This window comes from Nitrosomonas marina, assembly GCF_900110145.1.
Lineage (GTDB): Bacteria > Pseudomonadota > Gammaproteobacteria > Burkholderiales > Nitrosomonadaceae > Nitrosomonas > Nitrosomonas marina.
Map to the genome: position 1 here is coordinate 230017 of NZ_FOCP01000001.1, position 57671 is coordinate 287687.

49 protein-coding genes (2 of these 49 only partly in view) are annotated in these 57671 nt (G+C 47.1%); 18 read left to right on the top strand and 31 right to left on the bottom strand.

The window, feature by feature from the left end; all coding sequences use genetic code 11:
- From BMX44_RS01035 to BMX44_RS01120, 18 genes are all read right to left on the bottom strand, one after another.
- Nucleotides 1-283, bottom strand: the start of a protein-coding gene (locus tag BMX44_RS01035) for a phage tail protein (protein ID WP_090627109.1). Its footprint begins 1289 nt before the window's first position; the window shows 283 of its 1572 coding nt (coding positions 1-283); its start codon is at nt 281-283; its stop codon lies beyond the left edge, outside the window.
- An 8-nt stretch (nt 284-291) separates the two neighbouring features.
- Nucleotides 292-3150 (bottom strand): baseplate J/gp47 family protein, encoded by a 2859-nt coding sequence (locus tag BMX44_RS01040; RefSeq protein WP_090627110.1) that lies wholly within the window; start codon nt 3148-3150, stop codon nt 292-294.
- Nucleotides 3147-4553 (bottom strand): baseplate J/gp47 family protein, encoded by a 1407-nt coding sequence (locus BMX44_RS17065; RefSeq protein WP_218143893.1) that lies wholly within the window; start codon nt 4551-4553, stop codon nt 3147-3149. The genes BMX44_RS01040 and BMX44_RS17065 overlap by 4 nt, the downstream gene beginning before the upstream one ends.
- Nucleotides 4554-4943: a GPW/gp25 family protein gene (locus BMX44_RS01050; RefSeq protein ID WP_090627112.1), complete on the bottom strand. Its 390-nt coding sequence runs from the start codon at nt 4941-4943 to the stop codon at nt 4554-4556.
- 48 nt (nt 4944-4991) lie between these two features.
- Nucleotides 4992-5810, bottom strand: a complete 819-nt coding sequence (locus BMX44_RS01055) for a phage baseplate assembly protein V (RefSeq protein ID WP_090627113.1) — start codon at nt 5808-5810, stop codon at nt 4992-4994.
- Nucleotides 5811-6944 carry a phage late control D family protein gene (locus BMX44_RS01060; protein ID WP_090627115.1) on the bottom strand — a complete coding sequence of 378 codons (1134 nt, stop codon included), beginning with the start codon at nt 6942-6944 and terminating at the stop codon, nt 5811-5813.
- Between the two features lie 30 nt (nt 6945-6974).
- Nucleotides 6975-7265: a hypothetical protein gene (locus tag BMX44_RS01065; RefSeq protein ID WP_090627116.1), complete on the bottom strand. Its 291-nt coding sequence runs from the start codon at nt 7263-7265 to the stop codon at nt 6975-6977.
- Nucleotides 7266-7294: 29 nt separating this feature from the next.
- Nucleotides 7295-7972: a CIS tube protein gene (locus BMX44_RS01070; RefSeq protein ID WP_218143894.1), complete on the bottom strand. Its 678-nt coding sequence runs from the start codon at nt 7970-7972 to the stop codon at nt 7295-7297.
- Nucleotides 7959-8297 (bottom strand): hypothetical protein, encoded by a 339-nt coding sequence (locus tag BMX44_RS01075; RefSeq protein ID WP_090627118.1) that lies wholly within the window; start codon nt 8295-8297, stop codon nt 7959-7961. The genes BMX44_RS01070 and BMX44_RS01075 overlap by 14 nt, the downstream gene beginning before the upstream one ends.
- 1 nt (nt 8298) lies before the next feature.
- Entirely contained in the window at nt 8299-9651 is a 1353-nt protein-coding gene (locus BMX44_RS01080; RefSeq protein ID WP_090627119.1) for an ATP-binding protein, read from the bottom strand.
- Nucleotides 9652-9653: 2 nt separating this feature from the next.
- Nucleotides 9654-10700 (bottom strand): Pvc16 family protein, encoded by a 1047-nt coding sequence (locus BMX44_RS01085; protein WP_090627121.1) that lies wholly within the window; start codon nt 10698-10700, stop codon nt 9654-9656.
- 3 nt (nt 10701-10703) lie between these two features.
- Nucleotides 10704-11732 (bottom strand): hypothetical protein, encoded by a 1029-nt coding sequence (locus BMX44_RS01090; RefSeq protein WP_090627122.1) that lies wholly within the window; start codon nt 11730-11732, stop codon nt 10704-10706.
- Entirely contained in the window at nt 11725-12582 is an 858-nt protein-coding gene (locus tag BMX44_RS01095; protein WP_090627124.1) for a hypothetical protein, read from the bottom strand. Before BMX44_RS01095 ends, BMX44_RS01090 begins: the two co-directional genes overlap by 8 nt.
- A 20-nt stretch (nt 12583-12602) precedes the next feature.
- Nucleotides 12603-13112 carry a phage tail protein gene (locus tag BMX44_RS01100; RefSeq protein ID WP_090627125.1) on the bottom strand — a complete coding sequence of 170 codons (510 nt, stop codon included), beginning with the start codon at nt 13110-13112 and terminating at the stop codon, nt 12603-12605.
- A 107-nt stretch (nt 13113-13219) separates the two neighbouring features.
- A complete protein-coding gene (locus BMX44_RS01105; protein WP_090627127.1) occupies nt 13220-14773 on the bottom strand; it encodes a phage tail sheath C-terminal domain-containing protein in 1554 nt (517 codons plus the stop codon).
- A 439-nt stretch (nt 14774-15212) separates the two neighbouring features.
- Nucleotides 15213-16034 (bottom strand): sulfite exporter TauE/SafE family protein, encoded by an 822-nt coding sequence (locus BMX44_RS01110; protein ID WP_090627128.1) that lies wholly within the window; start codon nt 16032-16034, stop codon nt 15213-15215.
- 6 nt (nt 16035-16040) lie between these two features.
- Nucleotides 16041-17648 carry a bifunctional protein tyrosine phosphatase family protein/NAD(P)/FAD-dependent oxidoreductase gene (locus BMX44_RS01115; RefSeq protein WP_090627130.1) on the bottom strand — a complete coding sequence of 536 codons (1608 nt, stop codon included), beginning with the start codon at nt 17646-17648 and terminating at the stop codon, nt 16041-16043.
- Between the two features lie 92 nt (nt 17649-17740).
- On the bottom strand, nt 17741-18058 hold the full coding sequence (locus BMX44_RS01120) for an ArsR/SmtB family transcription factor (protein ID WP_245738784.1): 318 nt from the start codon (nt 18056-18058) through the stop codon (nt 17741-17743).
- Between the two features lie 262 nt (nt 18059-18320).
- On the opposite strand from BMX44_RS01120, the gene BMX44_RS01125 reads away from it, so the two are divergent.
- Genes BMX44_RS01125 through BMX44_RS01135 form a run of 3 tightly spaced genes read left to right on the top strand, consistent with a single transcriptional unit; the run spans nt 18321 to nt 22173 of the window.
- A complete protein-coding gene (locus tag BMX44_RS01125; protein WP_090627133.1) occupies nt 18321-19181 on the top strand; it encodes an MBL fold metallo-hydrolase in 861 nt (286 codons plus the stop codon).
- Nucleotides 19182-19222: 41 nt separating this feature from the next.
- Nucleotides 19223-20818, top strand: coding sequence for a multicopper oxidase family protein (locus BMX44_RS01130; protein WP_090627135.1), 1596 nt, complete (start codon nt 19223-19225; stop codon nt 20816-20818).
- Nucleotides 20819-20868: 50 nt separating this feature from the next.
- Nucleotides 20869-22173 (top strand): pyridoxal-dependent decarboxylase, encoded by a 1305-nt coding sequence (locus BMX44_RS01135; protein ID WP_090627136.1) that lies wholly within the window; start codon nt 20869-20871, stop codon nt 22171-22173.
- Between the two features lie 57 nt (nt 22174-22230).
- On the opposite strand, the gene BMX44_RS01140 is transcribed toward BMX44_RS01135, so the two are convergent.
- The 4 genes from BMX44_RS01140 to BMX44_RS01155 all read right to left on the bottom strand — a co-directional run bounded on the left by BMX44_RS01140 (nt 22231) and on the right by BMX44_RS01155 (nt 28369).
- The gene (locus tag BMX44_RS01140; protein ID WP_245738776.1) at nt 22231-22872 is read right to left on the bottom strand and encodes a hypothetical protein; all 642 of its coding nucleotides are present in this window, start codon (nt 22870-22872) and stop codon (nt 22231-22233) included.
- A gap of 273 nt (nt 22873-23145) precedes the next feature.
- A complete protein-coding gene (locus tag BMX44_RS01145) occupies nt 23146-25005 on the bottom strand; it encodes a GMC family oxidoreductase (RefSeq protein WP_090627138.1) in 1860 nt (619 codons plus the stop codon).
- Nucleotides 25006-25018: 13 nt separating this feature from the next.
- Nucleotides 25019-27850, bottom strand: coding sequence for a hypothetical protein (locus BMX44_RS01150; RefSeq protein WP_090627140.1), 2832 nt, complete (start codon nt 27848-27850; stop codon nt 25019-25021).
- Nucleotides 27851-28096: 246 nt separating this feature from the next.
- Nucleotides 28097-28369, bottom strand: a complete 273-nt coding sequence (locus BMX44_RS01155) for a hypothetical protein (protein ID WP_090627142.1) — start codon at nt 28367-28369, stop codon at nt 28097-28099.
- Nucleotides 28370-29046: 677 nt separating this feature from the next.
- On the opposite strand from BMX44_RS01155, the gene BMX44_RS01160 reads away from it, so the two are divergent.
- From BMX44_RS01160 to BMX44_RS01195, 8 genes are all read left to right on the top strand, one after another.
- The gene (locus BMX44_RS01160; RefSeq protein WP_090627144.1) at nt 29047-29610 is read left to right on the top strand and encodes a hypothetical protein; all 564 of its coding nucleotides are present in this window, start codon (nt 29047-29049) and stop codon (nt 29608-29610) included.
- Nucleotides 29611-30018: 408 nt separating this feature from the next.
- Nucleotides 30019-30186 carry a hypothetical protein gene (locus BMX44_RS16695; protein ID WP_177167629.1) on the top strand — a complete coding sequence of 56 codons (168 nt, stop codon included), beginning with the start codon at nt 30019-30021 and terminating at the stop codon, nt 30184-30186.
- Between the two features lie 375 nt (nt 30187-30561).
- Nucleotides 30562-32091, top strand: a complete 1530-nt coding sequence (locus tag BMX44_RS01170; protein ID WP_245738777.1) for a peroxidase family protein — start codon at nt 30562-30564, stop codon at nt 32089-32091.
- 100 nt (nt 32092-32191) lie between these two features.
- Nucleotides 32192-33859 carry a lipoxygenase family protein gene (locus tag BMX44_RS01175; RefSeq protein ID WP_245738778.1) on the top strand — a complete coding sequence of 556 codons (1668 nt, stop codon included), beginning with the start codon at nt 32192-32194 and terminating at the stop codon, nt 33857-33859.
- Nucleotides 33860-34160: 301 nt separating this feature from the next.
- Nucleotides 34161-34367, top strand: a complete 207-nt coding sequence (locus tag BMX44_RS01180; RefSeq protein WP_090627150.1) for a hypothetical protein — start codon at nt 34161-34163, stop codon at nt 34365-34367.
- Between the two features lie 67 nt (nt 34368-34434).
- Nucleotides 34435-35802 carry a patatin-like phospholipase family protein gene (locus BMX44_RS01185; protein ID WP_218143895.1) on the top strand — a complete coding sequence of 456 codons (1368 nt, stop codon included), beginning with the start codon at nt 34435-34437 and terminating at the stop codon, nt 35800-35802.
- 39 nt (nt 35803-35841) lie between these two features.
- Nucleotides 35842-37296, top strand: coding sequence for an aldehyde dehydrogenase family protein (locus BMX44_RS01190; protein ID WP_090627154.1), 1455 nt, complete (start codon nt 35842-35844; stop codon nt 37294-37296).
- Nucleotides 37297-37393: 97 nt separating this feature from the next.
- A complete protein-coding gene (locus BMX44_RS01195; RefSeq protein ID WP_218143896.1) occupies nt 37394-39733 on the top strand; it encodes a peroxidase family protein in 2340 nt (779 codons plus the stop codon).
- A 259-nt stretch (nt 39734-39992) separates the two neighbouring features.
- On the opposite strand, the gene BMX44_RS01200 is transcribed toward BMX44_RS01195, so the two are convergent.
- Nucleotides 39993-40772: a DUF5995 family protein gene (locus tag BMX44_RS01200; protein ID WP_245738779.1), complete on the bottom strand. Its 780-nt coding sequence runs from the start codon at nt 40770-40772 to the stop codon at nt 39993-39995.
- Between the two features lie 843 nt (nt 40773-41615).
- Here BMX44_RS01200 and BMX44_RS01205 point away from each other — a divergent pair.
- The 7 genes from BMX44_RS01205 to BMX44_RS01235 all read left to right on the top strand — a co-directional run bounded on the left by BMX44_RS01205 (nt 41616) and on the right by BMX44_RS01235 (nt 50442).
- Nucleotides 41616-42071: a hypothetical protein gene (locus BMX44_RS01205; RefSeq protein ID WP_090627156.1), complete on the top strand. Its 456-nt coding sequence runs from the start codon at nt 41616-41618 to the stop codon at nt 42069-42071.
- A 38-nt stretch (nt 42072-42109) separates the two neighbouring features.
- Nucleotides 42110-43420 (top strand): hypothetical protein, encoded by a 1311-nt coding sequence (locus BMX44_RS01210; protein WP_090627157.1) that lies wholly within the window; start codon nt 42110-42112, stop codon nt 43418-43420.
- A gap of 13 nt (nt 43421-43433) precedes the next feature.
- Entirely contained in the window at nt 43434-44948 is a 1515-nt protein-coding gene (locus BMX44_RS01215) for a Dyp-type peroxidase (RefSeq protein ID WP_090627159.1), read from the top strand.
- The gene (locus tag BMX44_RS01220; protein WP_245738780.1) at nt 44945-46159 is read left to right on the top strand and encodes a catalase family protein; all 1215 of its coding nucleotides are present in this window, start codon (nt 44945-44947) and stop codon (nt 46157-46159) included. The genes BMX44_RS01215 and BMX44_RS01220 overlap by 4 nt, the downstream gene beginning before the upstream one ends.
- A 285-nt stretch (nt 46160-46444) precedes the next feature.
- Nucleotides 46445-48202, top strand: a complete 1758-nt coding sequence (locus BMX44_RS01225) for a patatin-like phospholipase family protein (protein WP_090627160.1) — start codon at nt 46445-46447, stop codon at nt 48200-48202.
- Nucleotides 48203-48533: 331 nt separating this feature from the next.
- A complete protein-coding gene (locus BMX44_RS01230; protein WP_090627162.1) occupies nt 48534-48791 on the top strand; it encodes a hypothetical protein in 258 nt (85 codons plus the stop codon).
- Nucleotides 48792-49602: 811 nt separating this feature from the next.
- Nucleotides 49603-50442: a YiiX/YebB-like N1pC/P60 family cysteine hydrolase gene (locus BMX44_RS01235; protein WP_090627163.1), complete on the top strand. Its 840-nt coding sequence runs from the start codon at nt 49603-49605 to the stop codon at nt 50440-50442.
- Between the two features lie 239 nt (nt 50443-50681).
- Here the strand turns inward: BMX44_RS01235 and BMX44_RS01240 are convergent, their stop codons facing one another.
- The 8 genes from BMX44_RS01240 to hypB form a co-directional block, all read right to left on the bottom strand.
- On the bottom strand, nt 50682-52298 hold the full coding sequence (locus tag BMX44_RS01240; protein ID WP_090627165.1) for an NAD+ synthase: 1617 nt from the start codon (nt 52296-52298) through the stop codon (nt 50682-50684).
- Nucleotides 52299-52323: 25 nt separating this feature from the next.
- Nucleotides 52324-53712, bottom strand: a complete 1389-nt coding sequence (locus BMX44_RS01245) for a phosphomannomutase/phosphoglucomutase (RefSeq protein WP_090627167.1) — start codon at nt 53710-53712, stop codon at nt 52324-52326.
- Nucleotides 53713-53753: 41 nt separating this feature from the next.
- Nucleotides 53754-53957, bottom strand: a complete 204-nt coding sequence (locus tag BMX44_RS01250; RefSeq protein ID WP_090627168.1) for a zinc-finger domain-containing protein — start codon at nt 53955-53957, stop codon at nt 53754-53756.
- A gap of 22 nt (nt 53958-53979) precedes the next feature.
- Nucleotides 53980-54903, bottom strand: a complete 924-nt coding sequence (locus BMX44_RS01255; RefSeq protein WP_090627170.1) for a branched-chain amino acid transaminase — start codon at nt 54901-54903, stop codon at nt 53980-53982.
- A gap of 139 nt (nt 54904-55042) precedes the next feature.
- Nucleotides 55043-55549, bottom strand: a complete 507-nt coding sequence (locus tag BMX44_RS01260; RefSeq protein ID WP_090627172.1) for a hypothetical protein — start codon at nt 55547-55549, stop codon at nt 55043-55045.
- A gap of 63 nt (nt 55550-55612) precedes the next feature.
- Nucleotides 55613-56467 (bottom strand): Hsp33 family molecular chaperone HslO, encoded by an 855-nt coding sequence (gene hslO, locus BMX44_RS01265; RefSeq protein WP_090627174.1) that lies wholly within the window; start codon nt 56465-56467, stop codon nt 55613-55615.
- 7 nt (nt 56468-56474) lie between these two features.
- Nucleotides 56475-57617 carry a Kae1-like domain-containing protein gene (locus tag BMX44_RS01270; protein ID WP_090627176.1) on the bottom strand — a complete coding sequence of 381 codons (1143 nt, stop codon included), beginning with the start codon at nt 57615-57617 and terminating at the stop codon, nt 56475-56477.
- Nucleotides 57610-57671, bottom strand: partial view of a hydrogenase nickel incorporation protein HypB gene (hypB, locus tag BMX44_RS01275; protein ID WP_090627178.1) — the final stretch only. 769 nt of this gene lie beyond the right edge of the window; the window shows 62 of its 831 coding nt (coding positions 770-831); its start codon lies off the right edge, out of view — the gene reads right to left on this strand; the stop codon is at nt 57610-57612. Before hypB ends, BMX44_RS01270 begins: the two co-directional genes overlap by 8 nt.

A 57671-nucleotide genomic window follows, 5' to 3' on the forward strand; every position in this document is an offset into this window, starting at 1 on the left:
CGCGCCGTCCTTTTGTAAGCGGTGAAACCAGGCGCACATCAAACAAATCAGCAAAATACGGCAACAGCCAGTCCTGGCAAGCCGGCGCGCCAGCATTCGGATTATCCGGAAAATGATCGGCCAGAAACTGTTCCAGCGTCGCATGCAGTTGATTCAGCAAAACTGCATTACCGGAAAAATATTTCTTCAGATCACCACTGCCTCCGTATTGCCTGCTGTCACGATTACGGTAAACAGCCGGTATTATCCGGAAAAGCGTTTCTGCATGATTTTTGTCAGCCATAGTTAGTCCTATAAATCGAAGGCCTGCACCGTGATATCGATTACCGATAATGCTCTGTCGATGTATACCGCCTGATAGTCAAATACCGATACGCGTTTAATGGCGCCGTCAATACCCCGGGTGATCAATCGGGTTGTAACCGGATTACCGTCAGCACCGAAAAACCCGTCAGGATTCATCGCACATTGGCTGTTTGCAACACCCGTAACACCTTCCACGACTTTGAACACGGCACTGAGGTAGAACGGTTGTCCCAGTTTTGAGTTTTTCAGAGAAAACGCAGATGCCAGTGCCTGCAGTACATTTTCGTTTACCAGATCCGGATCAAACTCATCGGCTTTGACACGAATGACAACTTTGATGTCGAGAATGACCGACTCAAATGGCTTCACTTGAATAGTAATACCCGGCAGGGCATGGTTCCGCAGATACGCACTCACTGCATCCACAAGGCCACCCGGCTTGCCACCACCAGCCGGAACAATCGCAACTTCAACCTGTTTTTTGCGTACTGATGATTTTTGGAAAGCCCGTGCCTGCCACACGCCGCTATAACGTGCTGCAAGATGTGAAAAATCAGCAAGCGACACTGCGCGATCAAGCGCCAGAATACTACCGGGCGCATTGTCACGCATCGATTCAACGGCTTCCATATCATTTCCACCGCTCGACGTTATCGGCTGGTATATTGCTTCAACGAGTGGATCGGGTTTGACTGTTTTCTTCAAACTGTTTGCAGCCAGATTTCCGGACAGGCCGCCGCCAACGCGATGTACGATACGAACATTATTACTGCCGGTGGGCAAACGACGGCCATGCACCCCGTCACCGAATTCGACCTGCAACGTGCCATCCTCCTTCATCCGCACGGCGTAGTGCGGATCTTCCGGGCCGGAATCGTTCAGCGTGGCCACCTGCTGCCAGGTCCGGTTTTCAACCTGAATGGTGATTGCTGAACGCACGCCGTTGGGGAATTTCGGATCTGCAACGAAACTAATCTGTTCAACATCAAAATCGAATTGCTGATTCAGTCGCGTAGCGTCTCCCGAGCCCAGGATTTTTTCCTTTCGCGTTTCCCCATGTCCGGATTGCACTACATTGCCGTAAATTTTGGTGTAATAGCGGGTATAGTCATTTGTGGTACCACTGCCGGTCAATTCGCTGCCGGGAATGGCCGGTTCAATCTTGATCCGTTTGTTTAATATGTCAATATCCTTGACCATTACCGCCATTGCGCTGCTTTTGCCCTCGACAATCAACCTCCTGCCGACAGACAGTAACTGCGGAAATTGTGCCAGCGCCAAAGGCAAAAAACTGTGATTGTCAGAGCGGTACTGCGGCTCGATCAAAAAACCGGGAGTTTCGTTGATATCATAATTTGACGGTCGCAATTCCATTTCAAACCGGGCGAACAACGTTATCCCATCCGCGAAAAAAACACCCGAAAGCTCCAGCTGATATTCATGTTCATATTCAACGAGGGTGGTCACAACCGCCGCACGTCCACCGGTGCTTGTCTGCACAATCACCCAGTCGCCAGTCGAAAGCATTCCCGGGTCGCCATCGAATGACATATACAGAGGTTTGCTCTCGAGCACTGTCGCAACAGCTACCGCAGTTACTGAGGCACTGTCTTTCGGGATGAAATACACCCGATCATAATAATCGCCATTTTGGTAGGTATATACAGGCTGTCCGTCCTGGTTATACGTTGCATAACTGTTAATCTTTTGCAAATTTTCATCGAACAGGCCCCATTGCTCCCGATGATCAACCAGCGGCAGAATCACGCGGCGCACGCTACTGCCACTCACATTCATATCGCGCGCATCAGAAAAAGAAGTCAAATAAAGCGCCGTGCCCGGAACGGGGGCCGAACGCGACAACCGTACACGATCATTCTGAACTTCCTGGACGATCGCTGCTATCCAGGTTGCTCCCGATTTCCAGGCTATCACCGCATTCTCGCTCAGACCGTGATCGGATTTTAATATCGCCACATTATCTCCGCTGATTCTGGGCATCTGCTTGAAATCGGGCTTGAGCAAAAGCCGAACCTGGTGTCTTTTGCTAATCTGCGGGAAACCGGCCGGTCTGCTTTCTCCCTGCAATATGACCTGCTGATCGGAAACACTGGCGACTTTAACCGCCAGCCCTTTGGTCTGTGTGCCGACATCAACCAGCAACATGCCAAGAGTACCGGTTGATATGTCCTCAACCGGCGCACTCAAGGGAAAAACAGCAGAACGGGTACTATCGTTGTACACAAAATCAATTTGTGATTTATTCCAGTTAAGGATCCGAATCTCATTCATCCTGCTGTCGACATCCAGATCGTTCAGCGTTTCAAAAACGGAAGGCTTGCTGCCGTCTTCGGGCGCATTCTTGAAGGCCAAACCGGCTGTAAGCACCCCTGATTTGCCATCCTTGGCAATAATTACGATCGGTGTCTGGGCAGAAGCTGGTGGCGCCGGATGGTAATCGAGCATATTCACGAGCCGCCGCACATGTCGCCACTGCGTCGCGGTTCGAATAAACGTCTCGTTGGCGTAAACATCGAGATACTCACCAAGTACATGAACTGCCCTGGCATAGCTGCGCAAAATCTCCCAGGCGTAATCACGACGCTCAGCGCGATATTGCTGCAACCAGCGTGCCTGGCGCTGCTCAGCCGATTCACTTAATGGCTGCACTATGGCCGTTTCCAGCGACTGCCACTGTAATTGGCCACTCTCGGTGAACGCATCACGCTGAGCCTGCCGCAATGTTTCCAGGAATGTAATGGCGTTACCATCCACATAACGGAACCGTCGCAAACCGGAACGGTTCCAGCGCGTCAAATCTTTTTTATCGGGCAGCCCATTCATCCGCGTTGACCTCCGTGCAGTATAACGCGCAGAATCCCCAGCGCCGGCTGCTGCGCATCGTTATTGCATGTAGCGATTTCCAACCCTTCCAGACGAATGCGTCCTGAATCGGCCTGATTCGGATAACGCCGGCCGACACGTTTAAACCGGTTCAGGCAGACCGCATCCACTCCGTCCAGACTCATAATCGCTTCGATAATATCACCCGCATGTACATCCTCGCCGAAAGCCAGCCGCCCCGGTGCAAAAAAGCCGCCAAGCTCCGTGCCCAGCGAGAAGTTAATATCGCGACGGATTTCAGATTGAAAATAATTTCCGGCCACACGCACAGAAAGCGCAATATTGATACCGACAAACCGCGCATCCTGTAAAAAAACTTCCTGAGCAGCCATTCTGTATGCATCCAGGTATGGACGCAGAATGATCCGTGGGGTGGGTTCTGCCATCCAGTCAACATCATCGAGTTCATAACGGCGGTTGAACTGATCGACTGACGCCTGCAGCAATTGAAATGAATCAACACCGCCAACCGCAGCCACCGTCAATGGACTGTCGAGCATCAAGTTCTCCGATATCACCACAGCGGTATACACAGTATTCCATGATCCTGTCCAGCAATTGTATGCATGCGCACGTAACACCAGCGGATGGTCTTCCAGCCTTTCGGCGTAGTCATCTTCGGTCACCATCCGTTTTTGCATATGAATAGAGCGCGGACCAAGCGTACGGGCTTTTTCCATTTCATGCGGATATAGCGTCCAAAAACTGTGCAGTGTTTCATTGCGTGCGCGCAGGACAAAATCCGGCGCGTTATCAAGAAACTGCTGTACCGCATCAAGCGCTGCGACTGTGGCGCTTAAAGGATTGTCAATAAATGCCTGTAGACCGGACTGTTGTGCCGGCGTCAATTCGTCCACAACATCCTGATAGTCGGAGAGATATCGTTGTAATGGCAAATGAAATGCCCGTAACCGTATTCTTCTGGCCGCATCACTTTCACCAGCAGCGCCATCAGCGTCAGGAATCTTTGCCTCTGCTGCAGCCTGACTGACTGCATCGTAACCGATCATTGCCAGTAACCGCCGTACTGACTCCGGCCGCCGCGCTGTCTCGAGAAACGCCTCAGCCTGTACACGATCAAGCATATCAGACAATTGATCCAACACTACCGACAGCGTTTCTACAATCACCACTTCCATGTCAGCCGGCGTCCAGCGTCGCCGTTGTGGAAAACGCGCTGCCAGTTCCTCGAGCATAAACAGGCGGAAGCCGTCATAATCGCGTACCAGCCAGTCGAAGTCATCACCAACAACCGGCAATGGCTCGGGCAACTTTACCTGCCGATATCCGCAGTCGCTGCAGGCATCATTAAAAAATAACTCGGATGACGGTTGTTCTGCCATTTATTTGCTCCCTCCCACAACAAACTCGAGCTGCTCGCCTTGATTCAGGGTCGCCAGCGTATAGGCAATCGTGATATAGAGTTTTTCTCCATCTCCCGTCACACTCACTTCAAGACTTGCCGGCGCGACCTCTCCTGCCAGTGTTTCATTAAGCGATGCGGACAGGCGTTTTTTGGTCACTTCCCACAACGCCTGGCTGTTTGGCTCAAATACCAGCGCCCGAACACCGATACCGAATTCCGGCCGATACCATCGTTCCCCCGTATCTGTATACAGCACCTGTTCGATCTGTTCACGCACATGACGCTGACGAGTGCTTACTGCAGCACCGTTTTCTCCGATCTGCAGCGGAAACTTCATGTAATCGGGATTATTCAACCGGGTCGCCATCACCTGCCCCTCCTGTAATTTTCTCCATTGTGTTCATCCGTCATCCGCTCACTGCGCCTTGGTTTTAGTGGTTAGTACAACCGGTGTCAGCGGTGGCACTGGCGGCCCAGATGGCGCCCCCGGTGCTGTACAAACATGCGTATGTGCGTTGAACAAAGACAGAAATGTCTGTGCCTTAATCAACGGTTCACCTCCCTGACCCGCCACATCGACTGTTGTGCCTTTGATAACGATCTGAACACCCTCGACCGTAATGCCGCTGGCGGCCATCTGTATGGTATTACCGTTACTGTCTTTAATTTCTGTACCGCTGCTATCCATCGTCAGGCGGTTGCCGTTGGCATCTTCCAGCGTAACAGTATTGCTCTGTGCGTCGAGCGTCATGGAATTGCCCGCGGCATCCGTGGTGTTGACAGTTCCTTGCGGATCAATGGTCATTTCGGTACCGGATGGGTGCGCCAGACGGAATTGCTCTTCTCCACTGGCATCATCAAACTGAAGCACATGCCCGGACGGAGTGCGAATAATCCGCGTCGTCGGTTCATCCAGCGCAGCTTCCTCCGGCGTGTCGCTCTCCTGCTGCCAGAAAACGCCAACCCAGATTGGATGGTCCAGATTGCCTTCTTCGAACTCCACCCATACCTGAGCATCCACTTCCGGAATCATAAATACTCCCTGATTGGTCAGGCCGCCAAACGGCAGACAAGGCAGCGCCCAGCCAGTATCCTGGTCACCCAGTACCGAAGGCACACTCACCTTCAGCCGGCCACGTTTCTCGGGATCCTGGTTATCAGTCACAAAACCGCGATATTTTCCATAGTAACGTTGCTGTGACTGCTGTGCGATTTGATGAATCAGTTGTTCCATTTACACCACTCCCGCTAGCGGATTATCAGACTCGCCCAGATCATCGCCGTAGGCATTTCGCAGCAGACGGAAAGATACTTTATATCCGTTGATGTCAAAACGGTGCGTCGCCGAATCGACATAATATGTACCGCTGTAACGTTCCCCGACACCATCTACGCCGACGGGTTCGCCAATACGCAATACATGACCGTACAAACTGCCGTCGAGCTCGCCATCCACATTGATTTTCATCGATTGTTCATTGGCCATGCGCTGGGCGATGGCTTCCATTTGCGTCGCATCACTGACACCCTGACGCTGCGGTCGCCAGATAAAATCATTTAATCCCGCACCGGTACTGTCAGCCCATTCGTTGCCAAGTCTGCGCAGATTCGGCGTTACTTCGGTTGCCGGTTCTTCGGCACCGACTTCTGCCGCTACCTGATACGCTACACTGTCCGGTTTATGACCGTCGTCCTGAATATTAAAGCTGATGCAGTTGGTGTCCGGGCCTGCGTATACCATAATTGTCGGCTGCGTCTCGGCATCAAGGCGCATTTCGCCGAAATGCAGCATGCCTTCCTGAAAAATGATTTCGTACCCATTAGCCTGAGCTCGGCGCTGCAAAAATTTAATGTCGGTCGTATTCTGCAGTACATCCTGTACTGTCTGACCTTCACCAATCTCCCCAAGTATGCCGAGATCGTTTCGGATCGCTATTTCGGTTGCAATCGCACCGTCCGTTGTCGGCGCATCCTGTCCCCAGCGCTGCTCGACGTGTTCACGATCCAGTTGCAGCGAGTGATCCTGACACGATACCGTCACCTTTGCGCCACCACGCTCCGGCGGATATTCAGCGCGCACTTCTTTGATGTAGCCACGCATCACTTCTTCCGCTTCATCACCGAATACAGCCTCGATTCTGACGGGCACCCACGGTTTGAAGCGATCGTCATCCTGCACAGTCCAAAGTCCGTCCTCCAGTCGACGTGCCTCAAACACCAGTGTTGCTGTTGTGGCACGACTGCGGTCGGCTTCCACAGTCACTTCAACCAGTGCCGGATACATATCATCGATTTCCTCGTTATCGAGTTTGACGACGCACTCGGCCGGTTGCAGTTTCTTTTTACTGAGCAGATCCAGAAGTCCCATTTCCGTTTCCGTTATTCGTTAAACTTCAACTCATTCCTTTAATCTTGGAATCAGCAATACCGATCCCTGCATGGTCTCATCGAGCATATCGCCGGCAAACAGAAAAGCCGGGTTGGCATCGACGATGCGCCACCATAGCCGATCATCGTTATAATAGTGGCGCGCCAGTTGATCGAGCCGGTTACCGGTCTGGATTTCATGCTCGATCATGCCGGCCGCCGGACCGATTTCGCGTGCTCGTACCCCCGGGAACACATCATCGCCGTCATTCTCAGGTTGAAAAAAACCGGCATTTTTGTACCGTGATTTTTTTAATAACATCGCACCTGTCCTTTTTTAAAAATTCATCTCTAAAATGACGCACCGAAAGACGCCGAGAACGACACCGACACGCCACTGGCCAGATTGATCGCCGCACCGGCCGTCTGGCGTATTTTTTCCACCTGATAAAACGGATTGTTGCTTTCAATCACCTGAAAACTGAGTGTCACATTCGCACGGTAGGGCATGAGCGTCGGCAAATGCGCCACTTCCTCTACTTGTACGCTGGTCAAAAACACCGGCAGTACATGCGTACCCCAGATTAGCAACAATACCGAAGGATGTTCATCACGCTGAAATGCCTTGTTGCCCCCAAGGCCGAGGCTGGACAGCATTTGCACGCCCCCGGGTCCCTGCGTCTTGGGTTCGACCATACTGCGCAGCGTATCCAGTTCAGGCTCTATACCAAAAGCAACCGCTGGGCCATGACCTGGAGAGGACGGGTCGCTCATGCGGTCGGTGGCATCTATCAGGATTTGCATACTGAATTGCTCAGGTTCTATTGTGACACCTTGCGCTACGCGCGGCGTTTCAGTGGGCAGGGCGAAGTCGTAACCGCCGCGTGTTCCCGGTGCGTTTCCAGTCACAATATTGATTGAGCGCGTGCGCGAGAGAGTCTGGGGATTAAATTCAAATTGCAACACCAGCGGTGGTATCGACAATCCGTACTCAATCAGAATGCCTCGGGTTAAATTAATCAATGCCACGTTTTTTCTCCATCGATGGGTTGTCAGCGTTTTGAGCGGAAAATCTTTCAGTATCCTGGCTGTATAGACCGGACTGTTTCGATTGAACGGGGGTGTGCAGTTGCCGGTGAATTGACTGGGCAATCCGTCCGGCAATCACCTGATCGGTTTCGCCATTGAAAACAACCACACCGGGAATCATGAGTGTTTTGTATTCATACGATTGTGTCAGCGGCATGCGTGCAAGCTGTCGCGCCACTTCGCGCGCGATCGCATCGGCCCGCTTTTCAAAACCTCGCGGCAGCTTCAGGTTCATTTTTTCGATCGTTAACATGCGCTCGTTCATATCAGGTGTTCTCCATTCCGCATACAAACTGCGGCAGATAATTTGCCAAAGGACCAAGGTCATTTTTATTCAGTTGTTGCCGGTCTTTGGCCAGTTCACGGTAAACGGCAATGGCGATATGCTCCAGCGAAATCGGTTGTCTCTCTTCAGCCGCAAGATACGCTGCGTGCAGCCCGGCATTACGAATATTGCCGCCGGTCAGATTGACTGCCTGCGACAAAAAACTGATATCCAGGTCGTCAGCACGCGGCGCGCGCGGAGGCAGCATCCGCTGCCATAGCTGCGCACGTGCCTTGTGATCAGGCCTTGGGAATTCGACAACGACCTGAAACCGGCGCGAAAAAGCCTTGTCAATCTGGCTGCGCAAATTGGTTGTCAAAATGCACGGACCGTGATGATCCTCAATGCGTGCCAGCAGATAGCTTACTTCCATGTTCGCGTACCGGTCTCGCGCCTCCTTGATTTCACCACGCTTACTCATCAGCGCATCGACCTCATCGAATTGCAGTACCATTTCCCTGCCGTGCGCCGCGTCGAACAGCTTGCCGATGTTTTTTTCGGTCTCGCCGATATACTTACTGACCAGGCGCGCCAGATCGACGCGATACAGCGGCCAGTCCATTTCATTGGCAATCACGGTTGCCGCAAACGTCTTGCCGGTACCCGATGAACCACTGAACAGCGCCACCGGGCCACCCAGCTCATAGCCACCCCACCGGTCGACCACAGTCTCACGGTGACGCAGCCACATCAGATATTCACGCAGAATACGTTCGCGATCAGGTGGTAAAACCAGATCGTCCCACACTGCGCGCTGCCTAACCGGATAGGCGCCGGGCGGCGTTTCCTCGGATTCCGGCAAATCCATCAGGCATGCCAGCGCCTTTTTCCCAGGACGTAACAACGCAAACGCACTGTCCTGATCCGATTCGATCAGATTGAGCCGCCGTAATTCTCCACCAGCCGCGGTCAGTTGCCGAACATGATGAAATTCGTTGTAATCCAGCGCCAGTATCTGCTGTAGCAACGCGGCAGTTACAAACGGTTGCGGGTTTGCCGGCTGCAGTTCCTGATACAGCCAGCCGGTTTTCGGTAGCGCTTCGCTAGCCAGCACACAGGCCAGTACGTCAATACCAAGCGGCGTCAACTGCCGGACAGGCAGTTTGGCCCATGGAGTGTTGGCTGATTGACGCAACCGGTCAACCTGGGACTGAAGCTGTTCAAGCCGTTTCAGCACATCTTCCTGCGGCTGTCGTCCGGTACGCGATAATAACAGGCAGTGCGCAAGCATTTCGACGCGTTCCCATTCGGCCTGCAAATTTACGGGTGAGATGGCTTCAACGGCGGCGTTCATCTCTAGGTTGTCCTGTACAGACTGATCAGTAGTGGGTTACTGCGAATCTCGACAGTCGGTTGTCCTTCGATCACGACTATACTGCGGGTTGCATACAGCAAACCCTGAGCGGCATTCTCATCGACAGGAATACTCACAGGCAACGGAAGCGGCAGCGTTTCCGGAAAGAGACCCGGAACCGGTGCCGGAATCTGCACGGGATCGATAGTATCGTTAAACGGGGTAACCACATGCGGCGCGCCTACCTGGCGCCAACCACTGGAATCCCATACTTCCCAGACCAAACTGACATTCTCGCCGCTATCGCCGGCTATCCATAAGTCCGGCGAGAAGCCGGCAAACTCTGGGCTGTCTATTTCAAAACTGAGCGTCTGCACACACGTATTCTGGTAAATCCAGCAAATTTGTGGCACCCATTGCGGATTGGCTATATCAACACGCCGTAACGGCACTCGCGGCCCGGATACATTGCCGGAAAATCCGATGTAGCGCTGCGCCCGGTCACCAAACACCTGGTGTCCCAAGCTACCCACCAGCGGCGGCTCGGTTCTGAGCTGCGATGGTATAACCGGCGCGAGCGCCAGTTCATAAAGCACCGACGGCCTGTACACTGTATCGCTTTGCGTTGACCAGATCTGATTGATTTGCTCATCCGTTACCGGGGTAAAAACCACCTGTAATCGTACGCTAACCGTGCCGATGTTGACTGCGGCCAATACGGGGCGCTCATGAAAAATACGCATGACCTCTCCAAGCATGCGCAAATCATTTTCACCTGCAGGAATATCGTCCTCGTCAATGCCGAATGTCGTAATCAGGCAATACATGCGCATACGCCAGAATTCATCAGGTCGAACCGACGATTGAATTCCCGCGGGCTCAAAGCGGTAAAAAAATAGATTGATACGGTGCTGATCATCGTCCTCCGCGACTTCTGCAGGCGCCGCGATACTGACAGTAATATTGTTGGTCGCCGCATTGACGCCATTGCGAACAAAATCGCCAATCGAGGCACAGATAATGGACAATGACGATTCCGGCAGCGGCATAATTCACAGGCTCCGTAAAAAACGACGGCTGGTCTGGTCGTCATGCCGTACAACACTTGAAGTATCGCGTGATTGTTTTGGTCCTTCTACAATGACATTGACCACACCGATATTTACTTGTGGGTTTTGCGCAGTGCGATTTTCCCTGGCCAGCCTGAGATCATTTGTTTCGGCACGCGTTTTTTGCCTGGCGGCAGACAGTTTAGTCACCTCACCATTCTGCTGCAACTCGGACACACCCAAGTCTTTTTTCACATGAACAGGCCGGGGCCGTTGTGCCTCGTTACCGTTGCGCTGCGCAGCGCGCGATTTCACGCCAGAGAAATTGTCACTGCTATATGCAGCCGTAACCATTTCATCTGACTTAACTTCATTTAATGAGGCCGACCGGTTTGTATTAGTTTTATCATTTGTTACATGCTGGGTCGTTCGCTGTCCAGTGTATTCAAAATCGACCGGAACATTCATTCGGGTTTTCAACAAATACGGCGAGGTGTTTTTTTCCGCACCGTTTCCCTGCTTGTTCACACCGCTTTCTTCTGCACGATCCAGTCGTGATATCTCAGTATGCAGCTGCTCGAATTCTCCGTTTGCTTTCTGCTGGTTGGTCTGCTGTCGCGACTCTTTCGGGCCGTGAAACTGACACTCGCTATCATCTGGTGTACCGATATTAGTCAGCGATTCCGCTGTTGAATCAACCCGGTCCCGGTACACAACTACAGGCTGCTTATCAGACAAGTCATGCAACCCTGCCGCATCAGCGAATGACTGTGCTTCGTGATATTCATCTGGAAAATGACCGATGTAATTATCACCCGTAATACCCGTATTTTCTGTCATACCGGCGCTGATATTTTGGCTATCGATCTTCGTTGCAGTAGCAATATCGGTCGTAAAGGGCGCTGCCTTGGTCTCATGAACCATTGCCAATTCGACATTTTGCATTGGCTGCGTATTGCGCTCCGGGATTTGCGCAATTGAAGACATGCCATGGCGACCGTCGTGAATAATACTTCTGAAAAAATTACCCATGCAGTCCTCCATGAACCAGCTTCTGACGGTCGATCATGCCGCGGCTGCAGTCGATTAATTGTAAATAATGCTGGCGTCTTGTACTTGGCAGAGCCAGAATATCCTGTTCGCTCCAGTGATAATACAGTGCGATGGTATGGACCTCGTTGAGCAGGTCATCGGCAGAGCGATCGAAACAACTATAGGGAGTAACCGGCAGTCGGTTCTCAGCCTGGCAATTCGGACAGTTGGCTGACAGTTCTGTTGCAATTTCAGGTGACATGGATTCAGCTGCGATTTCAATTTGCTCGATATCTTCCGTTGTCAACTGTTCAGGCTGCAATTGCTGCCGGCGGCCCTTCCTCCTGACCAAACGTGTAATCAATCGCCACATGGCCTGTTGCTGATTCGCGATATTAACGACTGCCAGCTGGTCGTTCCCCGTCGGTACGGAAACTGTCACCTTGCCCAGACTGATTTCGATAACTTTGTTCGGATAGTGTTCTCCCGCCGGTTTTACCGGCAACTCGGAATGTCTGAAGGATACATCGAATTTTTCTGCGCATTGACCACAAACCGCAGTCAACCAGACAACACCATCGTCAATGTATACAGCCAGTTGACGCATCAGAAACTGACGATCACCAACGCTCAGCGCATTCACCGTCTCCCTGTTCACTGACTGACCTCCGATACTCGCAAGATTTTGACATAACACATGCGTTACCCGTTGCGCATGACAAAACACATCATCCTGAGCCGGAATCGACTGCTCGCACAGCATGAGTTCGCATTCACCCGTCAATTCACGGAATTTAAAATCTCGTCTGCGCTCGCCGTTTACTATCAACCCGCCCGGTAGCTCAATCATGTTCTATCCTGAAATCGAAACTAGGTTTCAGTTGGTTCTGTCACACTGGTATCACGCTCCCAGCCGTTATGCTGAAGCGTCAGCATCTGGATACCCACCGAATTCATCGTACCCGCATCGAATTCAGGCAGTGCCTGAAACTCCGACACCCAGGCACCGTAAACCCGGTACGACATTGCCAGCGCGCCTTGAAGATTCAGAACATTTAATACAATGTCCTTACGATAATTCACCAGGGACATTGCCGCGTTACCCTGAATATTGTTCACCAGATTCGCCCAGTTTTCGAAAACCGGATCGTGTGTCAATCCCTGTTCAAGAGTAATCGGCTCATAACTGGTACCGCCCGGCATCACGCGCTCGTGAGCCGAATCACCGGCAGAACGCCACTTTACCGCTTCAGTCGACTTCTTCAACACACTCATTTTTCTAAGACCGGCAACTGGCGCACCGTCTATAATCACCTGAAACATAAATGTACGATAGGGATCGTAGCGATGCGCGTTAGCCGGGAACATTGGTGCAGCCATAAAAACCTCCTTTTAACAATATCCGGTTCTCGATATCCTGCTGATAGAACTGCGGCCTTATTAATAAGAAAAGACGCAAATCGATAATATTCAACAATTAGCATTCATTACTGTTCGCCAACCTTCTGCTGAATTCGAACAATCACAAACTCCGCAGGCTTTAGCGGCGCAAAACCAACGATCACTATCACCTGACCCCGATCGATATCACCTTGTGTCATGGTGTCGCCCAATCCGCAACGGACAAAATAGGCATCCTTGGCTGTAGCGCCTTGAAATGCACCGGCACGGAACAATCCATCCATAAAAGAACCGATATTTGCGCGCAACGCTCCCCACAGCGGATGATCATTCGGTTCGAACACCGCCCATTGGATGCCGTTGTAAATGCTTTGTTCGATATAAATAGCCGTCCGCCTGACGGGGACATAACGCCACTCCGGATCAGCCCGCGTAGCCAGCGTTCTTGCGCCCCAGAACACCGGACCGAAACCCGGACGGTTACGGATACAGTTCACACCCGCAGGATTCAGACCATCCTGCTCCAGATCTTCTACATTAAACTGCAATCCGCTGACATTGATTCGTGTCTCGACGCCTGCCGGTGCTTTCCAAACACCGCGTTTACCGTCGATTTTTGCCCACATTGCAGCGGCAATAGCCGAAGGTGGAATATTCAATGTCTTGCTGGCGGTCGGATTGGAATCCACGTGATACAGTGGATTGCTCACTGCCACCCAGGGATAGTACAGCACCGAGTAAGTCGATGTCGGCAGGCTCAACGACGATACATCATTGCCTGTTTCAAGCTCCGTATCGACCGGGGGATCGACAATCACTACACGACTCATGGTCGCTTCACAATGTGTAATCGTATTGGTAATAAAATCGTTAGTACTGCCATCGTCGGGCCACTGTTGGCCTGGCAGCACCATGATCGACACATCACGAAATTTGCGCAGTACGTCGTTATAAAAATTTAAATAATCATCGGCAGTCGGTCCGGTCTCGGAACCACCGGCCAACGTACTGAAACTGGTAAAATTCCCATCTGCATCCTGCGTATTTGCATCTGGCAGCGCAGTCACGCCATCCTCGACTGTTATCCGAATCAGGTTGGAACTTGCATTAATGACTTTCTCGACAAAATTATCATCAGTTGGGTTCATACTCATTCCGAGAAAAACCTCAGACGGAACAGGCACAAAATCACCGGCGACCTCGGTTCCGACATGAAGATCAAAACTGGCACCATCAACGGCGATGGCAACACGCAGCGCATCTCCCCAGTCACCTTCGCTGGAGGCTGTAACTGTCATGACATCCACGGGCGTAGTATCCTGCAAGACTACCGAGGCAACCACAGGCGCGGGATTACTGTCAAGAACACGGCAAATATATGCCGCTTTGCCACCATTCTGATAAAACGCACGAACAGCCAGCGCCATATGGTCATTTTCATTCTCCACGCCGGAAGACTGAGCATAATCACCAAACTGGGAAATATACGCTTCCCATGTACCAATCAGTGTAGGTGTATTCGCCGGGCCTCTGAAAGGCGAACCGACAAATGCCGCAGTTGACGTAGATACACCCTCTATCGCTCTGGAACCACTGGGTATTTCTTCAATGTAAACACCCGGATGTAAATAACTAGGCATTAGCTTCTCCCAAAGAAAATGAAATGATTGTGCTTTTAACATCGGAAGCGTATCGGTTCACGGTCAAAGGCAATGCCATGCGTACACCCAATAAAAACCAATACTGCTTATTGAACACATGCAAAAAACATGCCGGAATTACCCCATATTAAGTCACTGTTTTATATGTACAAGAAAAATACAATCCGCAACAATACGGGGCGTTTCTTACCCGGTTGTTGCTCAAGAGCAAACTGGTAATCAGGAAATTTCTATTTTGATAGACGTTTTATAATCAATATCAACCGGGTAATAATTGACCCGGCAATGATCTTGATGTGTCTGGACACATGACACGGTAACGTTGTGTTACCGTGTCACTTGTATTTGGAATATTTTCAGGAAAGAAATGTGTGAAAGAAAAAACAACGCAAAAATATACGATTACACGCAGCTTCTGCTAAATAAATAATTGAAACACCATTCCCATTGCAATGATGATCGCCATCCAGGCAAACCCCTGTTGCAACCTTGATGCAGAAAAAAATGTCGAGAGCTTAAAACCCAGCATCATGCCGGCCAGTGCACCAACGCCAAACGGGATTCCCACAGACCAGTTCATCGAACCCAGCATGACTGCAGACCCGGCGCCGACCACTGAAACCAGCGCAATAACCGCAAGCGACGTAGCCAGAATTGATTGCATATGGAGATAGGTCGCCTTTTTGAGCGCCGGCACAATGACAAAGCCGCCACCTACTCCAAGCAGACCGGACAGAAAGCCAGCCAGCGTGCCTGAATAACACAGCACGCGAGCGCAAGGCCAGGTCCATATCAAACGGCCATCCCTGTTTTCAGACTGACAGGGGATATCCGGTGATGGATGATACGCCGCTCCGGCTTGAACTTCAGGATCAAGCTGCCGATTAAGTCGCAGCATTTTGATCGCCACATAGAAGAGCATCAAGGCAAACAATAAAACCAAAGGCTCATGCGGCAATTGTTGTGAGAACCAGAGCCCTGCCGGCGCCGCCAGCGCGCCTGTCAGAGCGATTAACCCGGCGGCACGGTAGCGCAGCTTTTTCTGTTTCAGCCCAATCAATGCGCCCACAGTTGCCGATATACAGACAGCCAGCAACGCAACGGGAACAGCTTCGGACATGTCCATGTGTAGCCCGAAAACCAGAAGCGGCACCGCCAGAATCGCTCCACCTGCACCTGTCAGCCCAAGCACGATGCCGGTAAATGCTCCCAGCAGACAACTGACCAAAAATGTTTCCATGCCTGCTTAGTGCTTTTTACGTGGACTTGCAAGCCACTCGTGACCCTTCAACATACCATGCCAGTAAAGCCATGGAAACACGGTAGTTTTAAAAAACCAATACAGTTTTCTTGGCACTGCCGGCTTTAAAGGAAAGGTAGGCATCAATTTACCGCCAAATCCGAATTCTGCCAGCACAACTTTGCCTTTTTCAACAGTCAGTGGACACGCGCCATATCCATCGTAAACCATTGGCAATTCCTCGTCTTCCTTGCTTGCCAGCAGATTCTCAGCGACCACAACAATCTGCTTTCTGATTGCTGCGACAGTTTTCGCATTCGGTGATGCACAGGCATCACCCAGCGCAAAGACATTGTCATAGTCAGGATGCTGTAACGTTTTTTCATTCACTTTACAAAACCCTGAAGCATCCGCCAAAGGACTGTCTCGCAAAAAATCCGGAGCCACTTGCGGTGGTGTTACATGCAGCATGTCAAACTGCTTTTCTACAGTATGTACATTGCCATCCGCGTCTTTACTCTCGAAACAGGCTATTCTATTGCGTCCGTCCACACTGATCAGATTCGAATTAAAGCTAAGCTGTGCATGGTATCGTTCGACATATTCCATGAGTGACGGCACAAAATCCGCCACACCAAACAGCACTGCGCCAGCAGTATGAAACTCTACCTCAATATCACCCAGACATCCGTTAGTTAACCAGTGGTCACAAGATAAATACATTGCTTTCTGAGGTGCGCCAGCACATTTGATCGGCATCGGCGGTTGTGTAAACAGTGCTTTTCCCTGCTTTAATTGTTGTACCAGCGACCAGGTATAAGGTGCCAGATCATATCGGTAATTAGAAGTCACGCCATTTTCTCCCAGCGTCTCCTCGACACCCGCAATTTTTTCCCATGCCAGACGGATTCCGGGACAGACTACTAGCTGGCGATAACCGATCTTGCGCCCATCTACAAGCTTTACCAGATTACTCGCCGGATCGAAACCCGATGCTTCAGCATGTATCCACTCCGCATGCTCAGGAATTACATCTGCCATTCTGCGCCTCGTCTGATTAACATCATATGCACCGCCACCCACCAGCGTCCACGCTGGCTGATAATAATGCTTATCATTTGGTTCGATAATTGCAATTCGCAAAGCTGGCCGCCGTCTCAGCAAGCTGGCTGTAACCCCGATACCAGCAGACCCACCGCCGACAACCACCACATCGAAGACATTTCCCCAGTTACAGGCATCGACAGTGGATTGATGTATTCTGGACGCCTCATCATCGGATTTGGACATGGCGTGCAGTGCTGTCGCTCGTTTGCCTGAGCCACAAAACGCTAATACAGGTCCGGGCAACTCAGTCAGCAGTCTATGAAATGCTTCACTTCGCTCTGCTGGTATGTTTCCTAATCGAACCGGCAAGTATGCAAACTCCATTCCAAGCACTCTGGCCTGTTGTTCCAGCTGCTCGCTGGTTGGCTGGTTCTCCCCGCCCTCGAAATCGGGCCGGTTGCAGATTATCGAATTAAATCCGGATTCAGCGATGATAGTCAAATCATCCACGCTGATTTGACCGGTGACCGACAATTTTTCGTCCAGTCGTTTAATTTCCAAACCCATAGCCTTTCTCCTGTAGAAAAGTCATTGCCACACACAAACTGATATCAAAGACTCGAACCCGGATGCGAATTACAGTTTTAGCGCAGACGAGGTTAGCTGGCAGACTGATTGCTGTTTGCATGGTGACCACAATATAGATCGAACAGCGTCTGCATGATACGTATTGCTTCCTTGCTGGCCAGACTATAATAAATATATTTTCCTTGACGCTGCGTCGTTACCAGCCCTTCTTCGCGCAATACTGAAAGCTGCTGGGAAAGCGTTGGTTGACGAATGTCCAGCATACCCTCCAGCTCTCCCACATTTCTTGCGCCCTGACTAAGCTGGCAGAGGATCAGCAAACGGTCTTCATTTGCCAGCACCTTCAGAATCGCGCATGCCTGTGATGCTGATTCGCGCACTTCATCCATCTCGGGAAGCGCCAATTCTTTTTTTGCTTTAAATGATTCATTATTCATTGATTATCCGCAGTATCGCTTTGTTTTGTTTTCACACCCATCAGGCATTTAATGCATGTTACTGCAAATACCCGACTTAAACTCACTATCGTGATAACAATAAAGTAGCCTAATAAATATGTTTAAATAAAATGTTGATAGATGATATATATACTGATATATTATTGTCAAGTATATTATTAACATATCAACTCTGCTCAAAAAGGAGAACACAATGCCACCTAATATTACTCCGTTTTTTGATACGACAACCTGCACGATCAGCTATGTCGTATATGACGAGAGCACCGGGGGTTGCGCCATTATTGATCCAGTTCTCGACTATGAACCCAGGTCAGGCCGTATTCACACAGATTTTTCCGACAAACTGATTGATTTCATTCAACGCCAGCATCTGAGTGTTGAGTGGATTCTTGAAACACATGCACATGCTGATCATTTATCCTCCGCGTATTACCTAAAAAAGAAGCTGGGTGGCAGAATCGCCATAGGTGACCGGATCCCTGCAGTGCAAACAACCTTTAAAAAAATTTTCAATTTGGGAGATGAATTCATACCGGATGGCCATCACTTCAATCACTTGCTGGCAGACGAGGAAACATTCCATATTGGAAAATTATCTGCCAGGGCGCTATTTGTTCCCGGGCATACCCCGGCTGACATGGCTTATCAAATTGATGACGCAATTTTTGTAGGCGATACGCTTTTTATGCCGGATGTTGGTACCGCGCGCGCCGATTTTCCAGGCGGCAATGCACAAACGCTTTATCGTTCCATTCAAAAAATACTGGCTTTTCCTTCACAAACACGGTTGTTCATGTGCCACGACTACCCGCCTGACGGACGTGACCCTGCGTGGGAAACAACCGTTTCCCAGCAGCGCAAGGAGAATATCCATGTGCATGACGGTATTGATGAACAGACGTTTATTGAAATGCGCAACAAAAGAGACGCGACACTTGAAGCGCCTGTATTGTTATTGCCATCAATCCAAACCAATATCCGGGCAGGAGATTTACCACCACCCGAAAATAATGGAGTATCCTATTTTAAGATACCGATAAAGACATCCTGATTATCGGAATACGTATCCTGTTAGTTTTCGAGGAGAACACCATGACTCATCCCGAAATAACCCGCCGAAAATTTCTGCAATACACCATCCTGGGCACGCTGGCATCGGCTATTCCCGGTTTAAACAGGGCTGAAAACCGATTGATTAATAAAGAACCTGATAAAAACTTCAGGCCGGATGTCGAACTGGAGCTGTATGCGCAAAATGCGGAAGTGCCAATTCTGCCCGGCGCCCACACGCACGTATACCAATATACCTGCAAATTGCTCAAGGGTCCGGCCCATACGGTCAAAACATTACCAGGCTACCTGGGGCCGATTCTCAACTTTGAGCGCGGTCAGAAAGTACGAATCTTCTTTTACAACAGAATTGCCGAACCGGTCATCACGCACTGGCATGGGCTGCATGTGCCACAAAAAATGGACGGCCACCCTATGTATGAAATTTACAATGGAGAGCGATACGTATACGAATTCGAGATCGACAACCCGGCCGCGACTTACTGGTACCACTCCCATACCCACGAGATGACGGCAACACAGGTTTATCAGGGACTTGCTGGCCTGATTACCGTTCGCGATGCGGCCGAGCAGAAACTTGAACTGCCAGCCGATGAATATGAAATACCCCTGATCATCCAAGACAGGACTTTTACAAGGGGCAATCAACTGCAATATCTACACGGCAGGCATCGACGCATGATGGGATTTCTGGGCGACACCATTTTGATCAATGGGCAGGCAAACGCGACCTTTCCCGTTAAATCGAGAGCTTATCGCTTGCGTCTGCTGAATGGATCCAATTCCCGGATTTACAAGTTAGGATGGGATGACGGAACGCCGCTGACTGTGATAGGAACCGATGGCGGTCTGCTGGAAACACCTGAAACATTTCCATACGTCATGCTGGCACCTGCCGAACGCGTTGAGTTATGGGTGGATTTTTCCGGTCGAAAAACGGGTTCGGAGCTGACATTGCAGAGCCTGAGATACAAAGATGGCGGCACACGGATGGGCAGAATGGGAGGAATGGGTGGCGGAATGTCACAGGGAAAATCTTTTCCCATTGCAAAATTCAGTATTAAAGAGCGGGTCGGCGAATCGCATCAACTACCTAAAAAACTGGTGCCGATACGGCAATTAAGCGCAAAGGATCTGACCAGCCCCGCCAGAACGGTACCAATTGAAATCGGCATGCGCCATATGCTGTTTCAGCTCAACGATCAGACTTTCAGAATGCACGATCATCAGAACATTGAAAGAATCCCGGTCAATACGATACAGAAAATTCGAATTTTTCACGAAGGACGTATGAGCGGTAGCGGACGCGGCGGCGGAATGGGTGGAGCTCGCGGCATGGGCATGATGGGTATGATGTTGTCTCTGCCGCACCCCATTCATCTGCATGGCCAGCAATTCCAGATTCTGTCACGCAAGCAAAATGAATCAAACAGTGCCTACGAAACCGTAAAGGACGGCTTTATTCATAACGGCTGGAAAGATACCGTACTGGTAATGCCCGGCGAAGACATCGAAATCATTAAACCCTTTGAGGATTATACTGGTCTATACCTTTATCATTGTCATAATCTGGAGCATGAAGATTTAGGCATGATGCGCAACTTCGACGTCTATTAACGTTTATTTTCTCGGCATCAATGAACCTGCAATTTTGAACACGACATATTATGCGCCTATCTCGACGAAAATTTCTTGGATTAACAGGAGCCGCCACATTGGTTGCCACCTGTTCGCCCATTGCGCTTGCTGGCCAGACACCCCGAAATGCCTTATACGAACAAACATCTCCCGGCCTGAAAGATTTGTCGGCATTGGCCCGGCAGAGGTCAACCATGCTGGGTTATCCGATCAATCTGAATTTCCCTCCCGCTGCATTTTTCAAATGGCGGGAAAAATTGAATACAGCCGGATTGGATCAATTTAACTTTAATAACGTTGGCGACCCTTTCAAAAAGGGCCATTTCTCGTATAACACGCATGATTTTGAGAAAGAGCTGATCGAGCGGTTTGGCACAATTTATGGCTTTGCACAAAAAAAGGTGTGGGGATTTTTGTCCAACAGCGGCACTGACAGTAATATGCACGGCATTTACATCGGCCGTACGCTGTTGCACTATCGAACCGGCACCCTGCCCAAAATCTATTTCACCCGTGAAGCGCACTACTCGATTCAGATCCTCAGCAATGTGATGAACCTGGACCGGGTTGTAGTTGATACCGAAGCGGACGGCAGTATGGATATCAGCGATCTCGAACAAAAGTTGAGCGCCAATACTGATTATCCAGCGCTGGTAGTCGCAACGGTCGGCACGACATTCAAGGGCGCCATCGACTCAATCGACGGCATCCAAAGTAAACTGAAAGGACGTGACTATTATTTGCATCTTGATGCTGCATTGTTTGGCGGTTATCTTCCACACACCCCTTTTGCAGATGAGCTTTTGCAGATTCGCCGCACCGATCAGTCACCGCGTTATCATTCCATAGCTGTTTCCTGCCACAAATTTTTCGGTTACCCGTCACCTGCCGGTTTATTTATGACATCACAAGAAATTTTTGAAGAGTTTGAGGCGCAGTTTGCCAAGATTCACGATCCCCAGTATATTCTGCAGGTACCGGGCACCATCACCTGCTCACGAGATTCAGTGAAACCCGCCGAATTTTATTTTTTCAGTTCGGATTCGGAATTATCACGCCAAAAATCAGACGCCCGGCTGATGCTTGATAATGCTGGATACCTGCATAAAGAGATGCTGACACACCTGAAGCATCTCGAACCGGAACGTACCGGACAACGTTCGCCTATCGTTTATTTCAGAAAACCGTCTGAAGAAATCGTTGACCGCTATACACTGGCAGTCATGCAGTCTGATCGCAAACACAAAACGACAGCATATGCGCACGTAGTTGTCATGCCACACGTGAGCAAGAAGACACTGGATCGTTTTCTGGAAGATCTCTCAAGGCAGTAAACTCTATCATAGTGGCAGGGTGAGATATGAAGTAACAGTTAGCAGAAAACGCAACAACTATTTAATAATTCTTTTGAGCGACCTCAGGTTGGGCACTCTGATTAGGTCCGTTTTATTGAATGTAAATAAAAACAAAAGAGTATAGTCATTATAAAATGTCTCTGTCCAATAGGGCGGTGTTGAGTGAACAAATCGGCCGGACGGCAATTCGAAAATGTTCAAATAGAAGTTTGCATACCCTATCTGGTTCTGTGATTTATAGACGGACAATTCAGGCACTGAAATCGGCAGTAACGTTCCACTGATCGGTGGAATACCAAAAAATGTCTCACCATACTCGGTACCTAACGAATTAACAACAACATTTACACGATACTGTGCATTCTTTGGATTTGCCAGCACATAACCCTGTTTTCCCAGCCAGCCCCCAACAATCTCTCCAATAAACGCGCTGTCTTTACTCAACCCGGTTGTCGTCATTGTGACTTTCGAACCTTTCGGAATCGATACGAAATCGTATGCCTGCCGGTCCAGACTTCTTGAAACAGCCTCGCTCTGAAGTAATTGCTCGATAGCAGTTTTGGGAGATTGCGTCGTCTTTTGTGTTGTAGAGCAGGCGGACATCATCAATACAGAAACTATGCCTGATACGGACAATCCTATTTTTTTATTTATACGCACTTTCGATATGTGCCCCATATATTCAATTAATTATTGGCTATATTCCTGCTGGACCAGATTTCAGGCGAGGTTCGATACCGCTTCTCCAGCGGTTATTCCTCAACCCGGTCATAACAGTCAGAGAGCCTGTGAAATCAGGTTTTTAAAGTAATGGCCAGAAGTTGCATGACCAGAAATCGAAAGGTATTGCGGACAAGAAAAAATGTAGCTAAAACATCCGGTAGTTTTCAGCCGTCTTGCGCTCAAGCATTGCCTGCTAAAACATGACCGATAACAATTGCTGCTAAATTTTCATGACTTGGTAGCAGCAACAATATCATCCGCTGCCTTTTCTGCCGCCATATAAATTGAAGTCAAAATAAAAAAACCCGGAATCTTTGGAAAAATAGAAGCATCCACTATTCTCAGATTCTTTGTGCCATATACACGAAACTTACTGTCGACTACACCATTCTGGTCGCGCGGTTTCATTGCACAGCTTCCGCAGGCATGGTGCCCCCAGGCTTCGTTCTTTACAAAATCCTTAACCACTTCATCTTTATCTTTATTCCGACCACCTGGCAGGATTTCTTTATCAACAAGGTCTGCTATCGATTTAGACAGTTTTTCACGGCAAAATTTTACGATCTCAACAACACCATCCAAATCCTCGTTATTGACATCAGTCCCTTCATTAAAATAATGAAAATTGATGTAAGGGCGTTTCCTTGGGTCTGTCCCAGCCAGTTTCACACGTCCGCCTGTATTGCACGTATGTGCTTTTAAAATTGTCCATGATAAAAAGTCAGGCTTTCTTAATTCAGCAGAATAATTTTTATAATATCCATGAAAATCTCCCAGAAATCCCATAAGAAAAATGTCCGGAACAGATTTATCGGGAGATGAGCGCATAATTGAGGAGACCATTACACCATTGGTAGCATATAACCCTTTCCGGTATTTTTCCCATTTTTTAAAGTGCGCGTCGTTAATATCGAATTCTGCTCCTTGCAGGAAATTCCAGGGATGCTTCATTTTGTTGACCACACTGATTTCATAGCGATCCTGAAGATTTCTGCCAACGCCTTCAAGATTCAGCTTCTGCCGAATACCCATATCGCTGAGATGATCTTTGGGCCCTATGCCGGACAGCATCAGCAGTTGGGGTGTATTAAACGCACCTCCGGCAATAATAATCTCTTTATTGACTTTCACTTGTTTGATCAGCCCTTTTTCACCACTGCAATTTTGATGCGCTTCATAAATCCGCTCACCTTGCAGATATTCAATGCCGGTCGCGCGCTCAGGATCTGCCTCGTCAAACAGAATCCTTGATGCCAAACAGTGTAAACGTATATGCAGATTTCTCGAATACTTCGATTGCGCATCGAGAAGCAGCTCACGGGTGCCATGTCGTGTAAATCTGGCGGTTGTCAAAGGCGTGTAATATATGCCGTTCTCTCGAATATCATTCAACCGCGCATCATTGGGATCGAAGCGTCCGCGCAACAATCGCTTGATTTTCAGCCATAAACTCCCACCTCTTGAAATGATAGCGATTCTCGTTTTTATAAACAGTTTTAAAATGCGGTACTCTAACAACGCCCTGAAGAGAATTTTTTTTTCAGTACGTAACCAGCCTTGCCAACCATGGCCGCTGATATCCAGCCCCAAGAAACTGAACAGTCTGCTTAGTGGCCGATAATGACAATCTTCCATACGCCTGAAATAATGCCGCATTTTAGCTGCGCTCCAGGAATCGTCCTTCATTGTTTCAGCGATATAATCCCAGTCGGCATTATCCGGATACACAGCAATCATTGCGTTATGACTGGTACAGCCACCGAGTGTGCCCGCCCGAGGATACAGAACGCCGTCATGCTCCGCACTGTATTTAGAGTCACGCTGTTGCTGTGCATTATCCTGATAGTGCCTTACCCAGAAATCCCAGGAGAGATCCGGATGTTCCGCTGCAAATGGATGAAAAACCGGCACGCTGTAATCAGCCACCACATTACGGTGATGATTACTGCGATCACTTTCATTACTTACCGGATCTCCGCCAGCTTCAAGTACTAAAACACGAAATCCCGCCTGCGCCAGACGGGCAGCGACCACGCCGCCGCCCGCACCGGAACCTACAACGATATAATCAAACACCTCTTCAGACATAACCACCTACGGCCTAGAAGGTTTTGAGATAAGCGATCAAGGCCTGCTTATCATCATCAGATAGCTCAACGCCAAAGTAATGCCCGCGGTTAACAACATAATCGGGACATTTACTCAAATCGAGCAGAGAGTTGACAAGATTACTGTTGTAAAAAACTGACTTGGCGTGTGCTTTCACTGCGGGCGTCACTAATTCCTCTGGTGTGCAGGTTCCTCCCAACTCCTTGGCAACACTCAGAAAATCCAGACCGATCCGGGCAAGTTTCATTAAGTGGTCGAATCCCATTTCTTCATCATGATCAGGGATAACTTTTGTATTTACCAATAGATTGACAGGCATACCCTCAGGAAACGGACCGGCTTTAAAATCGCCATTTTTCTCAAATGCCCACGGGGCGATCCAGTTTAACAACCCGCCAAAAGTCTTGGCACCCGGTATATAACCAGCCGGTATCTTTACGCAACTTGCCGCTGTTGTGCGATAAATATATCCTGGTACAGGCGTAGCAGTTTCGCCATCCATTCTCCGCTGGTCAGGATTCAACATTTTATTGATTGAATCATAAAATACCGCCATCCTGCTCGACACACCAGGGTTATAGGGATCAGCACCGCCATATGCTTTCTGATAGGTATCAGGATACATATGTTGATAGCCCTTGCTTTCATGTGAATAATCGCTTTTCTCATAAGCATATTCACCGGCAGCACCCGAATAATTACCATAAGCTTCTTCGGCAGCTTCATAATACTCAATATGCCCTACTGAGTTATTGAGTAAAAACGGGGCCGTAGACCAAAGACTGATCAGAGAGGCAGGACGGGTGTAACCCCGGCCATTACCCAATGGCTGGAATGTACTGGCTTCGCCGGAGACAGGATGATGTACAACCAGTTCGCCTGCCGCAGGCAGTTGCTTGTAGGAAGTGGAAGTAAAATTGTCCCAGATGTCTCCTTTTAGGCCATTCGTCGCGAGCGGGCTGCAAGCATTGGTTTGCAGCAAATCAACAGGAATGCGTCTCTCGGTCGACAGAAAATTGTCACATAAAAACGGGTCCTTACCTTCGGGACAAGTTTCATCACGTTCTTCAGAAAAAACCAATTCTTTCATTTTTTCCTTGAATTCATCGGTCTGAGTCCATTCCCAGTACTTGTCCCAGCATTTACGGTAATTTGCCCCATTGCCCCCCCCGACACATTCACCCGTATCGATACCGGATTCCGGTGGTGATTCAGGAATTTTACTGGAATGACAAGCAGCGCAATTTTCAGCAAAAACTATTCTACCGCGATCAAGAACATCGTTATCCGCTGAGAGATAGTTTTCTCCATCAGGCGCATCTTTTAGGTCATCAGGCGACGCACTTACTAGAAAAAAGATAGCCATATCGGCCGTTTGGTCTTCAGTAGCATTCCAATAACTGGAATTTTTCTGAGCATCGGCAATTCTAATAGGGGTAATCTTTTGAGTACCAATAACGGGATAAAAGTGTGTTAACCACTCTTCACTAAACAAACCGATATTTAAATAAACACGGTTTAACGCACCGAGAACCCCAACAGAATCAGCTCCATCCTTCAGCACTCGCGCGGTTTTTATCTGTCCTGTAGATTTATCCCAAAATGCGCCTAATTCGTTTGTTTGCGGATAATCATTAAACTGTTTGTTATCCAGCTCATCTCCCGTCAACTGTTCTCCACCCCATCTTAGTGTTGGCAGCAAACGCGAACCGAGACTGTAAACCGCGTTCATGGTGCGCGGATTGTTTATATAATCAGTCGAGATTAACGATGTATCCAGCGCGCCAGGAGGATTGGTATGAAACAGTTGATAAATGAAGTTGTGCTCTTGTTTCGCCGGCATATGCGGATTGCCAGGATCCCTGGGTTCATTGTCCCAGAAGAAAATGCGGTTTACCCAGAAGTATTGGGCACCCGGGTTTGAATTCAGCTCAGACCACTTGGGATTCTCCGGATCAGCCGGAGGATTGACCGGACTGGGACCAACGTGGCAAAAAGCGCATGACATACCAACGCGGTACGGTCTGACTAATTCCTTGTCATAGAAAAAATCCGGATTTGTATAATATCCGTCATTATTCTTCCCGGATGCCTGGCCTTCCTTCCATTTCTTAGCGGCCGCTTCGTCAAAGTTTGGATTGGGAAACAAGCGCAAACCCACTATCCCCGATGGTTCGCCATAAAATGAACCCACGGGAATGTTCTTGCCCCGAGCGCCTATGGCTACACCTGGATATTTTTCTGCATCAGCAAACGGATCTTCAGGGCAGCCATTAGCAGGATCGACAATTCGCTTATCCAGCCATAACCCATATTCATCGGGCTCAGTTGCTTTTTCAAAGCAGGGTTCATTGACAAGACCCAGATAAGCCCATCGTGTATCCCGGCCATATCCCTGACTGGGATGAGAAGACAGTATTTTTAGTAAGTCATAGGTTCCGAACGTATATTTATTGGCCATTTCATCCCAGAAACGATCATTACCTCCGGTCCAGACAATCCAGCTGTTCTGTCCTTTTATAGCAGCCTCTCGTACTTCCTCAGGCGCTATCTTCAATACTTCCGCCCACTGTTTGAAAACACCGATATCCGCGTTTTCTTGTTTTAGAACGCCCTTATCCATTTCAACAAAATAAGGTTCTGCCGCTGCCGGGAAACTGTCAGCCATTCTACCGGCAAGAATGGCTTCATCTTTCATCTCGCCAATCTTGGAATAATCAGGCAATACCCATGCCCTCACAGCCAATATAATCGCGGTTACAATGATTAAGGCCAGTATGAACAACGTCACAAACGTTCTTTTAAGTACTTTAGCAATACTCATCGCCAGTCCCCCCTGTAATATTAAATAATCTATCTAAATCACTTATTACATACAATTTATATTGCGCTGTCTGTATAACCGGGCACTTTCTAAACAACTATAACATTAGCCATTCTACGTCAAACATATAACTGTTACTATTTCTAATTTACATCAAGTTTGCTCGAGTTAAAAGCTACTGCTAAAGCGGCGTCGCTCCATATGTACAAAAATATATGACAAGGCAGTGCTACCAACACGGTCAAGTCATGCTCGCACACATACAGTCATGCGACTGTTAACAGTTTCATGATTAGAGAATATTGATAGCTGCAGCCCAGAACAAGAACGAACAGAACCCATTGCAATCAACATAAACATGGAACCAGTATCTATATCCTGATTAGCAGCGGATTTCCCATTTATTCCACAAATTTCATCGCCTCCTTCAATCAGCGTTATTGATGGAACTGATTGCAAAAAAGAATTTTCTTTGCTAATGCGCACAAACGCTTTGTTGTTAGCATTTTGCTGCTGCACTCGTTCCTCCTTTCAAAGAAATTAAGCTGTAAGCTGAAATTTCTTTGCAGACTAGCTTGCGAAGTAAACTGCTTTATGTGGTATGGAAAGATAGCGATATTCAGTCAGAATCTCTGTGAGAAAACTCACAATTCACACATGCATAAGTATCAATTTTTATATTGTAAATACTTGTTTGAAATTAACATATCAAAAAATTTTCTGGTTCCATGTAATCCTAAGTGGTTGTCCTCCAAATGATACGCATAGTACTGATATGAAATGTCGCTTTCCCATTGTACAAAGTAATGCGTGAAACATATGCAAGGCATTGGCACCGAATTCTGCATGCATCACAGAATAAGCCAGGATGAATATCGTCTGAATTCACTTTATAGACATACCAATTTTTTTCTGCTATCTTGCTTTCACAAAACCATAGCATAAAAATGGTTTTAAGATGGACAAATTGAACCAGCTCTAACTGCGAACGAAATGTAAAAAAAACAATTCTGCTATTAAGCAGTTTGTGCGGCCCACATTGTGTTCGTTTAAATTTAATCGAGACATTAATAACACAATACAACTGACAAATAACCGATCGCTGTAAAAAATTCGTTACATAATTGTCCCTCATCAACTGACAGACGGCCAGCGATGAGTGAATACAACGTCATACATTCAGGAATGTGAGGATTATGAAACAATTAATGATGGTCCGAAAATTGACTTTACTGCCGGTCCAATATTACAGCTCCAGTCCTAGTACGGTTATTATGATTTATCTAACGAAATCAACAAAATTCTACACATTGATTTCGATACTATCCGACAAGTCATGGCTCATTACAGAAGTTAGCTCACGACTGTTTGTCATTAAAGATTGCGTATTAGAGAACGATGTCCGAAAAACATCCGTCAACACGGACTTTGCCTTCAGTAAAACAGACAATACAGCTACGCAATCAGCACAATCTCATTCAATCCCGGGCTTTTTCCCTTGTTATGGCATACCGTTAGATAAGTTTTCTCTCCGATCATACAAGATTAACGCCAATAGTTATATCATCGCAATTATCTTCCATTCCAGTGATAAAACGCATGTCGATAGCGACTTAATTGCTGAGGGTTTTATTGAGCAAAAATCAACTGACCTTCTGCGGACAATCAGATTGTATGCTCCGTTACATTGTCATGCGAAGGAAAATGATGTTCAAAGCAGCAACGCCCTCAGAACATGGAATACAACCGGTTTTTCATGACAACCCGCCGATAGAAACACATGATTACTTTATTTTGCACTATTTTTTCCAGGAGGAACGGAATCCTACAAAGACAGCACAACAGTTGAAATGATTCGCTCGGCGATGTGATTTTTCTCATAGCTTTCATTGATGACTTTATGTTTTGCTTGAGTCTCTGGTGTTTTAGGCAGAATATTAGTTTAACTAAGGAAGAATTATGGCAAACAATGACTTTTCTTCGATACCGGCTACTGCAGCCATGCACCGAATCAGCCTAATCAGACTTGCATTGGCAACAGGCAACACGGATTCCATCAAAATCGATGAGGCAACTGTCGATCACATAACTGTTAAAGGTCTAAAATTTGAAATGGACGCTGGTACAACAGCACTGGTGAACTGTCGTGACAGAAGTACAAAATTCCAATGGCCGATTCAATGCACTGTAGGAAGAAACCTAGGCCAGGCGAATCACGATTGGGCGATGAAGACAAAGACATGGAAATCGCTGTGGAAGCTAATTTATCGATCTTCACTATTCTGGACAAACTGGTTGATCACTTCAAACGGCTCGTTCATAAGAACAAGAATTGATAAGGAACCTGCCAAACCAGTCAGTCGACAAACGTGCGTCTTCTTAACTGACGAACCCGGGTATATTGACGCATGCCTACGCTGTTGTTCATGTTTCAGCTTCGATGGGTGCCTTATACGGCACAAATGAATCTTTTCCCAGCAATATAATTGTTATGTATATGTCTGCCTGGTACATCGTATTACCGCTACGACATTCTACAATTGAAATTTTTCTTATAAATTACATTCACAACAAAATATTAATCTAATATCAGAACTGTTCTTTAGATGCGAAAAAAGCGTGCAGCATAACAACTAATTAATACAATAAGGAGCGCAGCAATGAGAGAATTATTGTTCAGGTTTGCGAATAGGTTTCCATGGATTGTTAGGTTGGCAACGCGAATAACCTGGTTAAGGCGCTTCATCAGCGATATTTATATCAATTACCAGTCTTACGCCACAAACCCTCGGCCCAGGCCTTTTTCCATGGCTGCGCCGTACACGACCTGGCGATCCTTAACTGACAGGTCTTTCACCGGACGCCATTTACCTGAAGAGCAGGGTAAACAAAACCTGCCCGACATCGAAAAAGTCGTTACTCTCTGGCACAGACGTAACAAACAGGAAATCCCGTCGCTTCACTCAAGCCTGTTGTTTTCTTTTTTTGCGCAATGGTTTACCGACAGCTTTCTCAGGACAGATCTGCTGGACCGGCGTAAAAACACGTCAAACCATGAAATCGATTTGTGCCAGATTTATGGTCTGAACGAAGAAATCACCAATCGACTGAGATTAAAACAGGATGGAAAGCTTAAGTATCAATATATAGATGGCGAAATTTTCCCCCCTTATCTTTTTAATGTCGAGCAAACTACAGCTACCAACTGGGTATTTGCCAGCGACGAGTTTGAACAGCTGCATCCCCGCTACGCCCTGGAATTTATTTTTCAAAATGTGCCGGAAGAACGACTTAAGCGTATGTTTGCCGTGGGATTAGAACACGGCAATTCGGCAATCGGGTACACCATCCTAAATACCATTATGCTGCGTGAGCATAACAGGATTTGCGATATTCTAAAGGAAGCGCACCCAGAATGGGACGATGAACAACTGTTTCAGACTACGCGCAACATCATGATCGTACTATTGATCAGGATCGTACTGCAGGATTACATTGGTCACTTTTCAAGCCTAAATTTTACCATTGAACCAACACCGGGCATGGTAGAAAAGCAGCGATGGTATCGTACCAACTGGATTTCTCTGGAATTCAATTTACTATACCGCTGGCATTCGATGGTACCGGAAAAATTTGTTGTCGATGATGAATCGTTTTCCCTAGATGAATTTCGTAACAATACACCACTGGTTGTACAGCACGGTCTCGGACCGATGATAACAGCGGCTACCAGACAAAGAGCCGGACGTATTGGGCTTCACAACACACCAGATTTTTTCTTCGAACCACTTCCGATCGGCAATGATAATCGCAGCATCATGACCCGTACGGTAGCAATGGGAAGACAAGCAAAACTTCGCTCCTATAATGATTACCGTGAAGCATTCAGCATGCCGCGTCTGGGCAGTTTTGAAGAGCTCACCAGCATTCCTGAGCTTCAACACGAGCTGAAAACACTTTATAACAACCGGATTGACGATCTTGAATGGCATGTCGGCATCTTTGCCGAAGACCATGATGAAGGTTTTATTCTCGGCCGGTTAATGACGCGCATGGTGGGCTACGATGCCTTCACCCATGCGCTGACGAATCCGCTGATGTCTGTTTATGTACACAACGAACAGACATTCTCACAGCAAGGATTAAAAATTATTGCAGAAACAAATACGCTTGCAGATATCATTAAACGCAACGTGCAAGACAGCAATAACGTTCTGGCAAGTTTTGAAACGCCAGCTTAATGAGGAGAATTATCAGTACAGCATTCGTAACATAACATAGTGTTTTTCCAGATCGCCAGAGCAAATCAGCCTCAGCATCAGTTAACAGGAGTAGAACATAATGAACAGGTTACCACAGCACGAAGACAACGCACGCAGGGTAGAAAAGCGGAGAGCATATCTTCAACGCATGCAGGCAGCTTATGAATACATCTATGAATATGCCGAAACTATCGCGATTGTACGGAAATTACCCTGGCGCGAAATCCCCGGGCTGGGTTATTGGATTCGCGGCGGACTGAATCTGCTGCTACTGGTCCCAAGCCTGCCCGGCCTTTTTTTAAAATATATACGCTATCTGTTAGGCAAGCCGCTTAACAGTTATCGAGATTTTGTTTTTTATCCGCTGAGCCCACAGCCCTATCCGAAACTGGTCGATAATTTCCAGCATGATCTGATATTCGGCCTACAACGCGTCAGCGGCGTCAACCCTGTTGTTCTGCGCGCAGTCACCCGGCAGCAACCATTACCGAAGAATTTGCCAGAACCTGAATTACACCGGATTTTTACCGAGCACATTGATGAAATTGACTATGCTACCGCCGTTACACAAAAACGTGTTTATATTCTGGATTATGCTGCGCTGGGTGTTTTGCAGCAACAGCCGGGGGAAATCGATGGTGGCTGCAAACAATATGTCACTACACCGATCGTTGCATTATTTCAGCAACCGGACGGTATGCTGCGGCCGATTGCTATTCAATTGCAGCAGGAGTCAGCCGCCGAGAATCCCATTTATACACCAGCAGACGGCAACCTCTGGCTGGCCGCCAAAACCTTTGCCCAGATCGCTGATGGCAACCACCATATATTACATACCCACGCAACGCGTATCCACTATGTCATGGAAGCTGTCATCATGGCATCACGCAGACAACTCTATAAATCGCACCCATTAACTGTGCTTCTATATCCACATTTGCAGCATACGCTCAATGTTAATCATCAACATACATTTCTGAAAGACCGCAAAGGCCGTCCGGGACGCTTTGGAGAATTATTTGCCGGTAACTATGAGGCGACCACTCAGTGCATGGCCAATGGCATGACCAGCTTTCATTTCAAAGCATCGGCTTTTCCGGATGATATTGCCAGCCGGGAAGTCGATAATCCCGGTCTTTTCTACCCTTATCGTGATGATGGCATTTTGTTATGGGATGCAATCCAGCACTTTAGCACAGAATATATTGACCTCTATTACAAATCAGACAAGGATGTTACTGACGATCATGAAATTCAGGCGTGGGCAAATGATATTGCCGCGCAAGATCGCGGCAGAATTCCCGGGTTTCCCATGAAACTTGAATCCAAACAAGTGCTGGCCGAAACAATCGGTCATATCATCTTCCTCTGCACCGCGTTTCATTCCTGCATACACTTTAACCAATATAAATACCCGGGGTTTGTTCCCAATATGCCGTTCTCCGCCTATGCCCCACCGCCAAATGGCAAAGACAGTCAAATAGATGCAGCGGATTTATTCAAGCTTCAACCAGCTTTTCGCGCTGCTTATTCACAGACCTGGACATTTTTTCAGACCAATTTCCGTGTTAACCGGTTAGGGCAATATAGATTACGGCAATTTGACCCGCAGGCACGCGCTGTCATAGAACGGTTTAGAGGCCGATTAGCTGAAATAGAAACCGAAATTGACCGGAGAAACCACAATCGTCTCTTTCCCTATGACCGTATGAACCCCCGGACGATTCCCAACGGAGTAACCGTCTAATAGTCTCGGCATACAAAATTCGGTTTTGCAGATATTTCGCTAAAAATCATATATCTTTTGACAAATTTTCTCTCAACACAAAGAAACAGCGACTAAAAGCTACACTACTCCCGTAACAAAATTCTGTTGAGCTTCGGGAAACAGCTAACACTGCAACAGAATGAGCAAGTCAAAAGAACACCAATTGCTGGCATTAGTTGTCTGCAAACAATTCTGAAAGGCGTCTACCCGTTTCTAAAAACTGGACACACTGAGTGATAAATGGTTTACTTTCAATAACCAAATTGGAGCAGGACATAGGATGCAATACTTGTTAGTTAAGTTTCGGGAAGATCGGGATGTTGTCGTGGATGGGCATATTCTGGGTGTTACAAACCGGGTGATTGAACTGGAAGAAGGCCTGCACACAATCAGTCTTGCAGAACCATATGACTTTATGCCTGACAAATACGAAATTCCCGTAATCAACTCCACTGTTGTAAACCCTGTAGAAGTTGAGTTTAATTAGTATGCTACAGCGGATCGTACTGATTTTAATATTCTGTCTGCTGTCTTCGGGCTGTGCCACGTATATATTGAATCAGCCTTTGGAAAGTTATGAGCCGGACCAAGGCTATCGGTTTCCTGCAATAATCGAAGACGATTCGCCGGATACACAAAATTCCGATTCTTTATTTGTCTGTCTGGCTTTCTCAGGCGGGGGCACACGTGCTGCGGCATTTGCCTACGGCGTTCTAGAAAAACTTCATGAGACTCCTATTCAATGGGAAGGCAAAACAAGCAGTTTACTGGATGAGGTGGATTGCATCTCTGGAATATCCGGCGGTTCATTTACAGCCGCTTATTTTGGTCTTTTTGGCAAGCGCATTTTTCAGGATTTTCGTGTGCGTTTTCTGAGCCGGGACATTCAGGGAGAACTGCTTGCACGCGCATTGAATCCACTTAACTGGCCGCGCCTTGCTTCACCTAAATTCAATCGTATCGATCTCGCGACTGAACTGTATAACGAAACGCTTTTTGATGGTAAAACGTTTGATGATCTGGTTGCGCGGGGAAAACGTCCGTTTATTATTATCAATGCGACCGATCTTGTCAGCGGACAATCTTTCGAATTTACGCAAAATCAGTTCGATTTCCTGGGTTCAGACCTTGGTAAGCTACCGGTGGCCCGTGCTGTTTCGGCTTCTTCAGCATTTCCTTTCTTACTCAGCCCCGTCAGTTTAAAAAATTACACACCGCCCCCGGAATTCTCAACACCGGAAGACATCGCGAAAGGACTAAAAAATTACGAATACAACCGACGTCTGTGGCATTGGGCTATCCGTCACTATGAATATCTGAATAAAAGTGAACGGCCTTACGTTCATCTGATGGACGGTGGGCTTTCGGACAATATTGGCATGCGCGCAATTGAAAACGAATATCGACGCAGCGGTGGTTTTATACGTCAACGAATAAATAGCGCCGGTAGAAAAAGCGGCATTAAGAAACTGGTTTTTATCGTGGCAAATGCCCGTACTGAAAGCCAGGACAAAATCAGCAAAAGCGATATACCACCGGAAATTTCAGAAGTCGGTTTTAAGACCGCGACTATCGCATTGGACAACTACAGTTTTGAAACTATTGAATCAATGCGCGATTTAATCAATCAACGCCGTCAAACCCAGGACACACTGGCACAATGTAACCGCAAGATTCTAGAGTGTCCTTCGGTTCAGCCTTTCCCTCAGCTAAGCCGGGAAATCGAGCCCATTTTTATCGATTTGAATTTCGAAGCTCATCCTGATCCGGAAATCAGAAAAGAACTACAAAGTTTACCCACCAGCTTCGTCCTACCTGAAGAAGCCGTTAACCAGTTAATACGTGCTGGAGGGGAATTGCTGGAAAATTCTGCCGATTTTCAAAAACTAAGACAAAAGCTGCAACCTAGCGTACCAGATTAATGACGTCAGAAACTAAACCCCAGGATATTCATTGTGAACATGACGGATCAACAAATCAATGCCTCGGCAAACGCCAGTTCTGCACAAACAGAAAACATCAAGCGGGTTTTTGGTAAACAAAAATCCAATGCGCTGATATTGCGCACCAGCACCGCCGACAACCGCATCGCCAAAATCAAAAAGCTGCGCGACGCTGTCCTGGCACGTCGGGAACGCATATACAAGGCTTGCTACGATGATTTCAGAAAACCGGAAACCGAGGTTGACCTGACAGAAATTTTTCCGGTCAAACTGGAAGCAAATCACGCCATTCAGCATCTGAAAAAATGGATGAAGCCGGTACATGTTATGCCCACCAAAGTTACTTTCGGCACACGCAGCTACATTCGCTACGAACCGATGGGCGTCAATTTGATTATTTCACCATGGAATTATCCAGTCAATTTGACTTTATGTCCGTTAGTATCCGCTATTGCAGCTGGCAATACCGTGATGATAAAACCGTCAGAAATGACACCTCATACATCGGCATTTTTGCGAGAATTGATCGAGGATTTATTTGATGAAAACGAAATAGCCCTGTTTGAAGGTGATGCCACAGTCTCCCAGCAACTATTAGACCTTCCCTTTAATCATATTTTTTTTACCGGTTCGCCAGCTGTTGGCAAAATTGTCATGGCAGCAGCAGCCAAACATTTGAGCAAAGTAACTTTGGAGCTCGGTGGCAAAAGTCCAACCATCATTGACCAGAGCGCCAATATCAAACAGGCCGCCAAAACCATGGCTTTTACCAAATATACAAACAATGGCCAGACCTGTATTGCCCCGGATTATGTTTATGTGCACTGCGCTGTACAACATGATTTTGTCGCAGCAGTCAAGCAGGAGATCAATCGCGCATATGGTCAAACACCTGATGCTCAGCAGGCCAGCCCTGATTATGCTCGCATTATCAACAACAATCATTTCAATCGCATAAAAGGACTCACTGATGACGCTATTGCGCATGGTGCTCAGTTAGACGCTGGCGGCATCGCCACAGATGATGGCGAGAATTTTATTTCACCTACTGTATTGAGTAATATAGACAAGACAAGCAAAATTATGCAAGAAGAGATCTTCGGGCCTCTTCTTCCAATTCTTGTATTTGATGATATCAGCGAAGTCATTGATCATATTAATTCCAACGAAAAACCCCTTGCGCTTTATATATTCACCAATGATAAGGAAAGCGCACAAAAGGTTCTGAACGAGACGTCATCCGGCGACGCCTGTATCAATACAGGCCTGATACACTATCTACATGCCAATTTGCCATTCGGAGGCGTAAACCATAGTGGTATCGGAAAATCTCATGGCATTTATGGCTTCCGTGCTTTTTCACACGAACGGTCTGTAGTACGTAATCTCTTTGCACCTACACTACTATTGGCACCGCCCTATAACAAATTCGTAAAATGGCTGGCCAAATCTGTTGTCAAATATATGAGTTGATAGGCAGATTGGCTTACTGTTTTTTAGTGCCGAGAGTAGCTACAATAACTTGTTGGCCAACTAAATTCATGCGGTCGGCGGTCGGGTTTATTTTGCGATGACTATTATAAGCGATGTGAATACCAATGACAGCGAGTATAAAGCACTGCTAGCAGAAGTTATTCGTTTGCTTGAATCCGGTGAGCACAAAGCAGCGTTGGAACATCTGCACCACCTGTGTCCGACAAAAATGAATGGCGATGGAAACGCATTGCTTGGACTGGTTTATTTTCGCAACGAGGCCTACGAAATGGCCGCAAAATACTACGAAGCAGCACTTAAAACACAACCCGGCAGCGATGAATGGCGCGACATGCTGGCACGCGCACGGGCGAATATGGTTGCTGAAATCCAGCGCCCCGTTCCCCCAGTTCATTTTTTTGAACGCGACACACTGCTGGCTCCGGCAATCATTACCCAAAAAAAACTGCCTGAACCAATACAACCAGGTATCACGCCAGCTATCCTCAAGCGAATAAGATATATACTTGGCAATAGCATAGGCATTCTTGCAACAGGCATAATGAACGGTATGACGCTGTTATGGGGCACCCTTGCAGGCTATCGCGACAGAATTTGGACTAACTGGTATCGGCGGGGTATTTTTCTGGGAATTTTGACGCTTGCCTACATGCGCGAATGTCTCAATAAAAACAATCTCAAAACAACCTATCCTGCCGACAAACTTGTCGGTTTCCAGCCGAAGCATCAGAAACCGCCCGACGGTGTAACACACTTTCGGACGGCCGATGGCACCTGGAACAATCTTGCAGATCCCAAAGAAGGCGCGGCCGGAACACGATTTCATCGCAATGTTGCAAACTCAGCGATCCTTCCCGAAAGTGGCGACAGATTGATGACTCCGAATCCTCGTGAGATCAGCAGGCTTTTACTGACACGCAGCGAGTCAATGAAGGAAATTCCTTTCTTGAATCTGCTGGCGGCCGCTTGGATTCAATTTCAAAATCATGACTGGATCAGCCACGGTGAAAACGTATTCTGGGAATATCACAAAATCCCACTTTCTGAGCACGATCCTGCGCGAACCAAATACCGGCAGACATACATGTATGTTCCCAAGACACAGCCCGATCCTACTCACACGGCTGGCAAAGAACAAACGCCCATTACCTTTATCAACGAGGTCACGCATTGGTGGGATGGTTCGCAAATCTATGGCAGCGACCAGAAAACAGCCGATTTTCTTAGAAGCGGCATGAATGGCAAGCTGCGCATAAACAAAGACGGAACGCTACCGGTTAATAACAATGGTATCGAAGAAACAGGTTTTACGCGGAACTGGTGGGTTGGCCTCGCAATGTTACACAATCTGTTTGTACTCGAACATAACGCTATTTGCGATCATCTTAAATCAGCATATCCCAAATGGAGTGACGACCGTTTATACAATGTGGCACGCCTGATCAATGCCGCGGTTATTGCAAAAATTCATTCTGTGGAATGGACGCCGGCTATTTTACCGAATCGCTGCCTCGATATTGCACTCAACGCGAACTGGTTTGGTATTTTAACCAATCTTTTCCGATCCGAACGGAACCGCAAGACCGTCGCCGATATAAACGTCCGAAACCCAGAATTGGGCGGCGTTGTTGGCAATCCCATAGATAAACACAATTCTCCTTACGGACTCACCGAGGAATTTGTTGAAGTCTATCGCATGCACTCGTTATTACCTGAATCTCTCACGCTGCGCACCATAAGCAACGAGAGGCCTATCGAAACAATACCAATTGCCGAAACCCGGCAAGCAGGCTCATCCAAAATCACTCAACGCATTGCATTGGCAGATTTGTTTTATTCGTTTGGTAAAATGCATCCCGGACAGCTGGTACTCAACAACTATCCGAAATTCATGCAGGAAATGAGTATCCCGGGTAATCCGCTTTTTGATCTCGGGGCTGTTGATCTGCTGCGCGCCCGCGAACGTGGCGTTCCCCGTTATAATGAATTTCGCCGTCAACTCGGATTGAGTCCAATTAACACATTTGAAGACTTGACCGACAACAAGGAGCATGTCCGTACTATCTGCAGTTTGTACGGCAACGATGTAGAGCTGCTGGATCTGATGATAGGCACTTTAGCTGAAGGTCACCGCCCAACCGGTTTCGGATTCGGCGAAACCATGTTTCAAATTTTTATGCTCAACGCAACTCGACGCCTGCAAGCGGATCGCTTCTACACCGACGACTACAATCCACGGGTGTACACGCAGGAAGGGCTATTGTGGATTGATACAACTGATTTTAAAACTGTATTGTTGCGCCACTATCCTGAACTTGGCCAGACCGGACTGGCGAATATCAATAATGCGTTTGAGCCCTGGGATACGGAAATACCGCTTGATCCGGAACGGCATCCGCTACACAGCTTATCCTAGGACAGGATTTTAAGGTATCTGAACCACTGTAATCTACTGGTCCACGTTCAAGCAGATCCGCGTTACAGGCAATATGATTTGAAATAGCGAAAAATAAAGTAAACACGGCATGAAATCTGCAGCTATTCATCATGTATAACAGAATGTGTCAGTACTAACTCTGATTCCCTGTTTTTGATCAAGCCAGCAAGAGACAAGACAACCCTATTACTCGGTCAAACTCTTAACAGTCCATAACAGGATGCGGTGATCATTTAACCTATTCCAGTATCTCAATATGCTGGCGTGTAGTCCCTCGCTCACCTAAACGAATCATGAGACAAACAAAAGATTTGGCAAATCCCGGACGGGATATCACTTCTGAAAACATGGCGACAAGCTGATCTTTTTTCAAGATTTCCTGTGCACGCAGTTCTTCTGATAAAGGCGCCAGCGATTCTGCAAATGACCAGGCAGCTTCCCGCGCTTTTTCCATGCTGAAATTGATAACGATATCGTCCGCTTCTGCAACAAAATTATTAAAGAATCGGAGCAATGGCCAGATACCCGCTAATTTCTGCTGCACTCCCTCTACCTGACTGGCCAATACCACATTAATTTTATCAAAATCATTCTTCATATCCGGTAATTCACTGGCTGGAACAGTATCAACAACGGCGATTCCCAGATCTAAATTAATATGTGCATTCATCCCCAATAATAAATGCTGCAATACAAGAGGACGCCAGTGTTGGGTCTCTTGAAATGCAGCCAACCAAGACTGGGTTGGCTGTTGACCTGTTAAATATTGAAAGCATGCATGAATATAACGATTTGCAAATATGACAGTCAGCCGGGTAATACGCAAATTGTTTTCAAACATATTCTGCTCGATGCTTATTTTTGTTTGCTCCAGAATCTGACGATATAGCGCCGCAAAATATCCGATACGTGAATTATTTTGTTTTGCCCAGCTAATGATATGGTTTATCTGTTCGATCGCACCATTTATCGATGATGCTGGTTTCGAGATTGAATCTGGAAATGCTGTAGTAACCATAGCATTAAATCTATTTGACAGACAGATAGAAAAATAAAGCGCATTCACATCATACTGAAAAAATTTTTATTAGCAAATGCTGAAATGCTGGTGTGAATCCGACTACCTGTACACTGAAATGGCGCAGAAATCACTTTCAGTCATTTATATCGAAGTTTCGCTGGCCAAGCCCAATTCAAACAGGATGTTGACAGAATTATCGCAACAAAATGAGCATCAGTTTCAAATTGGATTGTAAAGTGAAAGAAACCGCTCTAGCGCAAAACTGAAAAGTGTTTGCCTCGTGTAATGTATTAGGCGCCAGACAGAGAACCCGAGATTTGGCTTTTCCAGGAAGGGACTGGTTCAATTGACCATGAAAATGATTTTGTATCCAACGTGTTTGGCCGTTAGATCAGTCGCGGACAACAAGCATGGTTAGGAAAGCACATCTATTGTCGAGAACACGTCGCCGGGAGTTATGGAGATTGCAGTTCGAGCAATTACTATCAGTTACAACCGTTACCAGAGAATGAGTTGATATTGATGCGGCTGATTTACAAAATTCATCTGGAAAGACCGCAATCTGATTCCTGGCGTATTGTATTGTTTAACATGGCAATTACATAGTTAAAAATATGTCCCCAGGAAATTTATTCTGCAACTGGTAATGTTTCTTGTACCTTTTTTATGGATTGTGCTAAAGTCCTTATCATAGTTATTGTTAAAAAATAGGTGGATGCTGTTATTCATAAAATCATCGCATAAATAAAAAATAAAAGCTTTTGAGCTGTTCAGGCGTTTTGTTCTCTTGGAATTAATAATTTTTGAGTGGATTTTCAAATCTTTTAAGGAGTAACGAAAATGAATAATACGGTAAAAACCTGGTTGGGCAAATCGCGTGAGGAGCTTGATGAAATCTATCGTAATGCCGAACCGGGCGACATTCCGAGTGGCGATACGCATGGCACTGCCATATTAGCCGGTTCTATATTTTCAAAAATCGTCGCTGCTTTTGCTCGTCTGTTTGCATGGCAGGGCAAAGTGTTCGATCTTTTCTGTCCCGAAGCGCAGGCTGGCCTGCTTGTCAATAAAATAACACCATTCAGCCTGTCATTCATTGTTGCAAAAGTGTATCGTGATAAAAGCTGGCTGGATGGCAAAGATACCATTGTTATAGATTATTCCAAAACTTCATTTGTTGCCAAAGCAATCCGCGACGAAATTCGTGAAATAGAGCCTGGTGTCTATCTAGGCAAAGTATGGTGGGGAAAATGGCGGGTTCTTGATTTTGCCCTGACCCGCGATAACGTCGATTAGAGATTATGTTCAAACAACGCCCAGCTTGAGACAAAATCATGACACCTCAATCCACTTTTATGATTACCGCGACGGTGCGCGTTGGAGAGCTTAAAAATTTACGCGCATTGTTAGCATCATTAAACCAGGAAGAAATACCTGGCCACGCCAATCCTGAAAACGATCTGATACCATTTGGCAAATTTGACCGCCTGCATTTTGCGCGCTTTGTCATTATAGAAGCAAAAACGGCACACGAAATCACTGCATTTGGTGTCAACCCGAGACCATGGCGCCCCACCCTTGCTTTTCTTGGAGACATAGACGGCGACCGGGTATCATTTCTGACTCAACTAGCTGAACATGCCGCATCCGGCCTGAAACAAATATTTTCATATTGTGAAGATTTTTCCGAAGAAGATTCTGACTTGTTGGAATGGATGAAACGCCATAATGTCAACCAACAGGCAAACTACGTCAACTGGATTGGTCGAACAGTCAAACAAATTCATGAAGAAGCCGCGCTACATCAGAGTTTGTCAGCTTATTTACAACAAATCGTCGATGAAGTCGGACGGGAGAACATTCGGCAGCTACGACAAAAACTGCTGTCTTATGTTGAAATGGAAAAGCATAAGGGCAGGTTGACCCTCACACCCCCAGAACCAACACCTGCCGGGTGGAAAACTAAAAATTTAGCGCATAAGTTTGGCGTTCCACTGATACTGCTGCTCGTATCACCAATTTTCCTGATTATTGCGCCTTTTTTTGCGATACGGTTACGAATGCTGGAGCGTTCGGATCCAGAGCTTTTTATAAGAACCAGTCGCGAACACATCAAGACCCTGACAGTTCAGGAGGATTGGGATGTAAGCAATCAATACAGTGTTTTCGGCGATGTGAAGCCTGGCCTTTTCCGTTTGCTAACCTTCAAATTCATCGTTTTCCTGACAGACTACATCGCGAAGCATATTTATAACCGTGGTTATCTCACGCGCATTAAAACCATTCATTTTGCACGCTGGGTATTTGTGGATAACAACCATCGTGTCTTTTTCGCCAGTAATTATGACGGCAGCCATGAGAGCTACATGGACGATTTTATTAACAAAGTCGGCTGGGGCCTGAATCTATTGTTCAGCAATGGTGTCGGTTATCCGACAACCACATGGTTAATAAAAGACGGTGCGCAACGGGAACATCCGTTCAAATACACACAACGGCGACATCAATTACCTACCGAAGTCTGGTATAAGGCTTATTCGGGGTTAACTGCCGTAGATCTGGCGCGTAATAGTCGAATACGGCAAGGAGTAGAAAACCGGCAATGGAATGATGCTGAACTCCGCGAATGGTTGAGCTTGATTTGAGCAGGAGCGTGAAATGAATAAAACAAGCAACTTTGAATTTGATGACTTACAGGGACTGCTGCGCTTCGGCCATGGAAAGTTAACCGATACTTGTTTTATGCTGCTGAATATTGCAGACGTAAATGCTGCCAAACAGTGGTTAAGTGCTGCACCGATCACTAATGCCAGTACCACTGACGCTTTACCGGATAACGCTTTGCAAATTGCCTTTTCCGTCGAAGGACTCCGTATGCTGAAACTCAAGGAATCCGTAATAGAGGGATTCTCGGACGAGTTTATTGTCGGCATGACAGGTGATGAAAGCCGCTCACGTCGACTCGGGGATGTAGGCGACAACACACCGTCCAAGTGGGAATGGGGAGGCAGTGAAACTGCTGTTCCGCATGTTTTATTACTGCTTTATGCCAGACAGGGCGAACTGGATCACTGGCGGACAACGGTCGAAGGAGAACATTTCGCAACGGCATTTCATTTACTGAGCCAACTGCCGACCCAGTCTATTAATGAAATTGAACCGTTTGGATTTGTGGATGGCATCAGTCAGCCTACCATTGACTGGATGCAGAAACAAAGCACGGATATTCATGAGCGTGACCGCTATTCCAATTTGCTGGCGCCAGGCGAAATGGTATTGGGCTATCCGAATGAATATGGATACTACACGCCCCGACCGCTTATTGATCCACAAGAAGACAGACTTGCAGCGGAACTGCCTGACGCCGAAGACGAACCGCGACTTAAAGACCTTGGCCGCAATGGGACTTATCTGGTAATACGGCAGCTAAGCCAGGATGTCCCGGGCTTCTGGCAATTTCTTGACAAAGAAGCGGCATCCGATGCTGACCGGCGCGAACAAATTGCTGCCGCCATGGTGGGCAGAAAGCGCAACGGGACACCATTGATCGAACAACACATCCCCGGCGTCGCAGCTGAAGATCATGGCAATAATTTTACCTTCGATCTCGATCCGAAAGGAAATCATTGTCCGATTGGCGCACATATCCGCAGGGCAAATCCGCGTACAGGCGATTTTCCGCCAGGTGTAACCGGGTTATTCAGTCGCCTGCTCAAGATACTCGGTTTTGCGCAGGCGCCGGAAGAGGACTTGATCGCATCCTCCCGCTTTCACCGTTTGTTACGCCGGGGACGCAGTTATGGTCCTGTATTATCGCCGAAGGACGCTGTAAAGCCTGATGCACCTGCCGGCGATCGCGGCATACAGTTTATTTGTCTGGTCGCCAACATATCCAGGCAATTTGAGTTTGTTCAGAATGCCTGGATGGTCAATAGTAAGTTTGGCGGCGTTCAGAATGAAAGAGGGCCATTGGTAGGGCACCGTAAGCCACTAATTGACGGTCAATCCACTGATCATTTCAATCGTCCCGATGCAGCAGGAACGATGAGAACAGTTTGTCATTTGCCGCAATTTGTAACGGTACGCGGCGGTGGTTATTTTTTTATGCCGGGGCTACGCGCTTTGAAATACATTGCCGCCACACCCGCTAACGGGAGAGATAGCGCATCATGATGGACAGAAACCCTATCGTAAGCCGTATACTTATGGCCATTCATAATTTTCTGATTATTTTGTTACGTATAGAGCGTCGGCTTGAGCCCTGGTTTCGTCAACAATGGGATTTTCTTTTCCGTGAACCGTCAGCCCGGTTTATCCAGTACTTAAAGAACCGGCGTCGCAAAAATCTGGGTTTAAAAATTGCTGAAGAAAGAACCGACCCTGACGAGGAAGAGAGTCTGAATCAGATTATCGATCTCATGTCCGATCAAATGCGCGGGCGTTTTAAACCTGGCGGGTATGAACGCGGTGGCAATACTAAAACGCATGGAATTGTTCGCGCGACAGTCACCATACGTGATGACCTGCCTGAACATTGCCGCAAAGGAATTTTTGCAGAACCGTGCAGTTACCCTGCGTATGTGCGTTATTCCGGGCCCGGGCCGAACGTACCTGCAGACATAAACGATGTCGGTTTTATGAGCATGGCGGTAAAACTTATGGGGGTCCCTGGCGAAAAGCTTATGGATGAAGAAAAATTCACACAGGACCTAATCACCACCAGCGGCGGTGCCACATTTGTCACACCCAACACAAGGGAAAATGTCAAACTGCAGTACTGGAGCCTCAGGGACATGACATTGTATTATTTTCTCAATCCGATGGACTCCCATTTTCTCGATTTTTTCATGCAAAGCCTGTGGAATGAAACTCAATACAACCCACTGGGACAGCGGTACTGGAGTTGCACGCCGTATTTGCTGGGTGAAGGACAGGCCATGATGTACACATTCATCCCCAAAACAAAAGACGTTGAACGACACATTCCGGGCCTTCCCTTCGGTGAAGTTCCATTCAATTATCTGCGGGATAACATGGTAAAAACACTAGCTGAAAAGGATGTCGAATTTGATTTGATGATTCAGCTGCAGACTGATCCGCATTTAATGCCGATCGAAGATGGGTCGATTCGCTGGCCGGAAAAATTATCACCTTTTATTCCTGCTGCAACAGTACATATTCCAAAACAGAAATTTGATTCTGAAGCGCAGTTTGAATTTGCCAAGCGTCTGAAAATGAACCCATGGCATTGTTTGCCCGAACATCGGCCTTTAGGCAATCTAAATCGTGCACGATTCAGAATGTATTATGAATTGTCCCGGTTTCGCCAGGAAATGAATGAAACGACCCATCTGGAACCTACCGGAGATGAAGTATTTGATTAATTCTGAGCAATACAAACAGCTTTCAGGCACATAAACACTATTAACAGCGTTTTATCAAGGTGATATATACAGATTTTTATTAATTTCTTTTTGAGCAATTCGTTTTTTAACAAACTATTTAGCAACCAGGAAGTTGGCATACGTTACAAAAGAAGAGTAATCCGATGCACTGGATGATCAGCAATAATCCGGCACCAGCATATTTGATCAGAGAATAGCTGCTGCTGTTTTTCTGCTTACGCGGACAAATTAAAGCATTATTTCCAGAAACAACGGGAGGATATCATGAAACTTGGTTTAGCTCTCTCTGGTGGCGGATTCCGTGCCGCTTTTTTTCATATTGGTGTCCTGGCCCGCATGGCAGAAATCGGCAAACTCAGGCAAGTTGAAGTCATTTCTACGGTTTCAGGCGGTTCGATTGTAGGCGCCATGTACTACATCAAACTGAAAAAATTATTTGAAACGAACATATCACCTTCAAACGAACAGCTGGTTCAGCTGGTTCAGGAGCTGGAAATCGAATTTCTTGAAGGCGTACAAAAAAATATCCGTATGCGGACATTCCTGAATCCGCTCAAAAATCTCAAAATGTCTCTTGCCAGCTATTCGAGGAGCGATCGCTTAGCTGAACTTTATGACAAATTTTTTTACCGCCCGGTACTCAACCCTGTCAGCAGTGAAATGATAAAAATGCGCGACCTGAAGATTAATCCCGGCGGCAGGCCAGCGCATCCCGATGAATTCAATAAAACTTCCCACCAGCATTTCGCTTCCCAGCTGCCCATTTTAAACACACTTATTGAAAACGACGCATGCAAACTACCCATAATTCTGATCAATGCCACTTCATTAAATAGCGGACATAACTGGCGCTTTGAAGCATCTCGGATGGGCGAACCCGATGCAGCAGTATCGAAATCATTATCAAAAATTGACAAAAACTGCCGATTCAACAGGCCAAAAACGTACGAAGACATGCCTGAAAGACCCAGAGAAACCAAGCTGGGACATGCAGTCGCTGCCTCTGCTTGCGTGCCGGCCTTGTTTCATCCTTTGTCTGTTAGTGAACTGTATCAGGAGGATTGTCGCATCCAGCTTGTTGATGGCGGAGTACACGATAATCAGGGTATCCAAGCGCTTATCGACAGGCAATGTGACGAAATGATAGTCAGCGATGCATCTGGTCACATGAGTGATGAAACAGCACCATCTACCCAGATACATCAGGTATTAATGCGGAGCAATAAGATCCTGATGGACAGGGTACGGGAAGAGGAACTAAAAAGTATTCTTGATGATAATGACATTAATGTAACCTTTATGCATTTGCGTCAGGGCCTGACTAAAAAAACTTTTGCATACATCAACGAACCCAATCCGATAACATCTGAACCGAGCCAGACTCTCTGTTTCGGCGTTCATCCGGAGATTCAGGATGCAATTTCTCATATCCGCACCGACCTGGATTCATTTTCAGACATTGAAGCGGACACACTGATGGCTGACGGGTATTTAATGAGCAAGCATCAGTTTGAGGAACAGCAGACAAAGTGTCAGGGTCATTGGCGTTTCTCGTATCTGTTTGAGCTAATAACCAGTAACAATAATCCTAATCTAATCAAGCATCTAAAAACTTCAAGCAAGCAATTCCTGAAGGTGTTCTTTTTGAAACCGGTGATAAGTATTATTTTGTTCCTGTTGCTTGCAGCTATCATCGGTGGCGCTATCTGGTGGTCGTTCGGCGACCAGATACAAGCCTACCTGGATCAGCCACTGAACATAGAAACAAGGTATGACTTATTCATTTATATTGCTGTGGCCGCTCTCTTCATGATTTTATCGTTTCTGTTTGCTCGATTGAAAGTGCTGTATTCCCTGCACAAATCGATACGGCAGCCGGCCACCTTTATCTGGCGGTTTCTTGCACACGCACTACTTCCTGCATTGGGGTCGATATTCATCAAGCTGCACCTGGTAACATTTGACAAAGTCTTTTTGAAAGCAGGAAAACGGGAAAAGTTTATCAAACAGCGCAAGGACTAGAAATCCTATTTAAGGCAAGGATGAACAGGGAGTATTGAAAATGATTATCATAAGCTCACGAGAAAATTTTGTTGATCCGGACAGAATTTCCACTAAAGGCCACATAATCCGGGAAATAGACCTTAACTAAGACAAAATGCTGCGTGACAATATTCTGCTTCCTGATTTACTAAAAGAATTAAAGAGCAAAAATGTATTGATGTTGATACACGGATATAATAATGAGCAGTTTGAAGTTTACGATGCATATCAAATTATAGAAAACCGGATTAACAAAATAATCCCCGGTATCTATGATTAAGTGATTGGTTATTCCTGACCGGGCGATCAGTTGCTGGAATGGTGGCAGGTAAAAACAAGATCCAACTACTCCATTGCGCGTGTTTTTCGTTTTCCAACCGAAGCACTGGCAGGAACAGTCAACAGTCTGGACATGATGACACACAGCCTGGGGGGAAGAGTAGGTTTAAAAGCATTAAAAGAATGCTCTGGCCAGCGCGTGATCAGAAATTATTACTGCACTGCGGCCGCGGTTGATAATGAAAACCTTGAGCCAGGTGAAGAATTTTTTGAGTCCGCTCAGTCGTGAGCCCGATTATTTGTGTTTCACTCCGCCCGCGATAACGTTCTTAAAAGAATTTACAGCGCAACTGAATGGGATATGGCGTTAGTTAGGGCTTTATGGCCCGGAAAACAAATACTACATATCCAATAATGCCAGGACAATATTCGTAGCAAATTGTAAAAAAATTATTCAATATCATGGGGGCTATAAAAGATCAGATAAACTGTTTCAGTTCATGGGCGAATACCATAATAAAAATCCGCTAAAATTTAAAATTTTATGAATCGCAGCCCTGATCCTTTGTTAGAAAAACCTAACTGATCGCAAAATTATGTAACAGAGCGATACCCTTATATGTAACTAACGGTAGCAAAACCTGCGCTTGTCGCATACACGCCCCATTTCTTAGTCGAAAAATCAACACTGACAAATTGAGGATATATGTTCATATTGCGTCAACTGCCTGCAGGCAAATATTATTTACCTGTCCTATGGTAAACTGTGTTTTCGTGATCCATAACTGAGAAATTACCCTGCGCTGCACAAAAAAAATCGCACTGTTACTGTGGTGCGGGCTCTGATTAAACCATGTACCTATTACAAGACTCTCGCAACAATAACAGGATAATTTGCCTTGCTGATTTAACAAAATGGTTAAAACCTTAACCTCGATTGATCGCTATCAAAGAGAACAAACAGCATTCAAGATAAAAGAAACTAACTGCTATGTTTTTAGTCCTGATAGTTGTGTCCACGCGCTGATGTTTTCGTCTATGCAAATAGGACAATACATAAATTTACGCATATCTAGAACAAACCAGGAAATTTGTTAATAATGGGCTGGGTGAAGAGTACAGTTGGCAATCTGCTTGCAAATTACCTGACGAAGCCACTCAAAAAAACAACGCACATCGCACCGATCAACCAGGAAATGTTGCGGGCGACACTGCAACCGGGTGATGTGTTGCTTGTCGACGGTAATACACGTCTGAGCGTACCAATTAAATACTTAACACAATCCACTTGGTCTCATGCTGCAATGTATGTCGGCGAGGATGCGCTGCCCGCACGTGAGTCCTGGCAGATGCCACTGGTCCTGGTCGAGGCAGATCTGAAATACGGTGTACATGCCATTACGCTGGCGCATTACGCACATCTAAATACACGTATTTGCCGCCCAGTCGCTTTACTGGAAGAAGATCGCAAACGCGTAGTCGATTTTGTCGTTGGACGCATCGGCCATCATTACGATTTAAAAAATATTTTTGATCTCGCTCGTTACCTGTTTCCGTTCGCACCGGTTCCGACCAGGTTGAGGCGACGATTGTTGGCTCTTGGCAGCGGTGATCCGACTCGGGCGATCTGTTCGACACTCATCGCACAGGCGTTTTATTCCGTGTCGTACCCCATACTGCCAGACATCAAACGCGAATGGATGGAGGATCCAGAGTCCGCTGACAGCTATGCCGAAATATATCATATTCGACATCACAGCCTGTATACGCCTCGAGATTTCGACATCTCACCTTTTTTCGATATCATAAAACCATCGATTGTAAATGGCTTCGATTATCGTTCAATCAATTTGAAAACAAGCCACAGAACACCCCAGAAAATAGCGGAAATTTCACCAGGCTCACAAAATCCTGCCTCTCAGCAAAAGCATTCCTCCTAATATGAGCGAAACTTCGACTGGACATGACCGATCCTATTTCAATTGAAATAAAACAGTCTAAACAAAACAAGATGTCATCATTACTTTTCCTGGTTAAGACAATCGCTGTCCAATGTACTGGTTTACGATTTAAGCGAAATTAATGAGTGGCTCACCCTATAAGGTGGAATGGAGTGAGTCGAGGCCAGCCAGATTTATAGCAGGCACATTAGTATCAGAAACCAATGCTGAAAACAGGATCATTCCTCAAACCCATTTGTAATCGGATACCGCCAAGTCGTACCAAAATCACATTGGGTGATACGAATACCAGGGGGCGACTGACGGCGTTTGTACTCATTGATCTTGATCAGATGAATGACGCGATGAACATCCGTTTCGCTAAAGCCTTTTTCAATAATTTCAGCTGACGACAAATTGTTTTCAATATACGCTTCCATAACCGCATCCAGTATTTCGTACGGGGGCAGACTGTCCTGATCAGTCTGGTTATGGCGCAGTTCTGCCGTCGGCTCACGTTTTATAATACGCTGCGGTATGATTTCGGCAATTTGATTACGATGTTTGCACAGCTGATAAACCATGGTTTTGCTGATATCTTTTAAAACTGAAAAACCACCAGCCATATCACCATATAAAGTACAGTAACCGACTGCAATTTCAGATTTATTACCCGTTGTCAGAACGATATAGCCGGTTTGATTTGACAATGCCATCAGCAATGTGCCGCGTATACGTGCCTGCAGATTTTCAGGGACTGTGCTGACGTAATTATTGCCCGGTGAAACCTGAAAATCATTTTTCAGTGTTAGTAAAAAATGATCGAGCAACGGCTTAATCAAACTCTGACTATGTTTGACACCCAATGTTTTAGTCATCGTTGCCGCATCCTCGAGGCTGAAGCTCGATGTATACTGGGTAGGCAGCATGACTGTCTGTACCCGTTCAGCGCCAAGCGCATCCACTGCAATCGCCAGCGTCAATGCTGAATCTATACCACCAGACAAACCAATGAGCACACCGGGAAAATTGTTCTTGTCAATATAGTCTCGCACCCCCACGCATAAAGCCTGATATATGCTGGCTACCGTCGACAGCTGGGGCTCGATATTACCATTCACCGGCTCACGGTTTTCGATTTCAACAAAACCCAATTCCTCATTGAATTCCGCGAACTGGTGCGTCAATATGCCTTGCCTGTTCATTACAAAAGACGCGCCATCAAACACCAGTTCATCCTGACCGCCCACTAAGTTTGCATGAACTACGGTGATACCTGTTTCGTTAATAAATTGTTGGGTAAGCTGGTAGCGGGAAACCTGCTTATCAATATGATACGCTGATGCACTCAGCACCAGCAAATGATCGACATCCGCATCAAACAATACGTTACCCTCTTGGGTATGAGCCTGCCAAAAATCTGCGCAGATCAGAATGCCAAATGTCTCTCCGGCCACTTCAAACCGGCAAGGTTCCGAACCTTTGTCGAAATAATAATACTCGTTGAAGAATGGAGCCCGGTTCAGAACACGCTTATGATGGAATGCTATAACTTCACCATCCTGTATGACTGATGCCGCATTGTAAAGCTTGCCATTTCTGAAATCCGGATGACCGACAACCGCTATGATCCCTGAAATTTTCTGAATCAGATCGGTCAATGCGTTGGCACAATGCTCATAAAAAGCCTCTCGCAACAACAAATCAACTGGTGGATAACCGGACAATGCCAGTTCCGGCGTTACAATCAAATCGGCGCCGGCATTTTTTGCATTCTCTGCTGCAGTAACAATTTTTGCGGCATTACCGACAATATCACCGACAACAAGGTTGAGTTGAGCTATGGCAATTTTCATGTAAGAACAAACTCACCTGAACCAGCTAAAAAGGCAGCGAAACATCCGGCATAATCCGATGGATGTTGTCACGAAAATCCTGTTGAATGCGTTCAAGCGCCGTTGTATTCTCTGCTTCAAAGCGCAGCACAATAACAGGTGTTGTATTCGATGCGCGCGCCAGTCCGAATCCATCTTCATATTCAACCCGCAATCCGTCAATAGTTATAACCTGCCTTGCGCCGCTGAAGCGCGCATCTTGCTGAAGCGCCGCAATCATGGCCTGATTTTCTCCTTCCTGGACCCTGATCTGCAACTCCGGTGTATTGACTGAATCGGGAAGGCTGTTTAAAACACCATCGATATCGCCAGTGTGACTAAGTAGCTCCAGCAGCCGTGCACCGGCATATAAGCCATCATCAAAGCCGTACCAGCGCTCTTTGATAAAAAAATGCCCGCTCATTTCACCCGCCAGCAATGCGTTAGTTTCCCTTAACTTGGCCTTGATAAAGGAGTGACCTGTCTTCCACATTATGGGTACGCCGCCATGCTTTTCGATCCATGGCGCTAGATTGCGCGTACATTTGACATCAAAAATTATCTGACCACCCGGATTTCTGGACAACACATCAGCAGCAAACAGCATGAGCTGACGATCCGGATAAATAATATTGCCTTTTTTGGTCACGACCCCCAGGCGGTCACCATCGCCGTCAAAAGCAATCCCGATTTCAGCGTCGGTGGTTGCGAGCGCATGGATTACATCGCGCAGATTGTCAGGCATCGATGGATCGGGGTGATGATTGGGAAACGCCCCATCGACATCACAAAACAATTCAATCACATCGCAGCCCAGTTTTCGGTAAAGTGCTGGCGCAAATGCTCCTGTAACGCCATTACCACAATCAACAACAATTTTCATCGGGCGATCAAGCTTAACATCACCGACTATTCTCTGAATGTAGTCTTCCCCGACATCACGTTTGGCATAATTGCCATTGCCATGCGCAAGATCCTGGTTGTCAATGCGTAAACGTAGCGCCTGTATGGAATCTGCCGCCAATGTTTCGCCTCCCAGAACGATTTTGAAACCGTTGTACTCCGGTGGATTATGACTACCGGTCACCATGACGCCGGAAAAGTTACAATGTTCAAATGCTGCGAAATATAGCATTGGCGTTGCCACCATGCCCACATCCAACACATCAACACCGCTTTTAAGAATACCTTTTATCAGTACTTCAGCAAGTGAAGGCCCTGACAACCGGCCATCCCGTCCTACAGCAACTGAAGCAACGTGACGAGCACGCGCTTCGGAACCGATTGCGTGTCCTATGGCTTCAACATGGGCAGCGGTCAGGTTTTGATCAACAATACCCCGGATATCGTAGGCCTTGAATATCTCATGTGGAACAGATTGCTTTGCCTCGTTCATAATACCCAGCGCCAGTTATTCATTAAAAAAATAAAAGCATGTCAATGGTGTCCTGCAAGCGCACCGCCTTTGAGCGTATAGTGCGTACCGCAATAAGGGCACAAAGCTTCGCCTGTTTTTTCTATTGGCAGATAAACCCGTGGATGCGTATTCCATAGTTGCATCTCGGGAGTCGGACAATGCAGCGGCAACTCATCGACCGTAATTTCAATTTCTCTATTTTTATTGTCTGTTTGCTGATTCATAATTAATACATTCCCATTAAGCTTAATCAACTAATGTAAGCCAATCACTGTGATTGGTGTTTTTACCCTTGACACAATCGAAAAACAGGCTTTGCAGCTGCGTTGTTAGCGGACCGCGTTTGCCGCCACCGATAATACGGTTATCCAATTCACAAATAGGCGTGATTTCTGCAGCTGTACCGGTAAAAAATGCCTCATCGGCGCAATAGACTTCATCGCGTGTAATGCGTTTTTCCGTAACAGGAATACCCAGTTCCAGCGCCAGCTCGATGACAGAGGCGCGTGTAATTCCCTCGAGACAGGATGTCAAATCAGGTGTATAGAGCGTGCCATGCTTAACGATAAAAATATTTTCGCCAGACCCTTCAGCAACGTAGCCTTCCGAATCAAGCAACAGTGCTTCATTATAACCGCATAACGCGACTTCCTGATGAGCGAGTATAGAGTTGGCGTAGGTTGTTACCGATTTTGCACGACACATGTTGATGTTGACATGATGACGGGTAAATGAAGACGTTTTCACACGTATCCCTGTTTCCAGGCTGTCAGCACCCAGATAAGTGCCCCATGACCATGCCGCAACAGCAACATGGACCGATAATGTTCTCGCAGAAAGCCCCATTGCTTCGGAACCGTAAAACACGATCGGACGAATATAACCTGATGTTAGATTATTCTGTTTGACAACATCACATTGCGCCTGCATGACTGTCGCCTTGTCGTACGGCATTTTCATCATAAAAATATGCGCTGAGTTAAAAAGCCGATCGGTATGTTCTCTTAACCGAAATATAGCCGCCCCCTGCGCCGTCTCATAAGCGCGCAACCCCTCAAATACACCCATTCCATAGTGAAGCGTATGTGTCAGCACATGCGTATTGGCGTCCCGCCAGGGAACCATTTCGCCATCGTACCAGATAACGCCGTCACGATCAGCCATTGACATCCAGAAACTCCCGAAAAAAGACCTGTTGAAAATCGTATTCTAACTGATTTTTCCTGCCACGTTGAAAGCTCTCTGCCAAACTCAGCATACAAAAAAAGCGACCAACGATTTTTCAACAACGTGTGGAAACGCCCAGCAACTATATCTTTCGACTGTCGTATGCCCAGTTCAACAGTGCCTGCCTCTGTTTGCGGCGACATTGCAGGTCACCTTTCAGACAATTTTTCCTGATTTGCGCAACATGCCGCTTCATTGCTTTCCACCGTTTGATCTGGCGGACATCGTCTGAACATCTGCGTCCAATATAATAGCGACAATACCATTGGAACCAGCCCCTCGGATCATCCGCGTGAATCCAGCCTTTCTCACGCCAGACTGCCAGTGATTGAGAGGCATTGACACCAAAAAAATTCAGTTCCGGCGCATGTTGTTCATGGCACAGCCGAGCATTGACAAACCAGTCGACTGGAAATTCATCAACACAATCTGTCATGTACTTGCCGCCGAACACTCCCATTTGCAGCATTTGCCTGGGTGTCAGTTCAGGTTTGAATTCTGGATGAAAACGCTCTCCGAGCGGCTCAGTCAGAAAGTACGTAAACTGCTGCTGCATCAAATCATTAACAACTACTTTGCGTTTTTTCATGCCGTTTCGACTGGATTCCACATATCGCCTGTAATCGATGCACTGATTCAGTTAGCAGGAAAATCAGTGAACCGTCGGCCCTGCATCGCGAAAAATGGCATCGATAGCCAGCGCATCGAAACGGTACTCACGATTACAGATGTCGTCATGGACAATAACCTCGCCGCGTTCGCGCAAAATAGCATTCACCTCTTCACGCCCCAACGATTGCAGCATTTCACAGATTTTTGCAGTATTCTCCTGACAACCATAGCTGATCGACTGTGCTTCGAAGATACGTACGCTTTCTTCAAAAAACAGGCGTCTGAGTATTTCCTCAGCGGTATGTGCAAACAGCGTACCATCATTGGCTGTTGCTGCTAGCGTTTCTATACGCGTCCAGCCATCGGGATCTCGTTCGTCGGTCAACGGCATTTTCTGCAGTAGAATACCCAGAACGGAAGCATTAGACGTCGCCAAAAACAAACGCGATGACAACTGCTCGGACTGTCTGAAATAATGTTCGAAAATCTCGCCAATGGTATCACCATCCAGCGGCACGATACTCTGATAGGCTTCTCGCATTGAATCCTTGTCCAGCGTCAATACCAGCCGGCCGTGCCCCAGCAACTCCGGAACTGGCTGTACAGAAATTTTCTGGGCATATTTTGCCATACCTCTCAAATACAGGTTTTTGTCACAGTCAATTACCAACATTGAAACGGGGCCGTTGCCCTGTAGCTGAACGGTCAATCGCCCAGGTTGTTTGAGTTGATCGCTCAACAACAGCGTAACAGCACTCATTTCACCAAGCAATTGCATCACAGGTTCTGGATATTTCCGGTCTTGCACCATCTGTCGCCAGACACTGTCAAGATGCACGACAGCACCGCGAATATCCAGATCTTCCAGTAAAAAACGTTGTACATAGTTATTCATTAAATACTCAACCCCTTCTTTTTTGTATTGCAATCCATGCTTGCCCCAAAGCTACAGCACTGTCATCGGGTGGTATCCTCCGAGCTGTATAAATGGATAATACGTTGCCCGATGCGCTGTTTTTAAGTTTTTTTATCAGCTCCTGCAGCAAGACCCTATTATGAAAGCAGCCACCGCCCATGGCAACCCGGGTTATGCGGTAGCGCCGAACGGCCTGCAAAACCCATTCTGCCAGCCCGGTAGTTAATGTCGCATGAAATTGCGACGCTGCTCTGGCAACATTTCGTTTGACAGATTGATAACTCGCCAGATATGAAAGCAGTGGAAAAAAATCAAGCGTATTGTCTTCTGTGATCAGATAACCGTTTTTCAGCGCTTCTTCCGGACCGTATTGTTCAGCCAGCTGTTGCAAGGCAATCGCTGCCTGGGCTTCATGCGCTTGAACCATGTTCACTCCCAACAAGCCCGCCGCCGCATCGAACAGCCGACCCATACTGGTTGTCCGAGGACAATGAATATCTTTCTGCAGCATGGCGGCAACAGAAGGAGCAGCCAACTGCGCAGGAAAACGCTTTTCAATTTCACCGCCACGGCCTGCTCTTGCCAGCACAGCGGCTGCCATGCGCCAGGGCTCCTGCGCTGCCCGGTCTCCGCCGGGCAGCGGCAGTTCTGCCAGATGACCGATACGTTGGAAACCACTATCGTCTACGTACAGTAATTCGCCGCCCCAGGGCGACAGATCTGAACCCAGCCCGACACCATCCAGTGCCAGCCCCACTACCGGTTCTGTAACCCCATGCTCGGCGCACACGGCCGCGATATGTGCATGATGATGCTGTACAGCGATAACAGGTTTACATTGACTCGCCGCAAAGTTGCGTGCAAACATGGTACTGTAGAATTCAGGGTGCAGATCATGTGCAATTATTTCAGGCTCAATATCCAACTGCAGGCACATTTCTGCAACAACGGCATCCATTTTTTTTCTCGCTTCAACACTACTCAGATCACCGATAACAGCGGAAAGATAAGCTCGGTTTCCATGTGACAGGCAGACAGTATTTTTCAGCCACGCCCCGCAAGCCAGAACAGACGGGCCGCTGATCGGAAGATTCACGACTCGAACAGCTGACAGATCAATTTCAGTCACTGGAGTACTGCGACGAAACAATCGTTTTTTTCGCTTTTACAGCATAATGATGAT

What these genes read in the sequence shown, in the direction of transcription:
- BMX44_RS01040 (WP_090627110.1), bottom strand. Translation starts at nt 3,150, where the DNA reads ATGAATGGGCTGCCCGATAAAAAAGATTTGACGCGCTGGAACCGTTCC.
- BMX44_RS17065 (WP_218143893.1), bottom strand. Translation starts at nt 4,553, where the DNA reads ATGGCAGAACAACCGTCATCCGAGTTATTTTTTAATGATGCCTGCAGC.
- BMX44_RS01050 (WP_090627112.1), bottom strand. Translation starts at nt 4,943, where the DNA reads ATGGCGACCCGGTTGAATAATCCCGATTACATGAAGTTTCCGCTGCAG.
- BMX44_RS01055 (WP_090627113.1), bottom strand. Translation starts at nt 5,810, where the DNA reads ATGGAACAACTGATTCATCAAATCGCACAGCAGTCACAGCAACGTTAC.
- BMX44_RS01060 (WP_090627115.1), bottom strand. Translation starts at nt 6,944, where the DNA reads ATGGGACTTCTGGATCTGCTCAGTAAAAAGAAACTGCAACCGGCCGAG.
- BMX44_RS01065 (WP_090627116.1), bottom strand. Translation starts at nt 7,265, where the DNA reads ATGTTATTAAAAAAATCACGGTACAAAAATGCCGGTTTTTTTCAACCT.
- BMX44_RS01075 (WP_090627118.1), bottom strand. Translation starts at nt 8,297, where the DNA reads ATGAACGAGCGCATGTTAACGATCGAAAAAATGAACCTGAAGCTGCCG.
- BMX44_RS01080 (WP_090627119.1), bottom strand. Translation starts at nt 9,651, where the DNA reads ATGAACGCCGCCGTTGAAGCCATCTCACCCGTAAATTTGCAGGCCGAA.
- BMX44_RS01085 (WP_090627121.1), bottom strand. Translation starts at nt 10,700, where the DNA reads ATGCCGCTGCCGGAATCGTCATTGTCCATTATCTGTGCCTCGATTGGC.
- BMX44_RS01090 (WP_090627122.1), bottom strand. Translation starts at nt 11,732, where the DNA reads ATGGGTAATTTTTTCAGAAGTATTATTCACGACGGTCGCCATGGCATG.
- BMX44_RS01095 (WP_090627124.1), bottom strand. Translation starts at nt 12,582, where the DNA reads ATGATTGAGCTACCGGGCGGGTTGATAGTAAACGGCGAGCGCAGACGA.
- BMX44_RS01100 (WP_090627125.1), bottom strand. Translation starts at nt 13,112, where the DNA reads ATGGCTGCACCAATGTTCCCGGCTAACGCGCATCGCTACGATCCCTAT.
- BMX44_RS01105 (WP_090627127.1), bottom strand. Translation starts at nt 14,773, where the DNA reads ATGCCTAGTTATTTACATCCGGGTGTTTACATTGAAGAAATACCCAGT.
- BMX44_RS01110 (WP_090627128.1), bottom strand. Translation starts at nt 16,034, where the DNA reads ATGGAAACATTTTTGGTCAGTTGTCTGCTGGGAGCATTTACCGGCATC.
- BMX44_RS01115 (WP_090627130.1), bottom strand. Translation starts at nt 17,648, where the DNA reads ATGGGTTTGGAAATTAAACGACTGGACGAAAAATTGTCGGTCACCGGT.
- BMX44_RS01120 (WP_245738784.1), bottom strand. Translation starts at nt 18,058, where the DNA reads ATGGATGAAGTGCGCGAATCAGCATCACAGGCATGCGCGATTCTGAAG.
- BMX44_RS01125 (WP_090627133.1), top strand. Translation starts at nt 18,321, where the DNA reads ATGCCACCTAATATTACTCCGTTTTTTGATACGACAACCTGCACGATC.
- BMX44_RS01130 (WP_090627135.1), top strand. Translation starts at nt 19,223, where the DNA reads ATGACTCATCCCGAAATAACCCGCCGAAAATTTCTGCAATACACCATC.
- BMX44_RS01135 (WP_090627136.1), top strand. Translation starts at nt 20,869, where the DNA reads ATGCGCCTATCTCGACGAAAATTTCTTGGATTAACAGGAGCCGCCACA.
- BMX44_RS01140 (WP_245738776.1), bottom strand. Translation starts at nt 22,872, where the DNA reads ATGGGGCACATATCGAAAGTGCGTATAAATAAAAAAATAGGATTGTCC.
- BMX44_RS01145 (WP_090627138.1), bottom strand. Translation starts at nt 25,005, where the DNA reads ATGTCTGAAGAGGTGTTTGATTATATCGTTGTAGGTTCCGGTGCGGGC.
- BMX44_RS01150 (WP_090627140.1), bottom strand. Translation starts at nt 27,850, where the DNA reads ATGAGTATTGCTAAAGTACTTAAAAGAACGTTTGTGACGTTGTTCATA.
- BMX44_RS01160 (WP_090627144.1), top strand. Translation starts at nt 29,047, where the DNA reads ATGAAACAATTAATGATGGTCCGAAAATTGACTTTACTGCCGGTCCAA.
- BMX44_RS16695 (WP_177167629.1), top strand. Translation starts at nt 30,019, where the DNA reads ATGGCCGATTCAATGCACTGTAGGAAGAAACCTAGGCCAGGCGAATCA.
- BMX44_RS01175 (WP_245738778.1), top strand. Translation starts at nt 32,192, where the DNA reads ATGAACAGGTTACCACAGCACGAAGACAACGCACGCAGGGTAGAAAAG.
- BMX44_RS01180 (WP_090627150.1), top strand. Translation starts at nt 34,161, where the DNA reads ATGCAATACTTGTTAGTTAAGTTTCGGGAAGATCGGGATGTTGTCGTG.
- BMX44_RS01190 (WP_090627154.1), top strand. Translation starts at nt 35,842, where the DNA reads ATGACGGATCAACAAATCAATGCCTCGGCAAACGCCAGTTCTGCACAA.
- BMX44_RS01195 (WP_218143896.1), top strand. Translation starts at nt 37,394, where the DNA reads ATGACTATTATAAGCGATGTGAATACCAATGACAGCGAGTATAAAGCA.
- BMX44_RS01200 (WP_245738779.1), bottom strand. Translation starts at nt 40,772, where the DNA reads ATGGTTACTACAGCATTTCCAGATTCAATCTCGAAACCAGCATCATCG.
- BMX44_RS01205 (WP_090627156.1), top strand. Translation starts at nt 41,616, where the DNA reads ATGAATAATACGGTAAAAACCTGGTTGGGCAAATCGCGTGAGGAGCTT.
- BMX44_RS01210 (WP_090627157.1), top strand. Translation starts at nt 42,110, where the DNA reads ATGACACCTCAATCCACTTTTATGATTACCGCGACGGTGCGCGTTGGA.
- BMX44_RS01215 (WP_090627159.1), top strand. Translation starts at nt 43,434, where the DNA reads ATGAATAAAACAAGCAACTTTGAATTTGATGACTTACAGGGACTGCTG.
- BMX44_RS01220 (WP_245738780.1), top strand. Translation starts at nt 44,945, where the DNA reads ATGATGGACAGAAACCCTATCGTAAGCCGTATACTTATGGCCATTCAT.
- BMX44_RS01225 (WP_090627160.1), top strand. Translation starts at nt 46,445, where the DNA reads ATGAAACTTGGTTTAGCTCTCTCTGGTGGCGGATTCCGTGCCGCTTTT.
- BMX44_RS01235 (WP_090627163.1), top strand. Translation starts at nt 49,603, where the DNA reads ATGGGCTGGGTGAAGAGTACAGTTGGCAATCTGCTTGCAAATTACCTG.
- BMX44_RS01240 (WP_090627165.1), bottom strand. Translation starts at nt 52,298, where the DNA reads ATGAAAATTGCCATAGCTCAACTCAACCTTGTTGTCGGTGATATTGTC.
- BMX44_RS01245 (WP_090627167.1), bottom strand. Translation starts at nt 53,712, where the DNA reads ATGAACGAGGCAAAGCAATCTGTTCCACATGAGATATTCAAGGCCTAC.
- BMX44_RS01250 (WP_090627168.1), bottom strand. Translation starts at nt 53,957, where the DNA reads ATGAATCAGCAAACAGACAATAAAAATAGAGAAATTGAAATTACGGTC.
- BMX44_RS01255 (WP_090627170.1), bottom strand. Translation starts at nt 54,903, where the DNA reads ATGTCAATGGCTGATCGTGACGGCGTTATCTGGTACGATGGCGAAATG.
- BMX44_RS01260 (WP_090627172.1), bottom strand. Translation starts at nt 55,549, where the DNA reads ATGAAAAAACGCAAAGTAGTTGTTAATGATTTGATGCAGCAGCAGTTT.
- hslO (WP_090627174.1), bottom strand. Translation starts at nt 56,467, where the DNA reads ATGAATAACTATGTACAACGTTTTTTACTGGAAGATCTGGATATTCGC.